At 52.0% G+C, this 57,671-nt stretch carries 53 protein-coding genes and 1 riboswitch (2 of these 54 cut by a window edge); of the genes, 22 read left to right on the top strand and 31 right to left on the bottom strand.

Annotated features, from left to right (window positions below):
* Nucleotides 1-707 carry the 3' portion of a type 1 periplasmic-binding domain-containing protein gene (locus ACS5NO_RS29145; RefSeq protein WP_439418397.1) on the top strand. The gene continues 967 nt to the left of window position 1, outside the view, so the window shows 707 of its 1,674 coding nt (coding positions 968-1,674); the start codon falls outside the window, past its left edge; it ends in the stop codon at nt 705-707.
* Nucleotides 708-764: 57 nt separating this feature from the next.
* Nucleotides 765-2,018, top strand: coding sequence for a methionine adenosyltransferase (gene metK / locus ACS5NO_RS29140; RefSeq protein WP_439418396.1), 1,254 nt, complete (start codon nt 765-767; stop codon nt 2,016-2,018).
* A 72-nt stretch (nt 2,019-2,090) separates the two neighbouring features.
* Here the strand turns inward: metK and ACS5NO_RS29135 are convergent, their stop codons facing one another.
* The 8 genes from ACS5NO_RS29135 to ACS5NO_RS29100 all read right to left on the bottom strand — a co-directional run bounded on the left by ACS5NO_RS29135 (nt 2,091) and on the right by ACS5NO_RS29100 (nt 10,600).
* Complete coding sequence (locus ACS5NO_RS29135) at nt 2,091-2,465, bottom strand: HPF/RaiA family ribosome-associated protein (RefSeq protein WP_138989852.1); 375 nt, start codon at nt 2,463-2,465, stop codon at nt 2,091-2,093.
* Between the two features lie 261 nt (nt 2,466-2,726).
* The gene (locus tag ACS5NO_RS29130; protein WP_439418395.1) at nt 2,727-3,587 is read right to left on the bottom strand and encodes an SDR family oxidoreductase; all 861 of its coding nucleotides are present in this window, start codon (nt 3,585-3,587) and stop codon (nt 2,727-2,729) included.
* 19 nt (nt 3,588-3,606) lie between these two features.
* Nucleotides 3,607-4,461, bottom strand: coding sequence for an SDR family oxidoreductase (locus tag ACS5NO_RS29125; protein ID WP_439418394.1), 855 nt, complete (start codon nt 4,459-4,461; stop codon nt 3,607-3,609).
* A 251-nt stretch (nt 4,462-4,712) separates the two neighbouring features.
* Nucleotides 4,713-6,107, bottom strand: coding sequence for an alkaline phosphatase family protein (locus ACS5NO_RS29120; RefSeq protein WP_439418393.1), 1,395 nt, complete (start codon nt 6,105-6,107; stop codon nt 4,713-4,715).
* A 112-nt stretch (nt 6,108-6,219) separates the two neighbouring features.
* Complete coding sequence (gene eboE, locus ACS5NO_RS29115; protein ID WP_439418392.1) at nt 6,220-7,455, bottom strand: metabolite traffic protein EboE; 1,236 nt, start codon at nt 7,453-7,455, stop codon at nt 6,220-6,222.
* On the bottom strand, nt 7,452-8,600 hold the full coding sequence (locus ACS5NO_RS29110) for a 3-dehydroquinate synthase (protein ID WP_439418391.1): 1,149 nt from the start codon (nt 8,598-8,600) through the stop codon (nt 7,452-7,454). The genes eboE and ACS5NO_RS29110 overlap by 4 nt, the downstream gene beginning before the upstream one ends.
* 88 nt (nt 8,601-8,688) lie before the next feature.
* Nucleotides 8,689-9,561, bottom strand: a complete 873-nt coding sequence (gene eboC / locus ACS5NO_RS29105; RefSeq protein WP_439418417.1) for a UbiA-like protein EboC — start codon at nt 9,559-9,561, stop codon at nt 8,689-8,691.
* A 106-nt stretch (nt 9,562-9,667) separates the two neighbouring features.
* The gene (locus tag ACS5NO_RS29100; RefSeq protein WP_439418390.1) at nt 9,668-10,600 is read right to left on the bottom strand and encodes a TatD family hydrolase; all 933 of its coding nucleotides are present in this window, start codon (nt 10,598-10,600) and stop codon (nt 9,668-9,670) included.
* A gap of 199 nt (nt 10,601-10,799) precedes the next feature.
* Here ACS5NO_RS29100 and ACS5NO_RS29095 point away from each other — a divergent pair, with 199 nt between their 5' ends.
* Together ACS5NO_RS29095 and ACS5NO_RS29090 are read left to right on the top strand one after the other, a co-directional pair.
* A complete protein-coding gene (locus ACS5NO_RS29095; RefSeq protein ID WP_439418389.1) occupies nt 10,800-11,447 on the top strand; it encodes a DUF4136 domain-containing protein in 648 nt (215 codons plus the stop codon).
* A 92-nt stretch (nt 11,448-11,539) separates the two neighbouring features.
* Nucleotides 11,540-12,211 (top strand): hypothetical protein, encoded by a 672-nt coding sequence (locus ACS5NO_RS29090; RefSeq protein ID WP_439418388.1) that lies wholly within the window; start codon nt 11,540-11,542, stop codon nt 12,209-12,211.
* Nucleotides 12,212-12,546: 335 nt separating this feature from the next.
* Here the strand turns inward: ACS5NO_RS29090 and ACS5NO_RS29085 are convergent, their stop codons facing one another.
* The 3 genes from ACS5NO_RS29085 to rpsU all read right to left on the bottom strand — a co-directional run bounded on the left by ACS5NO_RS29085 (nt 12,547) and on the right by rpsU (nt 14,520).
* On the bottom strand, nt 12,547-13,299 hold the full coding sequence (locus ACS5NO_RS29085) for an EboA domain-containing protein (RefSeq protein WP_439418387.1): 753 nt from the start codon (nt 13,297-13,299) through the stop codon (nt 12,547-12,549).
* A gap of 36 nt (nt 13,300-13,335) precedes the next feature.
* Nucleotides 13,336-14,223, bottom strand: coding sequence for a tyrosine-type recombinase/integrase (locus ACS5NO_RS29080; protein WP_439418386.1), 888 nt, complete (start codon nt 14,221-14,223; stop codon nt 13,336-13,338).
* A 99-nt stretch (nt 14,224-14,322) separates the two neighbouring features.
* Entirely contained in the window at nt 14,323-14,520 is a 198-nt protein-coding gene (gene rpsU, locus ACS5NO_RS29075; RefSeq protein WP_114404259.1) for a 30S ribosomal protein S21, read from the bottom strand.
* 209 nt (nt 14,521-14,729) lie between these two features.
* Between rpsU and ACS5NO_RS29070 the strand changes: the two genes are divergently transcribed.
* Nucleotides 14,730-15,659 (top strand): Ppx/GppA phosphatase family protein, encoded by a 930-nt coding sequence (locus ACS5NO_RS29070; RefSeq protein ID WP_439418385.1) that lies wholly within the window; start codon nt 14,730-14,732, stop codon nt 15,657-15,659.
* Nucleotides 15,660-15,754: 95 nt separating this feature from the next.
* Complete coding sequence (locus ACS5NO_RS29065; protein ID WP_114404199.1) at nt 15,755-16,246, top strand: PaaI family thioesterase; 492 nt, start codon at nt 15,755-15,757, stop codon at nt 16,244-16,246.
* 206 nt (nt 16,247-16,452) lie between these two features.
* On the opposite strand, the gene ACS5NO_RS29060 is transcribed toward ACS5NO_RS29065, so the two are convergent.
* Entirely contained in the window at nt 16,453-17,205 is a 753-nt protein-coding gene (locus ACS5NO_RS29060) for an SDR family NAD(P)-dependent oxidoreductase (RefSeq protein ID WP_439418384.1), read from the bottom strand.
* A gap of 150 nt (nt 17,206-17,355) precedes the next feature.
* Here ACS5NO_RS29060 and ACS5NO_RS29055 point away from each other — a divergent pair, with 150 nt between their 5' ends.
* Nucleotides 17,356-18,549 (top strand): dipeptidase, encoded by a 1,194-nt coding sequence (locus tag ACS5NO_RS29055; RefSeq protein ID WP_439418383.1) that lies wholly within the window; start codon nt 17,356-17,358, stop codon nt 18,547-18,549.
* 101 nt (nt 18,550-18,650) lie between these two features.
* Here the strand turns inward: ACS5NO_RS29055 and ACS5NO_RS29050 are convergent, their stop codons facing one another.
* From ACS5NO_RS29050 to sufC, 8 genes are all read right to left on the bottom strand, one after another.
* Nucleotides 18,651-19,076, bottom strand: coding sequence for a BrxA/BrxB family bacilliredoxin (locus tag ACS5NO_RS29050; RefSeq protein ID WP_439418382.1), 426 nt, complete (start codon nt 19,074-19,076; stop codon nt 18,651-18,653).
* A 179-nt stretch (nt 19,077-19,255) separates the two neighbouring features.
* The gene (locus ACS5NO_RS29045) at nt 19,256-19,567 is read right to left on the bottom strand and encodes a DUF59 domain-containing protein (protein WP_138989839.1); all 312 of its coding nucleotides are present in this window, start codon (nt 19,565-19,567) and stop codon (nt 19,256-19,258) included.
* Nucleotides 19,568-19,578: 11 nt separating this feature from the next.
* Nucleotides 19,579-20,028 carry a SufE family protein gene (locus ACS5NO_RS29040; protein ID WP_439418381.1) on the bottom strand — a complete coding sequence of 150 codons (450 nt, stop codon included), beginning with the start codon at nt 20,026-20,028 and terminating at the stop codon, nt 19,579-19,581.
* Nucleotides 20,025-20,324, bottom strand: coding sequence for a type II toxin-antitoxin system RelE/ParE family toxin (locus tag ACS5NO_RS29035; RefSeq protein WP_114404194.1), 300 nt, complete (start codon nt 20,322-20,324; stop codon nt 20,025-20,027). Before ACS5NO_RS29035 ends, ACS5NO_RS29040 begins: the two co-directional genes overlap by 4 nt.
* Nucleotides 20,303-20,494 (bottom strand): hypothetical protein, encoded by a 192-nt coding sequence (locus tag ACS5NO_RS29030; RefSeq protein WP_439418380.1) that lies wholly within the window; start codon nt 20,492-20,494, stop codon nt 20,303-20,305. Before ACS5NO_RS29030 ends, ACS5NO_RS29035 begins: the two co-directional genes overlap by 22 nt.
* Nucleotides 20,495-20,511: 17 nt before the next feature.
* Nucleotides 20,512-21,750 (bottom strand): SufS family cysteine desulfurase, encoded by a 1,239-nt coding sequence (locus tag ACS5NO_RS29025; RefSeq protein ID WP_439418379.1) that lies wholly within the window; start codon nt 21,748-21,750, stop codon nt 20,512-20,514.
* 86 nt (nt 21,751-21,836) lie between these two features.
* Complete coding sequence (gene sufD, locus ACS5NO_RS29020; RefSeq protein WP_150876262.1) at nt 21,837-23,156, bottom strand: Fe-S cluster assembly protein SufD; 1,320 nt, start codon at nt 23,154-23,156, stop codon at nt 21,837-21,839.
* 102 nt (nt 23,157-23,258) lie between these two features.
* Complete coding sequence (gene sufC, locus ACS5NO_RS29015; RefSeq protein WP_138989836.1) at nt 23,259-24,014, bottom strand: Fe-S cluster assembly ATPase SufC; 756 nt, start codon at nt 24,012-24,014, stop codon at nt 23,259-23,261.
* A 200-nt stretch (nt 24,015-24,214) separates the two neighbouring features.
* Between sufC and ACS5NO_RS29010 the strand changes: the two genes are divergently transcribed.
* The 5 genes from ACS5NO_RS29010 (at nt 24,215) to ACS5NO_RS28990 (ending at nt 29,289) form a co-directional block, all read left to right on the top strand.
* Nucleotides 24,215-25,678, top strand: a complete 1,464-nt coding sequence (locus ACS5NO_RS29010) for an arginine deiminase family protein (RefSeq protein WP_439418378.1) — start codon at nt 24,215-24,217, stop codon at nt 25,676-25,678.
* A 17-nt stretch (nt 25,679-25,695) separates the two neighbouring features.
* Complete coding sequence (gene ctlX, locus ACS5NO_RS29005; protein ID WP_439418377.1) at nt 25,696-26,625, top strand: citrulline utilization hydrolase CtlX; 930 nt, start codon at nt 25,696-25,698, stop codon at nt 26,623-26,625.
* Between the two features lie 366 nt (nt 26,626-26,991).
* Nucleotides 26,992-27,435, top strand: a complete 444-nt coding sequence (locus ACS5NO_RS29000) for a MarR family winged helix-turn-helix transcriptional regulator (RefSeq protein ID WP_114404187.1) — start codon at nt 26,992-26,994, stop codon at nt 27,433-27,435.
* Nucleotides 27,436-27,610: 175 nt separating this feature from the next.
* Nucleotides 27,611-28,330 (top strand): SDR family NAD(P)-dependent oxidoreductase, encoded by a 720-nt coding sequence (locus tag ACS5NO_RS28995; protein WP_439418376.1) that lies wholly within the window; start codon nt 27,611-27,613, stop codon nt 28,328-28,330.
* 47 nt (nt 28,331-28,377) lie between these two features.
* Nucleotides 28,378-29,289, top strand: coding sequence for an SMP-30/gluconolactonase/LRE family protein (locus ACS5NO_RS28990; RefSeq protein ID WP_439418375.1), 912 nt, complete (start codon nt 28,378-28,380; stop codon nt 29,287-29,289).
* Between the two features lie 80 nt (nt 29,290-29,369).
* Here the strand turns inward: ACS5NO_RS28990 and ACS5NO_RS28985 are convergent, their stop codons facing one another.
* From ACS5NO_RS28985 to ACS5NO_RS28965, 5 genes are all read right to left on the bottom strand, one after another.
* Nucleotides 29,370-29,876 carry a hypothetical protein gene (locus ACS5NO_RS28985; RefSeq protein ID WP_439418374.1) on the bottom strand — a complete coding sequence of 169 codons (507 nt, stop codon included), beginning with the start codon at nt 29,874-29,876 and terminating at the stop codon, nt 29,370-29,372.
* A 27-nt stretch (nt 29,877-29,903) separates the two neighbouring features.
* Complete coding sequence (locus ACS5NO_RS28980; protein ID WP_439418373.1) at nt 29,904-31,385, bottom strand: SusD/RagB family nutrient-binding outer membrane lipoprotein; 1,482 nt, start codon at nt 31,383-31,385, stop codon at nt 29,904-29,906.
* Nucleotides 31,386-31,409: 24 nt separating this feature from the next.
* Nucleotides 31,410-34,532 carry a SusC/RagA family TonB-linked outer membrane protein gene (locus ACS5NO_RS28975; RefSeq protein WP_439418372.1) on the bottom strand — a complete coding sequence of 1,041 codons (3,123 nt, stop codon included), beginning with the start codon at nt 34,530-34,532 and terminating at the stop codon, nt 31,410-31,412.
* Nucleotides 34,533-34,850: 318 nt separating this feature from the next.
* Nucleotides 34,851-36,341, bottom strand: a complete 1,491-nt coding sequence (locus tag ACS5NO_RS28970) for a RagB/SusD family nutrient uptake outer membrane protein (protein ID WP_439418371.1) — start codon at nt 36,339-36,341, stop codon at nt 34,851-34,853.
* A 55-nt stretch (nt 36,342-36,396) separates the two neighbouring features.
* Nucleotides 36,397-39,525 carry a SusC/RagA family TonB-linked outer membrane protein gene (locus tag ACS5NO_RS28965; RefSeq protein ID WP_439418370.1) on the bottom strand — a complete coding sequence of 1,043 codons (3,129 nt, stop codon included), beginning with the start codon at nt 39,523-39,525 and terminating at the stop codon, nt 36,397-36,399.
* A gap of 154 nt (nt 39,526-39,679) precedes the next feature.
* Between ACS5NO_RS28965 and ACS5NO_RS28960 the strand changes: the two genes are divergently transcribed.
* Entirely contained in the window at nt 39,680-41,017 is a 1,338-nt protein-coding gene (locus tag ACS5NO_RS28960; protein WP_439418369.1) for an amidohydrolase, read from the top strand.
* A gap of 53 nt (nt 41,018-41,070) precedes the next feature.
* Here ACS5NO_RS28960 and ACS5NO_RS28955 read toward each other — a convergent pair whose 3' ends face one another.
* The 3 genes from ACS5NO_RS28955 to ACS5NO_RS28945 all read right to left on the bottom strand — a co-directional run bounded on the left by ACS5NO_RS28955 (nt 41,071) and on the right by ACS5NO_RS28945 (nt 42,798).
* Nucleotides 41,071-41,460, bottom strand: coding sequence for a four helix bundle protein (locus tag ACS5NO_RS28955; protein ID WP_439418368.1), 390 nt, complete (start codon nt 41,458-41,460; stop codon nt 41,071-41,073).
* Nucleotides 41,461-41,559: 99 nt separating this feature from the next.
* A complete protein-coding gene (locus tag ACS5NO_RS28950) occupies nt 41,560-42,465 on the bottom strand; it encodes a S66 peptidase family protein (RefSeq protein ID WP_439418367.1) in 906 nt (301 codons plus the stop codon).
* A 6-nt stretch (nt 42,466-42,471) separates the two neighbouring features.
* Nucleotides 42,472-42,798, bottom strand: a complete 327-nt coding sequence (locus tag ACS5NO_RS28945; RefSeq protein WP_114404177.1) for a DciA family protein — start codon at nt 42,796-42,798, stop codon at nt 42,472-42,474.
* A 301-nt stretch (nt 42,799-43,099) separates the two neighbouring features.
* Here ACS5NO_RS28945 and ACS5NO_RS28940 point away from each other — a divergent pair, with 301 nt between their 5' ends.
* From ACS5NO_RS28940 to ACS5NO_RS28920, 5 genes are all read left to right on the top strand, one after another.
* Complete coding sequence (locus ACS5NO_RS28940) at nt 43,100-44,578, top strand: Gfo/Idh/MocA family protein (RefSeq protein WP_114404176.1); 1,479 nt, start codon at nt 43,100-43,102, stop codon at nt 44,576-44,578.
* A gap of 254 nt (nt 44,579-44,832) precedes the next feature.
* A riboswitch (SAM riboswitch) is annotated at nt 44,833-44,949 on the top strand.
* 257 nt (nt 44,950-45,206) lie between these two features.
* Nucleotides 45,207-46,511 (top strand): O-acetylhomoserine aminocarboxypropyltransferase/cysteine synthase family protein, encoded by a 1,305-nt coding sequence (locus ACS5NO_RS28935; RefSeq protein WP_439418366.1) that lies wholly within the window; start codon nt 45,207-45,209, stop codon nt 46,509-46,511.
* 127 nt (nt 46,512-46,638) lie between these two features.
* On the top strand, nt 46,639-47,685 hold the full coding sequence (locus ACS5NO_RS28930; protein WP_439418365.1) for a homoserine O-acetyltransferase family protein: 1,047 nt from the start codon (nt 46,639-46,641) through the stop codon (nt 47,683-47,685).
* A 221-nt stretch (nt 47,686-47,906) separates the two neighbouring features.
* Nucleotides 47,907-49,118: an ROK family protein gene (locus ACS5NO_RS28925; RefSeq protein WP_150876245.1), complete on the top strand. Its 1,212-nt coding sequence runs from the start codon at nt 47,907-47,909 to the stop codon at nt 49,116-49,118.
* A gap of 16 nt (nt 49,119-49,134) precedes the next feature.
* Nucleotides 49,135-50,799, top strand: coding sequence for a beta-N-acetylhexosaminidase (locus ACS5NO_RS28920; protein WP_439418364.1), 1,665 nt, complete (start codon nt 49,135-49,137; stop codon nt 50,797-50,799).
* 238 nt (nt 50,800-51,037) lie between these two features.
* Here the strand turns inward: ACS5NO_RS28920 and ACS5NO_RS28915 are convergent, their stop codons facing one another.
* The gene (locus ACS5NO_RS28915) at nt 51,038-51,271 is read right to left on the bottom strand and encodes a (4Fe-4S)-binding protein (protein WP_439418363.1); all 234 of its coding nucleotides are present in this window, start codon (nt 51,269-51,271) and stop codon (nt 51,038-51,040) included.
* A 107-nt stretch (nt 51,272-51,378) separates the two neighbouring features.
* On the opposite strand from ACS5NO_RS28915, the gene ACS5NO_RS28910 reads away from it, so the two are divergent.
* From ACS5NO_RS28910 to ACS5NO_RS28900, 3 genes are all read left to right on the top strand, one after another.
* On the top strand, nt 51,379-52,677 hold the full coding sequence (locus tag ACS5NO_RS28910; protein ID WP_439418362.1) for an acetylxylan esterase: 1,299 nt from the start codon (nt 51,379-51,381) through the stop codon (nt 52,675-52,677).
* Nucleotides 52,678-52,795: 118 nt separating this feature from the next.
* A complete protein-coding gene (locus tag ACS5NO_RS28905) occupies nt 52,796-53,692 on the top strand; it encodes an SAM hydrolase/SAM-dependent halogenase family protein (RefSeq protein WP_439418361.1) in 897 nt (298 codons plus the stop codon).
* A gap of 261 nt (nt 53,693-53,953) precedes the next feature.
* Nucleotides 53,954-54,736 (top strand): M48 family metalloprotease, encoded by a 783-nt coding sequence (locus ACS5NO_RS28900; RefSeq protein ID WP_439418360.1) that lies wholly within the window; start codon nt 53,954-53,956, stop codon nt 54,734-54,736.
* Between the two features lie 51 nt (nt 54,737-54,787).
* On the opposite strand, the gene ACS5NO_RS28895 is transcribed toward ACS5NO_RS28900, so the two are convergent.
* Both ACS5NO_RS28895 and ACS5NO_RS28890 read right to left on the bottom strand, forming a co-directional pair.
* On the bottom strand, nt 54,788-55,618 hold the full coding sequence (locus ACS5NO_RS28895; protein ID WP_439418359.1) for an ion transporter: 831 nt from the start codon (nt 55,616-55,618) through the stop codon (nt 54,788-54,790).
* Nucleotides 55,619-55,737: 119 nt separating this feature from the next.
* Nucleotides 55,738-57,369 (bottom strand): amidohydrolase, encoded by a 1,632-nt coding sequence (locus ACS5NO_RS28890; protein WP_439418358.1) that lies wholly within the window; start codon nt 57,367-57,369, stop codon nt 55,738-55,740.
* Nucleotides 57,370-57,511: 142 nt separating this feature from the next.
* Here ACS5NO_RS28890 and ACS5NO_RS28885 point away from each other — a divergent pair, with 142 nt between their 5' ends.
* Nucleotides 57,512-57,671 carry the 5' portion of a TolC family protein gene (locus ACS5NO_RS28885; RefSeq protein ID WP_138989813.1) on the top strand. Its footprint extends 1,214 nt past the window's final position, so the window shows 160 of its 1,374 coding nt (coding positions 1-160); its start codon is at nt 57,512-57,514; its stop codon lies off the right edge, out of view.

Raw genomic sequence — 57,671 nt, 5'->3', positions numbered from 1 at the left:
CGGATGCCGAAACCGACACGAAAACCATCAACCGGGCTTTGGGTACGGGCTGGAAACTGAAGCGCTTATCGAATGAAGCAACCATTCCGATCGGGGCTGGTCTCCAGGCGTTGCCTTTTCAATTCACCGAATCCCTGAATCAGTTTCCCGTGGCCGGGTATCCGGTTACGGTTCAGAAAACCACGGCTAAAATCGGGGTAAGTCTGGTGAGCGAGACGTTTCCCCTGAAACTGAGTGGCGACAGTGTTGCGTACGACCGGATCTGGACGGCCATTCTGACGCCCTTACAGCCCACCTTCCCGAACAATATCCAGTTCGACGCGCCGGTTTTCAAAGGCCTTCGATCTGTCATTCACTTCAACAACCTGACCCGGAAACCGGCTGAAATCCGACTGGAAAACGACACGGTCAGGCTCGATTATTCGGCCATCAATCCCCTGTCGGCCGATGTTTCGTATGGGTTTGGCCGGGCGGGCTGGCAATCTTTTCAGGACAGTTTAGCGGTTTACGTGGACCAGCCGGACGAAAAACCGGTATTTGGAAACCGGTTGATGAGTGATTACCTCCGCGCCCGGTCGTCCGTTGCGGTAGAAACGAACCCCGGTTCTGAAGGCGGTTTTCCAGCGAAAATACCGGATTGGGTCTGGATCCTGCTATTTCTCAGTGGGTTGACCGCGCTTTGGGTCGAACCTAAATTTAGCATTTGACCTGTCGTAAAATTCCAGTAGCTTTGCGGCTGTTTTTAGTCTTAAATCTTACGTACAATGCCCTATCTATTTACCTCAGAGTCAGTCTCTGAAGGACATCCCGACAAAGTCGCGGATCAGATTTCCGATGCATTGATCGATCATTTTCTGGCCTACGATCCTTCCAGCAAGGTCGCCTGCGAAACCCTGGTTACGACCGGACAGGTGGTGCTGGCAGGTGAGGTAAAAACGAACACGTACCTCGATGTTCAGAAAATTGCCCGGGAGGTTATCAGGCGTATTGGATATACCAAGAGTGAATACATGTTCGAGGCCGATTCGTGCGGTATTTTATCTGCCATCCACGATCAGTCGGCCGACATCAATCAGGGCGTTGAACGCACCAACCCGGAGGATCAGGGCGCTGGCGATCAGGGCATGATGTTTGGCTACGCGACCAACGAAACGGATAATTTTATGCCGTTGCCGTTGGATCTGGCCCACAAGATTTTGCAGGAAATGTCGTATATCCGTAACCACGACCGGGATATTCTGACGTACCTCCGGCCGGATGCCAAATCGCAGGTGACGATTGAATACAGCGACGACGACAAGCCCATCCGGATCGATACGATTGTGGTTTCGACGCAACACGATGATTTTGATACCGATGCGGCTATGCTGGCGCGAATTCGCGAAGACGTGATCAACATTGTCATTCCGCGTGTAAAAGCGAAACTGAAGCCGGAATTGCAGGCTTTGTTTACCGATAACATTACCTACTACATCAACCCAACGGGCAAGTTTGTCATTGGCGGGCCACACGGCGATACGGGTCTGACGGGTCGTAAGATCATTGTCGATACGTACGGTGGCAAGGGTGCGCACGGCGGTGGTGCTTTCTCGGGCAAAGACCCCTCGAAAGTGGACCGTTCGGCGGCTTATGCCACGCGGCACATTGCCAAAAACCTGGTAGCGGCTGGCCTTTGCGACCAGATTCTGGTTCAGGTTTCCTACGCCATTGGGGTGGCCAAACCCTGCGGTTTGTACGTCAACACGTATAACTCAGCCAAGGTCGATCTGACCGACGGTGAAATTGCGACCAAAATCGAAGAACTGTTCGACATGCGTCCGTATGCCATCGAACAACGGCTGAAACTCCGGAATCCGATCTATTCAGAAACGGCGGCTTACGGGCACATGGGCCGGGAGAATCAGATTGTGAAAAAGGTATTTGGAATGAACGGCAGTACGAAAGAAGTTGAAGTCGAGCTGTTTACGTGGGAAAAACTCGACTACGTCGACAAAGTGAAAGAAGCTTTTGGTTTGTAGTCGAAGGGCTAAAATCGATAGATGCAAAAAAGCCGCCTTTTCGGGGCGGCTTTTTTCGTTGAAATGTATCGGCTAATATTCGATGTCTTCGTTGACGGTGTCCGCTTCAACGAGGTCGGTCGACTCATTGATTTGCTGGGCGGAAATACTTCGCTGTTTATCTTTATGGCGTTTCAACTTGTTTTTGAGCGTATCGATCACCACGTCGGTTGCTTCCTCAAACGTGGTACCCTGCTGGCGGACAAAAATGGAGTCGCCGGGCAAAAACAGTTTAACCTCGAAAATTTTCTGTTTGACTTTGTTGGTATCGCTTCCCTCTAACCTCAAATACACTTCACCGCTGATAATCCGGTCGTTGAAGGTTTCTAATTTGTCAAGCTTCTTCTGAATGAAGTCCAGCAATTTTTGATCTGCTGTAAAATGGACGCAATGAATTTGAATTCTCATACGTGTCACATGGTTTAAAAGTTAAACAAAGAACCCACGGACTACCTAAGTTTGGAAAACCATTTGACAGAGTCAATAGGCTGACAGAAATATCCAACTCAGTATATTGTCCGAAACTGTACGAATGCTACTTCAGGACTCACAACCAACACTTATCGTACCAACCCCCAATCAGACCGACACAAAGATTCTTTTTATTGTCTAATTACGTCGTCTGGAAAATCAGGGCGATTGGCCCTTTTTGGCTACTTTTAGTGACTTTCAGGAATTGACTACCTCACCGCCGTTGACGTGCATGACCTGGCCGGTGATGTAAGACGCATCTTCAGAAGCCAAAAAAACAAAGGCGGGGGCTACTTCTGCCGGTTGCCCGACCCGCTCCAGGGGTGTGTCTTTGCCAAACTCGGCTACTTCCTCTTCCGTTTTAGTCGACACGATCAGGGGCGTCCAGATGGGGCCGGGGGCTACCGCGTTGACGCGGATGTTTCGCTCCACCAAATGTTGCGATAAAGAGCGCGTAAATGCCGTTACGGCCCCTTTCGTAGACGCATAATCAATCAGCGCCTTGCTGCCCCGGTACGACACCACGGAGGTCGTATTGATGATGCAGTCGTAGGCATTCATATAGGGCAACGCCAATTTGGTCAGCCGGAAAATGGCCAGAATGTTGAGTTCAAACGTTTCGGTCAACTGCTGATCCGTAATGTCGGTAAATTCGTGCTGCTCGACGTGGTTGGCTGCGTTGTTCACCAGGATATTAATGTGGTGGTATTCACCGATGACCCGATCCACTAATTGTCTGATAAATGAGGGATTTCTGAGGTCACCAGCGATTAACAAACAGCGTTGTCCTTCGGCTTCGACCAGCGATTTGGTCTTTTGGGCGTCTTCCTGTTCGCGCGGATGATGAACAATGGCGAGGTCGGCGCCTTCGCGTGCAAAATGGACGGCAACGGCCCGGCCAATTCCACTGTCTCCTCCCGTTATGAGGGCTACTTTATTCTCCAGCTTTCCCGTGCCGACGTACGAATCCTGGATGTAAATCGGCTGCGGATGCATCTCGTTTTCCAGACCCGGTTGCGCTTCCTGGTGCTGGGGTGGTGTTTCAAGTTCCAGATTCATGGCTGTAAAAAGTTTTGGGTCAGGCATTTATAATCGTTCCACCGTTGGGGTGAATGGTTTGCCCGGTGACATAACTGGCATCGTTCGACGCCAGATAGACATACGCCGGTGCCACTTCACTGGGTTGGCCGGGGCGTTTCATCGGCACATCTTTGCCAAACTGAGCCACTTCCTCCGCCGGAACCGACGCCGGATTCAAGGGCGTCCAGATGGGGCCGGGGGCCACACCGTTTACGCGGATTTTCTTCTTGGCCAGATTGGACGACAACGCGCGGGTAAAACTCATGATCGCGCCTTTCGTAGCCGAATATTCCGGCAAATCGGCGCGGCCCTGAAAAGCCGTTACGGATGTCGTATTGATAATGCTGTCGCCTTCGTGCAGGTGTTTCACGGCGGCCCGGGTGACCCGAAAAAACGAATAGATATTGATTTCGAAAGTGTTGACCAGATCGTCGTCGGTCATGTCTTCAAACCGCTTGTGCTGGAGTTGCAGGGCGGCATTGTTCACCAGAATGTTGAGCTTGCCAAACCGCCGGACGGTATCTTCGACCAGTTGTTCGCAGTAGGACGGATCGCGCAGATCGCCGGGTATAAGCAGGCACTGCCGCCCCTCGGCTTTCACCAGATCCCGGGTTTTTTGCGCATCATTTTCTTCGCGCTGCGTGTAGGCAATGGCTACGTCGGCTCCTTCCCGGGCGAAATGGACGGCGACGGCCCGGCCAATTCCGCTGTCACCCCCCGTAATCAACGCCACTTTGTCTTTCAATTTTCCCGACCCGACGTAGGTATACCGAATCACTTTCGGCTGCGGATTGAGTTCACTTTCCAGACCGGGCTGGACAGCCTGGTGCTGGGGTGGAATTTTAGTTTCCATACCGTTTCTTTCGTTGTTGAGTAAATCAGAAAGCGTGGGTAGATGATAGAGGTGAGATGAGAGAAGAAAGACAACACTTGATGAGTTCATCGGAATTCCCCACGTCACTACTCTCGCATCTCACCTCTTTTGTCTCCTGACTCAACAACACAATCCCCGGGCTTTTGACTGGATTCTATTATCGAACGGGCTATGAAAAAAGCCGGCTGTTCGGAAACAGTCGGCTTCTGGTTTTGGTAAAGGGTTGTATATCAGGCCGTCTTTTGGGGTATTTCCGCCGTCAGGGCTTCCCAGATTTTATTGTAAACGTCAATGGCCGGTATCGGTTTTGCACTCGCCTGACCCGGACGCGTCGACACAAAAACCGGGTGATCGGCGGGCTGGGTGCCCACCCGGCCGTGTGACCCTTTGATCAGCGTGGCATCCAGCGGAATGACGTTCATCAAATACCGGAAGCCGAGCTTTTTGCGGATCAGTTTGTAACCAGCTTTGAGTTTGATCATCGGATTGGCCGGGTCCATAAACATTTCGACCGGATCATAACCCGGTTTCCGGTGAATATCGACCAGTCGGGCGTAATCCGGGGCTTTGGCGTCGTCCGTCCAATAGTAATAGGTGAACCAGCTTTTGGCGTCGGCCATGACGACAAAATCGCCCGCCCGTTCGTGGTCGATGTGGTATTTCTTTTTCCCGGCTTCATCCAGCACCAGTTCCACACCCGGTGTTTTTTCCAGAATCGAACGCACCTGAGCGGCACTGGACGGGTCGTTGATATAGATGTGGGCAATCTGATGGTCGGCTACGGTAAAAGCCCGTGACGCGCCCGCATCGAGCAATTCCAGCCCTTGTTCGACCCGAACCTGAATCAGCCCGGCTTCCCGAAGCAGGCGGTTCAGGTGAATCGGCTGGCTGACGTTCGTAATGCCGTATTCCGACAGAAGAATGATTTCCGCATTTTGACGTTCGTAGTGCTGAATCAAGTCCTTGCAAACGTCATCGATTTCGTTCAATTCCCTCGAAATTTTACTAAAATCGGGGCCAAACTTTTGCAGGCAGTAATCCAGATGGGGGAGGTAAATGAGCGTCAGCGTCGGGTTGTGCCAGCGGTCGACGAGCAGCGACGCGTCGGCAATCCAGCGGGTCGATTTGATGTTGGCGTTGGGTCCCCAGAAACTGAACAGCGGAAAGGTGCCGAGTGCTTCCTGAAGCCGGTCGCGCAGGTCGGCGGGTTGGCTGTAGCAATCGGGTGCTTTGACACCGTCGGCGTGGTATTGCGGGCGGGGTGTTACCGAAAAGTCGGCGGACGAATACATGTTGTACCACCAGAACATTTTGGAAACCGTAAACGACGGATCGAGTTTCCGGGCGCGTTCCCAGATTTTTTCGCCACCGACCAGTTTGTTCGACTGTTTCCAGAATTTGACTTCACATTCGGTGCGGTCATACCAGCCGTTGCCGACAATCCCGGTCTCGGTGGGCCATTTTCCCGTTACGTAGGTCGATTGCACCGAGGTGGTGACGGCGGGCAACATCGGCTCAATGCTCGAAAGTTGCTTTTCGGCCACCCACTGTTTCAGGAAAGGCGTATGTTCACCAATCAAAGCGGCTGATAAGCCCACCACGTCGATTACTACGGTTTTTTTCATTGCTAATGATGGAGAGCAATACTATTGCATACAGAATAAATACTGAATGTAAAATGATGAATATTAAATGTAAAAGTATTTCTCAATCCAGCACCTTTACATTTGATATTCATCATTTTACATTTAATATTTCCTTTAATACCCATTCCAGTTCCCGCCCAATCGAATCATTCAACCGCAGCTTCATGTCTTCCGGTAACACTTCCCACGTATAGGTTTCGACTTCCAGTTGCTGCGTAAACGGGTTTTCTTTCTGTAACCGAAGCACTTCCGTAATGTCGTCCTGCGTCGATTGTAGCAAACCGTAATCAGCCACGAAAAGCGGAACGTGGAAATGCGACCGCCATTCGACGTGACTTTCATCGAAGGCCAGCAAAGCTTCGGGCAAATCCGGAAACCGCAGCAGGTCACCATTAGAATCCCGCGCTACGACCTGATGCAGATACGTGGGCTCATTGAACTGCCGGAATTGATCCAGAACTGCTTCCCGGCTGTTTTCTTCCACCGGAAAAGTCGCTTTCAAAGCCGCGCTGATCTGGATTTTGCCGACTTTCAGGTCATTCTCTTTCAGCTTTTTAAGGACCTCTTCCGGGCGTTCGTAGCCGACCGCAAAATGACAAACGTCGTAGCACAATTGCACGTGTTCGCGCAAAGACGCTTCCGCTTCACCCGCCGACATGCCAAACTCATCGTTGAGCCGTTCGAGGCCAATGGGTAGCAGATACAGATTGAACCATTCGATAAACTCGTCGCCGGTTTCCAGCAAACCATCCGGTTCGGGTTCGAGGTCGAGGTGGAGACTGATGCCTTCTGCCTGCTTGATCCGAACCAGTTCTTCCACGACCGTCATCAGCCGTTGGGTGGTGGCTTCGAACGCCAGATCGCGCTCATCCCGGTTGTTCCATTGAAACCAATAACGGTAGGAGAGGGGCGACGTAGAAATCCCGGCTTCCGTAATACCGCCCGCCATGTTGATGGGCAGTAGCGCCGTCAGCAAATGAAAAAGCCGGATGGTATAGTCGACCCGCTCGGGCGTTCGCCAATCGGGGGCGTGAACCTGGTCTTTGACGCGGGTATTGTGAAAACCGCCATACGGAAAACCGTTCATTGTAAAAACGTAGCAGTCGTTGTCGGTCAGCCAGTTTTGAAACTCCTTCAGCCGCTCGGGCTGCATTAGTTCCAGGCTGGCGATGTTGGACAACCGCAGGCCGACGCCGAAGGGCGCATCGGGCGAAAGCTTTTGTTTAATGGTCGGAATGGCCTGTTGCAGTGCGATAAAATGATCCGCCCAGTGTTCACCGGCATGAATGTTCGTGCAATAACCGAGGTGTCCCAGCGGAGTTTTCATGCGGGCTGAATTTCGTTTTCTTTTAAAATACCGATCGCTTCGCGAATCAGCTCCGTGTCCATTTCGTGTACTTCCACACCTTTGCCAATGGCTTTCAGCAGCATGATCGTCAGTTGGCCGCCGAGGTGTTCCCGGAATTCATTCAGTCCTTTTAGTAAACCGTCGCCGTCGAGAGCGGGATGGAACAACGAAAAGCCGAGGGTGCGTTCCAGGGTCAGAATGCGGTGGGTGTCGGTTTGGCTGAGCCAGCCCAGTTGCTGTGAATAAAGACTGTCGAGGGCAATGCCAATGGCGACGGCTTCACCGTGACGAACTTCAAAATCAGTAAGTTGTTCGAGTTTGTGCGCGCTCCAGTGGCCAAAATCCAGCGGACGTGACGAACCCATTTCGAAGGGGTCACCGCTGGCAATGTGGTCGAGGTGCAACTCGGCGCAGCGGTGAATCAGGTATTGCATGGCATCCAGATCGCGGGCGGCCAGTTTTTCAGCGTTCGTTTCCAACCATTCAAAAAACGGTTGGTCTTTAATCAAAGCGACTTTGATGGCTTCCGAAATGCCCGCCCGCCAGTCGCGGTCGTCGAGGGTTTTCAAGAACTCGGTGTCGTTGAAAACCGCAACCGGTGGGGCAAACGAACCCAGGAAGTTCTTTTTCCCCCGGTAATTAACGCCGTTTTTGACACCGATACCCGAATCGTTTTGCGACAAAACCGTCGTCGGAATCCGGATGTGGCGGATGCCCCGGTGCGAGATGGCAGCCACGTAGCCCACCAGATCCAGCACCGAACCGCCCCCGATGGCAATCACGTAGGAATGGCGGTCGATGCCGTAGCGATCCACGGCATCGATGAGCTGGTCGACCAGTGCCGGATCGTTTTTGGCTCCTTCACCACCGGGAATAACCAGGAGGTTCGGGACAAGATCAACAATCGGGACATGGGCAAAATACGCTTTGATTTGTTCCGGTAAACCGGGATGGCTGCTTACAACGCCTTCATCCAGAATGAATAACAGTTTTTTACGAAAGCCTTCCGAATGTCGTTTATTCAGGAACTCGAGTAAGGTAAGATTGGTACTTTCGAACAAACGGTCGGAAAAGTAAACGTTGTAGGTAAACTGAACGCTGAATGACTGGTGAAGGGTATTCATTCCTTGGGACACTAAGTTAATAGAATGTATAGGTACTTAAAACCGACGGTTTATTCTTTAAAACAAGAGTTTGGCCGGAACCGTTCGGTTACGTCACCGCAAATACTTTGGCCAGCAGCCGCGACAACGGCAACAGACAGACGACAAGCATTGCCAGCGGAAACGAAGCAAAAGCGGCCACCCACGCGGCATTCATCACAATCAGCGACAACACCCCCGATTTAACCGCCATACCGATGTTTCGGCCTGTTGGTTCGCGAATCGCTTGCCACAGGGGCGGAAAAATGAAGAAGCCAAACAGCAAAAGAAACGGAATGGCCGTTCCTAATTGGTGTTGCTGCTGAGCAATCGCGCCAATGCAGCCAATCACGAGTCCATAGAGCAAACCGGCCACCCTGAGAACCATGGGTTTTCCACCATGCACCTCGCCCCGGCTGATCATCGTAATGGCGGCAATATAAACAATCGGAATCACGCCCAGCGATGCCCACAGCGGCACCTGATTGGGCAAAATGCTGATACCCAGTACCAGATTCAACCCCCGGCACAGGCCCATGTTCAGCGGCCCGATGATGGCATTATGCTTTCCAAACTTGTCGTAAACGAGCGATGCAACGCTAATTGCAATGGCCAGCCAGCCCGCTGTTGGGTTCACCATCCAAGCGGCCACAATACCGATCAGCAATAATACACTTCCCAGTAAAGTTGCCTGTCCCAGACTCACCTGCCCGCTTGGAATGGGCCGTTCCGGTCGCTCGACGGCATCGAGTTCGGCATCGAAAACATCATTGAACACCACGCCACCGCCATACAGCCCGACCGTCGACAGGCAAAGCCAGCCCACCGGCGCCGGATCGGCATTGGGAATGAGGTAATAACCGGCAATGGCCATCCCGGCCATGACATCGGCAACGGAGGTGATGAGGTTGGCAGGGCGGGTTAGGCGAAGAAGCGGGAGTATGTTCAAGGGAATATCGAATATTGAATATTGAATAACGAATACTGAAGTCTAATGGATGTCATCAACCTTCGTTATTCGCCATTCGATATTCAATATTCATTATTTTTTACTTAATAATCGTTGATGATTTATCCACTCTTGGTGCTTGTCCTCCACGCAGCACGGAGCTGCCATTGTACCGCTGGCTCTGGTCGATGTCGATGGGTTGTTCGAAGTCGGCGAGGCTGATCTGGCCACTTTGGGCGAAAGCCGTCACGGCGTTTTCGAAGGTAACCAGACGGATGGTTTCGTCGGAAATGCCGCGTTCCTTCATCAGGGATGCGGTTTTCGGCAACGCCAAGGGATCGCTGATGCCCCAGTCGGCCGCCGAGTTGATCATGATGCGTTCCGGGCCGTATTGTTTCACCACTTCCACCATGCGCTCGTTGCCCATTTTGGTGAACGGATAAATCGTAAAACCAGCCCAGAAACCGCGATCCAGGACTTCCTTGACGGTTTCTTCGTTGTTGTGATCGACAATCACCATGCCGGGGTCCAGACCGTGTTCGATCGCAATGTCCATGCTGCGGCTGGTGCCCTGCTTTTTATCGCGGTGGGGCGTGTGAATCTGCACCGGCAAACCGGCTTCTTTGGCCAGATCCAATTGCGCGCGGTAGTATTTTTCTTCGGCGGGCGTCTGGTCGTCGAAACCAATTTCGCCCACGCCCACGACGCCTTCTTTGTAGATAAACAGCGGCAGAATTTCCATTACCTGCTCGGCCAGAGCCTCGTTGTTGGCTTCTTTGGAGTTCAAACCGATGGTGCAGTAGTGCCGGATGCCAAACTGCGACGCCCGAAACCGTTCCCAACCCACGAGGCTGGCAAAATAATCGCGGAACGAATCGACGCCCGTGCGCGGCTGCCCGAGCCAGAAAGCCGGTTCGATCACGGCCACAATCCCGGCGTCGGCCATCGCCTGGTAATCGTCGGTGGTGCGGGACGTCATGTGGACGTGCATGTCAAAAAACTTCATCCCGCGTACTGTATCTAAAAAACTCATGAGTGTATCGGCTTTAAAAAGCAAAGTTAGTTGGGTAGTCATCCAGTTGCAAGTGACCGGGAAAACGATTCTGATTCCGGTGCTCCGAAAACCGGTTTTGAGCCATTAGAATACTATTAAAAACCGAAGCCTTCTCCATTTCGTTAAATAGATGCGGTGCGTTTATCGTTAATTATGTAAAAGGTAAATTCAGTAACTTATGAAAACTATCGTTCGGATTCTGCTGTGGGTGGGCGTTTGTGGAGGCATAGGAAGTGGAGTCAGTTCCTGCCGTCCCGACCCACTCGACAACCTGTCGCCCGAAGAGAGCCAGGTTTTTATTACCAATTATGATCGTTCGGTCAATTTTGCCAATTATAGAACGTTTAGTCTGCCGGATTCGGTGGTGGAAGTCAGCAACGACCGGCAGCAACTCTCCATGACGGGGATTGAGCAGCCGTTTCTGGATCGTCTGGCCCAAACGCTCACCAGCCGTGGTTATCAGCGGGTGAGCCGGAGCGATAGCGCCGATCTGGGCGTCGCCGTGATGCGGGTTAATAACAGTTATGTAGGAGTCTCCTCCATGCCCTTTTCGCCTTATTACCTCGATTACTGGGGCTACGGCGGTTTGGGCGGTTTTGGGGGCTTCAACCCCTATTACCCCAATTATTATTCGTTCTACGAGGTAAGCGACACCTATTGGCTGATCCAACTGATCGATTTGAAGAATGCGAATACCGCCAGTCAGGAGTTAAACGTCATCTGGCAGGCCCAGATTCGCGGCACCGGTATTTTCGATGCCGCTTCGGTCGATTCCATCATTACCAAAGTGTTCGATCAGTCGGCTTACGTGCGGGCTAATCAGTAGAGAATAAAGATGATAGACAAGAGAATAAAGACAAGGCAAGGGAGTCAGGTTTTTACTCTCTTGTCTACCCTCCTTCATCAAAAAAAACAGTCATGAATACGAAAATCATATTGAGTCTTATGGGCATCCTCTGGGCCCTGGGAGTAGTGGCGCAGACAGATCAGGAACAAAAAGAGCGGGACATCGAGTTTAATAAAACCCTCTACGAGCGGTTTGTATCGGGTCGGGCTACGGTTTTTTACGGGGTTGGGCTCCCTCAGGGCAGCCAGCAGAACTTCATCGACAAGGTGGGAAACCGTAATTTTGCCGTTGCCGTCGAAGCGATGTTTCCGGGGCGGTTTTCGGTGGGCGCGCGGATCGGGCAGCAGTATGTTTCGGAGCGGTTGCCGCGTCAGGTTTTTTCGTTTGAAGACGGAACCGACATCTCGGCGGTGCAAACCCGGGCGCTGACTACCATTCCGCTGCTAGCGATTGGTTCGGTATACCTGAACGACATCAACTCGGTTTTTCGTCCGTACCTCCAACTGGGTGCCGGTGGTGCTTACGTCGATTATGCCCGGTATTACGGCACGCTGGTGGATCAGAAAACCGGCGTTCGGGGTGCGGTGGCTCCGGCCATTGGTGCCAAGTTTCAGTTTGGGAAAAACAACAACCTGGGCGGAGAGATTCAGGCGCAGTACCAGCACGTTTTTTTTAACTACAACGAGTTGAAGAACAGCACGAATTTGCTGTTTTCGGTTGGTTTGTCGTATCGCTGGTTGTAAGTTAAACCCGGGTTTCAGGAATCACCCGTTTATTGGTTTTTAATCGGTCATTCCTACAAAATGGGTCATCCCTCCGGGATTGCTGGTTTGCCATGTTGCATCCTTCCCTGCCGGTTAAAACCGGGGGCTACAAAATGGATCATCCCTCCGGGATTGCTGGTTTGTCATGTTGCATCCTTCCCGGTTAAAACCGGGGGGCTACAAAATGGGCCATCCCTCCGGACTGTTTAGGCCAACAATCCCGGAGGGATGATTCATTTTGTAGCGGTGGGTTTTAACCCACTGAAACGGGCAGGATTGGGTGAAAAAATCCCGGAGGGATGACCCATTGAAGGCTAAACAGGGGTGCCAGCCGCCCCGTGGTTTCGTAGCAAATCCTCCAGTTCGGCCCGGTTGGCTTCGGTTACGAACGGTTTTACCAGTGTCCAGAGTTGCGGGGGAATGGTACGTCCGGCGGCCCGGCGTTCCTGGGCGTAGTCGACGGCGATGCGCGCCAGCGTTTCATTGGTGCGTTCCTCAAAACCGAGGATTTCTTCTACCGGTTTGTCGCAGAAAAAAGCCTTCATCACCAGTTGATTCCAGGCCGGTTCGTCCAGTTGCTCGGCCGGATACGGATTCTGAAGCATGAGCGCATCCTGCACAGGACTCATGTTGCTCCGAACGCCCTCGGTAGCTTGGAACCGCCAGTGTTCAGGAAACTGGAGGACCGGAATGGCCGAATACAAGGCCGCCAGTTCGTTCATTTCAGCCGCTTTGAATAGGTTTTCGATGGTACTGAAATACACCGCCGGATCATCGGCAGGCAATTGGAGCAGCCACCAAACGCGCGCCAGCCGATCGAGCGACCAGCCTTCGACGGTAAAACCGTTCCGCAAAGTTTGTATTTCCTGCGTCTGGTCGGGCGAAACGCTAATGGGTTGTTTGCCGACAAACCGCGGAATGGCAGTAAAAACGCGGTAGAAAACCGCAGTGGTGGGTTGGTTCCGGTAGGCGTCGGCTTGTTGGGTCAGGTAGGCAACGGCTTTTTCGGCGTCGGGCTGCTGCCGGATCAGGTCGAGGAGGGTGTTGGAAAGTGCTGGCGAATTCATGCCGTAAAAGTAGTAAGCAGATTGACGACTGCCAACTCACCCGGCCTTTGGATGGGCCTGATTATACGCTTTCTTCAATTTATCGATCGTCGTGTGCGTATAGATCTGCGTCGCGGCTAGGCTGCTGTGACCCAGTAAATCCTTGATGGCGTTTAGATCGGCACCCCGGTTGAGCAGATGGGTGGCGTAAGTATGGCGCAGCACGTGTGGACTTTTCTTTTCCAGGGTCGTTACCAAACCCAGATACCGCTTTACAATCCGCTGAATCAGAACCGGGTATGATTTGACACCCTGGTCGCTCAAAATCAGAAAAACCGGGTCGGCGTTGGTGCCGAATTCGGCTTCTTTCGTTTGCTGGTACTGCTGAATCAGAGCGAACAGCGGGTTTGGCACGGGAATGATCCGGTGTTTGTTGCGCTTGCCCAACACCGTGATGGTTTTTTCGTACAGATTGACGTCGGCGGTTTTCAGCCCCACCAGTTCGGCGAGCCGGATGCCGGTACCGTAGAGCAGTTCCAGCACCAGTTTATCGCGCAATCCCTTGAAATCATCCGGGAAATCGACATCGTCCAGCAAGGTTTCCATCGGTTTTTCTTCCACAAAAACCGGAATTTTTTTGCTGGTTTTCAGGGCCGAAACTTTCAGCATCGGGTCGGCGGCAATGGCTTTCCGGCGGAGCATAAACCCGAAAAAACTGCGTAAGGTGGCAATTTTCCGGTTGACGGACGTTTTATCCAGCCCGCTTTCGACCAGGCTCACAATCCAGGAACGAATCATGTGAAAGGTCGCCTGCTCGGGTTGTTCCAGCTCGTACTGGCTTTTCAAATAGGTCTGAAACTGGTCGATGTCAATGCGATACGCCGTCAGGGTATGGTGGCTCAGGCGTTTCTCGTAGCGGATGTGTTCAAGGAAAGTCGAAACCATAGGGCGTTGAGAGTCGGAATACCGAACAAGATACCATAAAAAAAGCAGTAAGCGAATGCCTACTGCCAACCCATGCTGTTGTCGGTGCTATACTACAGACTATACTTCACTATTGCTGCCGTACATTTTTTCACGGTAAACCGCTTTCAGAATTTCCTGACGACGTTTGATCGACGGTTTTTGGAAAGCAGTCCGGGAACGCAGAGCGCGCAATACGCCGGTTTTTTCAAATTTTTTCTTAAAGCGCTTGAGGGCTTTGTCAATTGACTCGTTTTCTTTGACGTTTATGATAAGCATATCCTGCAATTCGTTAATTTTCTGATACCAAACGGATTGCAAAGGTATGTTTCCAGAAGGAAAAAACCAATAGTTTTGCACGAAATGATTAACAACGAAATGGTCGGATGGTTAAATGGTTATTGATGGTTAAAAATGGTTAAATGGACACCAGCCATTTTAACCATTTAACCAATTAAGCCATCAACAACCATTCAATCCATCCATTCATGAAACAAGCCGTTATTGACCTCGGAACCAATACCTTCCATTTGATGATTGCGGACGCAGGGCGGACGCTTTTTCGCGAAAGCCGACCGACGAAAATTGGGAAATCCGGTATCAATCAGGGCCTTATCACCGACGAAGCCACCGAGCGGGCGTTAACGGTTTTGCGGTATTTTCGGGATGTGCTTGACAGGCACCAGGTTTCGCCCGAAGACGTCGTTGCCATCGGTACCAGCGCCATCCGCAACGCGGGAAACCAATCGGCGTTTATTGACCGGATTCGGCACGAAACCGGGATTGTCATCCGCACCATTTCGGGCGACGAAGAAGCGGGTTATATTTATGCCGGGGTGCGGGCTGCGGGCGCGCTGGATGATAAAATGGCGCTGGTGATCGACATCGGTGGCGGCAGCGTCGAATTTATTTTGTGTACGGAGCGACGGGCTTACTGGAAACAAAGTTTCGAAATCGGCGGGCAACGGTTGCTGGAGCGGTTTATGGATACTGATCCGATCAGCCCGACGGCGGTCAATCGGCTGAACCGGTATTTTCAGGAACAATTGTTGCCGCTCACGAATGCCGTTCACCAATACGCGCCCGTCGTGCTGGTGGGTTCGTCGGGTTCGTTCGATACGCTGGTCGACCTGCAATTCATGCACGAAAAAGGCCATTTGCCGGACGAAAGCCAGACGGCTTTTGAGTTGCCGACCAGCGAGTTTTACCGGTCTTATGAATTGTTGCTGACCCGCAACCACGCCGAACGGATGCAATTGGCGGGCATGATCGAGCTTCGGGTCGATATGATCGTCGTGGGCGTGTGCCTGATCGATTATGTCCTGCGGGCCTACGGCATTCCGCAGATCCGGGTGTCGACATATTCGTTGAAAGAAGGCGTTCTGGCGAATTTATTTCAGGCTGAAAACGGCTCTTGATGAGATACAGTCCGGGCGGTTTTTGTTTTCAGTATACATACGGTTTTTGCATTTTAACGAGTATACCTTTTTTACTACAATTCCTCAAATAACTAATGGCAGCAGACGAAAGAGAACGATCGTATAACTGGGAAGATCCCATGCAGGGCGCACAGGCCGCCAAAACCATGTCCGGACTGGAGTACTTGCAAAGTATTCAGGACGGCATCAACCCGCTTCCGCCCATTTGCCAGACGCTGGATTTTGACCCGGTATCGATGGAAGATGGCAAAGCGGTTTTTTCCGTGATCCCGTCCGAATTTCATTACAACCCGATTGGCGTAGTACACGGCGGTTTGTTGAGCACCCTCTGTGATTCGGCCATGGGGTGCGCCATTCACACCAAACTGGCGGCTGGCGTCGGCTACACCACCCTCGAATTGAAAGTGAATCTGGTGCGGCCCGTGACTGCCAAAACCGGCAAGCTCGTCTGCACCGGAACCGTCATCCACGTCGGTCGCAGCGTTGCCACGGCCGAAGCGCGGGTGGAAGACGCGCAGGGCAAACTCTACGCCCACGCGACCTCGACGTGTATGATTTTGAAGTAAGGTTGAAAAATGGCTTTAATGGTTTAATTGTTGAAAAATGGTTGGGATGGTTAAAAATGGTTAAAAATGGTTGGGATGGTTAAGAATGGTTGGATGGCTAGCGGTATTTCAACCATTCTTAACCATCCCAACCCTCTTCAACCATCAGAACCATTCAACCATCAAAGCCATTTAACCATTCAACCATTTTTCAACCATCAAAACCATTACTTCCTGTGAATCGTCGTTGCTGCGGACTGGGCAGAAGCGAGGATGGTCATATCGGCAATGGTGACGTGGGGTGGGGCAGTGACAGCATATACGACGGCGTCGGCGATGTCAGTAGCGGTTAGCGGGGAGAACCCTTCGTAGATTTTGGCCGCCCGCGCTTCGTCACCTTTGAAACGGACCAGCGAAAACTCGGTTTCGACTGCGCCGGGAGCCACATTCGTTACTTTAATACCGTATTGGGTCAAATCCAGCCGCATTCCTTCGCTCAGGGCTTCGACGGCGGCTTTTGAGGCACAATAAACCCCGCCGTTCGCGTAGGTCTGTTTCCCGGCAATGGAACTGATGTTGACGATGTGACCGCGACCGTTGGCCACCATGCCCGGCGAAACCGCCCGCGTAACGTACAGCAAGCCCTTCACATTGCCGTCGATCATTGCATCCCAGTCGTCTACATCACCTTCGTGAATCGGCCCCATGCCGTGCGCATTGCCGGCGTTGTTGATCAGTATATCGATGGTTTTCCAGTTGTCGGGCAGGGAAGCGATGGCGGTTTCAACGGCGGACCGGTCACGAACGTCGAAGTTGAGCGTGTAACATTCCGTATCCGAACTGAGGGTTTGTTGCAGTTCGTCCAGGCGTTCCTGCCGTCGGCCACACAGAATAAGCCGGTAGTTTAGTTTGGAAAAAGCGGTTGCAATGGCAAGACCGATGCCGGAGGTGGCGCCGGTGATCAGGGCAGTTGGGGTCATTTTCTGAATCGTTAATTTGAAAAAAACAGGTTGTAAAGAAAGCGGATGTTCCGGATAAATCAGAATCGAACGGGCTTCCCGCCGTTTGACAGGTGCGTATAGTACGAATTTAGCGATTCTTTTTTACCTTGGGATTTAGACCATTTATCAATGAACCCCATTCTTTCCCTATTTCTGCTTCTTGCCGTTTTATTCCTGCCTTCCGATCGGTTGACCCGGAAAGCCCACAAAATTCACCAGCGTATTCTGACGCTCGACACCCACGCCGATGCGCCGATTAACATGGTGAAAGACGGTTTTGACGTGGGTGAGCGGCACGACCGGGTGCGCGACAAGTCGCAGATCGACTTTCCCCGCATGAAAGAAGGTGGGATGGATGCCATGTTTTTTGCGGTTTATCTGGCGCAGGGACCCCGCACGCCGGAAGGCCACGCGGAGGCCAAAGCCCGGGCGCTAGCCATTTTTAAAAGCATTGATGCGGCTTTAAAAAAACACCCCGGTCAGGCCGAACTGGCAACCACACCCGCCGATGCCTACCGCATCAAAAAAGCCGGAAAGCGGGCGGTTTTTATCGGAATGGAAAATGGCTATCCGGTGGGTGAAGATCTGGCAATGCTGAAGACCTATTACGACCTGGGTTGCCGCTACATCACGCTCGCCCACTTTGCCAACAATGCCATTTGCGACTCCGCGACCGATCCCGATGGCCCGCTTTACAACGGCTTGAGCGATTTTGGAAAAAAAGTGGTGCCGGAAATGAACCGGCTCGGCATTCTGATCGATGTGTCCCATATTTCCGATCAATCGTTTTACGACGTGCTGGCCTTGTCGAAAGCACCGGTGATTGCGTCTCACTCCAACGTTCGGGCGCTTTGCAATTTTCCGCGCAACATGACCGACGAAATGATCCAGGCACTAGCCGCGAAAGGTGGCGTGATTCAGGTAAATTTCGTAACTGATTACCTCCGAAAACCGTCAGACGAACACCGCCAGGCGTTGAATGCCATCCGGATGGCGGGTGTGGGCCGGGTGGTAACGCCGGAAATGCGGACGCGTCTCGATGCCAAAGAAGATTCGATTCAGAAACGGTATGCCTACGAACGGGCGAGCGTGGCGGACATCGTCAAACACATCGACTACATTGTCCGGCTGGTAGGCATCGACCATGTCGGCATTGGCAGCGATTTTGACGGGGGCGGGGGCGTCAACGGTCTGGAGGATGTCAGTGAAATCGAGGCCCTGACGCTGGAACTGGTGCGAAAAGGCTATTCCGAACAGGACATTGCCAAAATCTGGGGCGGGAATTTGCTGCGGGTGCTGGGGCAGGCCAAAGTGCCGCAATAGCGGTTTAGAATAAAGAGAAGAGACAAGAGAATAAAGACCTGAAACCTGGTTTTATCCGATTTCTGTCTCTATTCTCTTGTCTCTTCTCTTTATTCTAAGGCTTACGCCTTTTCGCAGAATTCTTCGAACGCCATTTCCAGGTGCTGAGCGATCATTTGCGCAGAGCGTCCTTCGATGTGGTGCCGCTCGATAAAGTGTACCAGTTCGCCATCTTTGAAAATACCGATGGCCGGTGATGATGGCGGATAAGGCAGCAAATACTCGCGCATCCGGGCCGTGGCTTCAAAATCGACGCCGGCAAAAACCGTCACCAGTTTGTCGGGTTTGATACCGCTCAGGTTTAAAGCCGCCTTAACGCCGGGACGGGCCGCACCAGCCGCGCAACCGCAGACCGAGTTGACGACCACCAGCATGGTGCCTTCGGCATTGTCCATGGCCTCATCGACTTTTTCGGCGGTGCTCAGGTCCTCGAAACCGACACTAATCAGGTCGTCCTTCATCGGGGCAACTAAATGTGGAGGATACATTGTATTGAGTTTTAAAGTGTAAAGTAAATGGTTGTAATGGTTAGATGGCTGTAATGGTTGGATGGTTGAAGGATGGTTAAAAATGGCTGAATGGTTTGTAGTACGGCTAGCTATCCAACTATTACAACCATACAACCCTTTTCAACCATTTAACCATAACAACCATCTAACCGTTCAAGTTACATAAAGCCCAGTTCCAGCTTGGCCACTTCCGACATCATTTCGGTGGAATAAGTCGGTTCGAATGTCAGCTCGACGCTCACGTCGTTGACGCCTTCGATGCTCCGGACTTTCGCTTCGATCTCGCCCGGAATGGTTCCCGCCGATGGGCAGGAGGGGGAGGTCAACGTCATCAGAATGTAGACGTTGTTAATCGGAAATATTTTGATTTCGTAAATCAACCCCAGTTCGTAAACGTCTACCGGAATTTCCGGATCATAAACTTCTTTCAGGGCTTTTACGACTTGTTCTTTGAGTTCTTCGTCATTCATGACTTTCTACTTTATAGCGTTGACTGCTCAGTCGTACGGTTTTTACCAGCGTGTGCCGCCGAAAACTGCTTCATCTGCTGAATCATGGAAGCAAGCCCACCGGCGCGCCGGGAGGTTACCAAGTTACTCAATCCAATCCGGTCGATGAAATACAAATCGGCGTTGGCAATGTCTTCGGCTTTTTCATTCGACAAAATCCGGATCAATAAGCTCACCAATCCTTTGCTAATCTGGGCGGTCGGTTCGCTGTCGGCTTCAAAATGGACGGTATCGCCCCGCATTTCGGAATGCAGCCACACTTTCGACTGACAGCCCCGAATCAGGTTCTCATCCGTCTGGAACTGTGCCGGCATAGGTGGCAGTTTCTTTCCGATGTCGATGATGTATTGCGTCTTATCGAGCTGATCGTCAAAGAGATCGAAGTCTTCGATAATTTCGTCCTGTTTCTCGTTGATGGTCATTGTATTCGATCCACGTCGCTGGCTGAATGCCGAATGGCTACGATTGTAATGGTTTTTTGCAAATAGATATACAAAACGCGGTACTTCCCGACTAAGATTTCCCGAAAGAAACTCGTATTCTTTTCCGGTACGATTCGGCCCATCTCAGGAAATGTAGCTAACAGCGTCAATTTACGGTTTAACTCATCTACCCATTGTTCAGTATAGCGCAAAGAAGATCGAGACAAATACTGCAAGGCATCCCGGAAATCTTCTTTCGCTTCATCCCGCCAAATTATTTCCGTGCCTGAATCCATTGACGAGCTTCTTGCATCACATCTTCATGCTTGTGACCTTTACTTTCTTCAATTTCTTCCATTGCCTTTTCATAACGCTCGAGAATAATCAGTTTCTCTACGGCTTCATCCAGCGAAATTTTTGGTGGAAGGTTTTGAAAGGCTTCAATAATAGTCGCTGTAGTAAGCATGATCGTTAAAATTAAGATTACAACATCATCTTTTTGACCCGCAGCAAACCCTGCACCAGCCGGTCAATCTCCTCTTTCGTGTTGTAAACCGCAAAGGAGGCCCGGGTGGTTCCCGTGAGGTTAAACCGGCGCATCAACGGCTGCGTACAGTGGTGACCTGTCCGGACGGCAATGCCCTGCTGATCCAGAATGACACCCGTATCCTGGTGGTGAATTCCGTCCAGAACAAAGGAAACAACGCTGATCTTTTCGGCACTTTGGCCAATAATCCGCAACCCGTCGATGCTTTCGAGTGCTTCGGTCGCATACTCGAGCAGGCTGTGTTCGTAATCCGCTATCTTTTTCTTGCCAAGCGTTTCGATGTATTCCAGTGCCGCATACACCGCAATGACATCGGCGATGTTGGGCGTTCCGGCTTCAAACTTGTACGGCAGATCGTTGTAGGTGGTTTTCTCGAAAGTTACTTCCTTGATCATTTCGCCACCACCCCGCCAGGGCGGCATGGCATTCAGAAGGTCGCGTTTGCCGTAAAGCACACCCATGCCCGTCGGGCCGTAAAGCTTATGCGCCGAAAAGACGTAAAAATCCGCATCCAGTGCCTGCACGTCGATGTCGATGTGTGAACTGGCCTGTGCACCATCGATCAGCACTTTGGCTCCCACGGCGTGCGCTTTTTCGATGAGAAACTTCACCGGATTGATGGTGCCCATCGCGTTCGAAACGTGAACGGCGGAGACGAATTTGGTCCGTTCCGAAAGGAGTTTTTCGTATTCTTCCAGAATCAGATCACCCTTGTCATCAATGGGAATCACTTTCAGGATGCATCCTTTTTCTTCGCACAGCATTTGCCAGGGAACGATGTTGGAGTGATGCTCCATCGTGGTGATGATGATTTCATCCCCTTCTTTCAAAAAACGCCGTCCGTAGGTCTGGGCCACGAGGTTAATCCCGTCGGTGGTGCCGTAAGTAAAGATGATTTCCTCCACGTGAGCCGCATTCAGAAACTGTTGAATGGCCCGGCGCGAGGCTTCAAAGGCCGACGTCGCTTTTTCGGCCAGCGTATGAATCCCCCGGTGAATGTTGGCATTGTAGCCTTCATAATACCGGGTCAGGGCGTGGAGAACCGGGAGCGGTTTCTGGGTGGTTGCTGCGTTATCAAAATACACCAGTTGCCGACCGTTCACGACCTGATCGAGAATCGGAAAATCCCGGCGAATGGCTTCAATATCAAGGATTTCGTGTGTCGCGGTTTCCATAATGAATTAAGAATGAAGAGTTAAAAGTTAAGAGTTAAGAGCTGGCTTATGCATTTAACTCATAACTCTTAACTCATAATTCTTAATTATCGTGCGAGTTTGGCCTGAATCCGGCGTTCCAGTTGCTCGCGCAGGGGATCGATTTTGATCTTTTTGATCACATCTTCCGCAAAAGCGAACATCAGCAGCGATTGAGCTTCCGTTTTCGGAATACCGCGTGACTGAAGATAAAATAACGCTTCTTCGTTCAGTTTTCCGGTGGTTGTACCGTGCGAACACTTCACGTCGTCGGCAAAGATTTCCAACTGTGGTTTGGTGTTCATGGTGGCATCGTTCGAGAGCACCACGTTCTTGCACGACTGGTAGGCGTTGGTTTTCTGGGCATCCTGGCGAACGAAAATCTTGCCGTTGAAGACGCCCGTCGACCGATCTTCCAGAATTCCTTTATACAATTCGTTGCTGTGTGAATTCGGCTTGCGGTGATCCACCAGTGTATGGTTGTCGATGTGTTGACGGCCATTCGGGAAATACAACCCGTACATGTGCGCTTCGCAGTTGGAACCGTCGAGGGCAATGTTCAGGTTGTTGCGGATAAAACCGCCGTCGAGGGTGACGGTAGCCGAATAAAAATGGCTGCGGTCTTGCTGATACACCTGCGTGGTGCCGATGTGGTAGGCCATATCCGATTCGTTCTGGATTTTGTAATACTCCATCCGGGCGTCTTCGGCCACCACAATCTCGGTGACGACGTTGGTAAAGCTGGCCTGGTCGCCCAGGGTGCGGAACGATTCGGCAACTTTGACTTCCGCGTTTTGATCGACAATAAACAGGTTGCGCGGTTGCGAAGCCACATTCATCTGACGGGCATCGGAAATGAAGCGCAGAATGGTCGGCGCTTCCACCGTCGTATGAGCGGGGACATGAATCACCACGCCTTCGCTGGCAAAAGCCGTGTTCAGGGCTGTGAAAGCATTATCCTGGAAATCAGCGTATTTGGCAAAATACTGATTCAGTAAATCCGGTGTATTTTTGACCGCTTCGGCCAGCGTCGTGATCGAAAGCTGATCGGCGGGGCTGACAATCTTCGACAACTGGGGCTGATACTGGCCGTTGACAAAGTAGAGAACGTTCCCGTTGAGCTGCGACGACTCCAACTGGGCCAGATCTTCCAGCGTGATCGCGGACGGGGCATTGAATTCGAATACCTCCTTGATTAAGCTATTGACGTTGGTATATTTCCACTCTTCGTGTTTGACGGTGGGAAAACCCAGGCGATCGAACTGGTTGAGGGCTTCGCGCCGGATTTGATGCAAAGCCGACTTGCTGGCTCCGTTCATCCGCTCTTCCGAGGTTCGGAAATCCGCCAGTAGCCTGGATTTGAGATCGTTATTGGGCTGATTGTTCATCTTATGAGTTAAGAATTAAGAGTGAAGAGTTAAGAGTTAAATGCGCCAGCCAAACGCGTCAGCCAACTCTTCATTCTTAACTCATCACTCTTAACTAAAAAATTAGACCGTTTCCACTTCTGCCTTGATCCAGTCGTAGCCTTTTTCTTCCAGCTCGAAAGCCAGTTCTTTCGGGCCAGACTTCACGATCCGGCCTTTGTACAGGACGTGAACGTAATCCGGCACGATGTAGTCGAGCAGGCGTTGGTAGTGGGTGACGACGATGGTGGCCCGTTCCGGTGAGCGCAGTTGATTGACACCTTCGGCCACAATCCGGAGGGCGTCGATGTCCAGTCCGGAGTCGGTTTCGTCCAGAATGGCCAGTTTGGGTTCTAGCATCGCCATTTGGAAAATCTCGTTCCGTTTCTTTTCACCGCCCGAGAATCCTTCGTTCAGTGACCGGCTCAGCAGCGATTGATCGATATTCACCAGTTTCATTTTCTCCTTCATCAGTTTCAGAAACTGAACAGCATCCAGCGGATCCTGACCCCGGTATTTCCGGATCTCGTTCATGGCGGTTTTCAGGAAGTTGGTCGTGCTGACCCCCGGAATCTCCACCGGATATTGAAACGCCAGGAAAATTCCTTCGGCGGCCCGGTTTTCCGGAGCCATTTCCAGCAGGTCTTTGCCTTCAAACAGCACGCTGCCACCGGTCACGTCATAATCTTCGCGACCCGCCAGCACCGATGCCAGGGTACTTTTTCCGGAGCCGTTCGGCCCCATGATCGCGTGTACTTCCCCGGGCTTGACTTCCAGGTTAATACCCTTTAATATCTCTTTACTGCCAATAGATGCTTGTAAATTGCTAATAGTTAGCATAACAGGAGGTTGATTTCGACTCAATTAAACTGCAAAGGTAATGCATGAAGCGATAGCTACACGATTTGATAACAATTTAGACCCGTTAAAAGTTGACGCTCACCGCATTTCGTTGGCAGACACGGCCCGACTTTTTTTTTCACTACCCAATACCTTACCTTGCAACTTGAAGAAGTATTCCCTTTTTTGGTCATTGGAGTATGCAAAATGGTAATCATCAGGTGCGCACGCAGGAAATCAGGGTGAGTTCAGAAGTCGGTTCGCTGAAACGGCTGCTGATTCACAGCCCCGACCGCGGCCTGGGAAAAGTCGTCCCTTCCAAGGCGCAGGACTGGCTTTTTGAAGACATCGTTCACCTGGAAACGATGCGGAAAGATGAGTATGACTATTACGTAAAAATTCTGCTGTATTTTCTGGATCCGGATAAAATACGGGGCAAACTGGCCGCAATCAATGCCGATTCCGAGCGTAATTTTTTCAAACCTGACCATCCGGACTATTTTCGGTCCGACGCCGTTATCGATATTCAGCACCTGCTGACCGAAATTTTAGCTGACGAAGTGATCCGCACCCGGCTGATTTCGGGAATTTGCGCCGTTGAAAGGTGTAGTTTCTTCATTCAGAGCCAGTTGTATACGTATGATCCGGTTGAGTTGTCGAAGATTCTCATCTCCGGATCCCTGCCCGACCGGACGATGTTGTTCGCGCCGTTGCCGAATTTCATCTTTACGCGTGACATTGGCATAGTTATTAATAGCCATATTTTACTGAACAAGCCCGCCAAGCTGGCCCGTACCCGCGAAGCGTTTCTGGCCCAGTACATTTTCTTTTACCACCCGTTGTTCAGCAAATACCGGGATAAAATTATCGAAATACCGGACAACGAGCATCATTTTCTACTGCCCGACAATGAGGTGAGTAACGACTATTCGCGGTCGACGCTCGAAGGGGGCGATGTGATGATGGTGGCCAAAAACCACCTGTTGATCGGCTGTAGTGAACGAACGACCTTATATGCCGCCCAGCAGGTTATTCGTTTGTTATTTGACAAAAATGTGGTCGATAAAGTGACAATTGTCAAGATTCCGAAAAAGCGGGATTACATGCACATCGACACCATTTTTACGCAGGTAAAACGCAACGTCTGGGTGTTGCTGGGGTCGTTGGGGCGCACGGGAGACGAAGCCCGGAAGCGTGATTTGCTGCATTTCCTGGCTCCGAAAGACGTTCCGGACGATTTGCGGATCATCCAGTTCAAGAAAGGAGAGGAGCAAAAACCGGTGGAGATCGAAAACCTGGAAGATCTGCTGACGGCCATCAGCCGGGACGATCTGGGCTGTCTGGAACCGGTGCGGTTTATTTATTCCGGAAACAACGAGTTCCCGTTTGGAGCCCGCGAACAATGGACGGACTCCTGTAATCTGCTGGCACTGAAAGACGGGGTGGTGATTGGGTATGACCGGAACGACAAGACCCTGGAGGCCTTTCGCCAGGCGGGCTTCGAAACCGTGCGGGCGGCCGACCTGCTGGACCGGTTTGAGCGGGGTGAAGCCGACCCGGAAACCCTTGAAAATACATTTATCCTCTTGCCGTCGGCTGAACTGTCGAGGGCGCGGGGCGGTTCCCATTGCATGAGTTTACCTTTGTTACGTGCCGAGTTATAACCCTAATTCCTGACCCTATGCAATCGCAGACAACCTCAAATCTTCTCATGATCAGGCCCGTACGGTTTGGATTCAATGAGCAAACCGCCGGAAGCAACGCCTTTCAGAATGCTGATATGGCGACTCCGTCCCAGGATGTAGTGCAGGAAAATGCCCTTCGTGAATTTGACGACATGACGCATCAGTTGATGGCTGCCGGGGTGAACGTTATCATTTACGACGATTTGCCGGAGCCGTATACACCTGATTCCATTTTCCCGAACAACTGGGTATCGTTTCACTTCAGCGGTACGGTAGTGCTCTACCCGATGCAGGCGCCCAACCGTCGGCTCGAACGGCGGCTGGACATCATCGATGACCTGGCAAAAAAATACCACGTTGCTAAAATTGTTGATCTGACGCATTTTGAACAGGAAGGAAAATACCTTGAAGGCACTGGCAGTCTGGTGCTTGACCGGATGAAACGGATTGCCTACGCCTGTCTGTCACCCCGGACCGATGCCGACGTTCTGGCCGAGTTCAGCCACCAAACCGGATACAATGTCGTCGCCTTTTCAGCCGTCGATGCGGCAGGCATACCGGTTTATCATACCAATGTGATGATGTGCATTGGCGACGTTTTTGCTATAGTGTGTCTGGCGGCCATTGCCGACCCCGACGAGCGGTTGATGGTTCGGCAGGCACTGGTGAACAGCGGGAAGCACGTGATCGATATTACACTGGAGCAAATGGCTCACTTTGCAGGAAACATGCTGCTGGTGACAACCCAAAAAGGACAAAAATTACTGATTATGTCGACGCGGGCGTTTGATTCGCTTTCGGTCCGGCAGCAGGACGAATTGGACGATTTTGCTACGCTATTCCATTTCAATCTGTCAACGATCGAAGGAAACGGGGGGGGCTCGGCGCGGTGTATGATGGCCGAAATTCATCTGCCTTCCCGGTAGAGAAACGTTACTGAACAGAGAATCAGGGGTACCGAGCCGTGAACAGATCATTCATCAATAGGATCTGAAACTGCCGGAACTGACAGAAACTCTCTTTATAATAAGTTCATGCTTATTATTTTAAATTGTACTTATTTGCTATTTTCTTGCATCTTTAATACCGTTTAATAACTTAATTGTAGCAACACCTATTTTTACTTTTTCAATTCTTCAAAACTATAGTCTTTTGTGTTAACAAATTAATAACAAACGTGTTTGAGTATTATAAAAAACAATTGCTTTGACAAACTAATTCTAACTAAGTTCGTTATATTTACAAATCGGTAACATATTTAAGGTGATTGGATTTTAAAAACCCTAGCAATCATGATCGCAGAAAAAAAACGGATTTCAAAGTACAGCAGTTGCCTGAATTTTACGGCGAATGCCTTAGCGAGAGTAATGACTAACATTTCCGACGATGAATTTGGTCGGTTAGGCCTCACGGCTTCCCATGCTTTTGTTTTGAAAGAAGCCATCGAAAACCCCGGTATTCAGCCGAAGGAATTGAGTGGAGAATTGCATTTGACGCCATCGACCATTACCCGTCTGATTGAAAAATTGGAATTGAAAAAACTGGTAGAGCGGAAAATCGAGGGAAAACACACGCTGGTTTACGCAACGGAGAAAGGAATTACCATGTTACCGGACATCAAAAAAGCGTGGGACAACCTGATGCGTCGTTACGCTGATATCCTGGGCGATGAAAGTTCCCGCCGGATGACTGACATGCTATACGGGGCGGTGAAAGCATTGGGCAAAGATTCATAATCTCCCGTTTTAACACGAAATGGAGTAATGATTGTGCAATCATGTATGGAGTAGAAATGCCTGAAAAAGGTCGTTTTTTAAACAATTTCAGTGATTGAATAGTAGAGTTGGTGGGGTTACGTTGCTACCCGAAGGGACCGGCGTGCTTCAACTCTACCATTCAATCATTGAAATCATGAACACCAACCACGAAAAGGTTGCCTTAGTAACCGGTGCAAACCGGGGATTGGGCAAAGAGATTTCTCAGGAGTTGTGTAAAAAAGGCTATGCAGTTTTCATGGCCTCCCGCGATATAGAAAAAGGCCGCGAAGCTGTTCAGGAGCTTTGTGGACAGGGGTATGAAGCCATCTTTCTGCACCTGGATGTTACTGATCCGGTCAGTGTCAAAAATGCGTACGGTGCCTTCTCCCAAAAGGCTAGTCATTTGGATGTGCTGGTAAACAATGCCGCTATTCTGGAAGAGACTGACCGGCATGTGTCGATCTGCAAGCTCAACATTGAATCGCTGGAACGCACCCTGAAAACCAATTTGATTGGTCCCATCATGGTGATTCAGAATTTTTTGCCGTTTCTGGAAAAAGGCCGAACCGGTGCCCGCATCATCAACGTGACCAGTGACTTAGGCTCGCTTTCTCATATGCAGGATAGTTATCCGGCCTACAGTCTTTCCAAAACCGCCCTGCACGCCATGACCCGCCAGTTTTCGGCTGCCTTGGTGGGGAAAAATATTGCGGTTAACTGCGTCAATCCGGGTTGGGTGCAAACCAGCATGGGGGGAGAGGGGGCCAATCGTTCTCCTGAAAAAGGAGCTGAAACCGCCCTCTGGTTGGCCACTGAAGCTCCTCTGGCCGAAACCGGAAAGTTCTGGAAAGACAAGCGGGAAGTGCCGTGGTAAGTGGAATCTGCTATCTTTGTAGCTTCCTGAACCTTAACACAATTCCCATGAATTTTACCGGAAAAGCCGGGCTTCTTTCCGCCGGCCTGTTGCTACACGCATTCCTCGGTTTTAGTGATGGCGGTGCCGATTCCGTCAAAGTAACCGCAGCGGGCGCTGTTCCGAAGCAGATTTACAGCCAGTTCAAGTTTACGGAAGGCCCCGCCGTCAATAAAAAAGGAGATATTTATTTCACCGATCAGCCCAACGATAAAATCTGGAAGTATGACACTGACGGCAATCTGTCGCTGTATATGGACAAGACCGGGCGTTCCAACGGTCTGTATTTCGACAGGAAAGGCAATCTGATTGCCTGTGCCGACGAAAAAGATGAGCTTTGGTCGATCAGCCCGAAAGGAAAAGTGACGGTTTTGCTGACGGATTTCGAAGGCAAACGACTCAACGGCCCCAACGATTTATGGATTGACGCAAAAGGCGGTATTTACTTCACCGATCCCTACTACCAACGCGATTACTGGGAGCGGAAAAAACCGGATCTCGAAGGCCAGAAGGTCTATTATTTGCCCAAAGGGAAAAAGCAACCAGTCGTTGTCGATGGCGATCTGATGCAACCCAACGGAATTGTGGGAACGCCCGATGGCAAATCCCTCTATGTCGCCGATATTCGCGCCGGCAAAACGTATAAGTACCAGATCAACAACGACGGAACGTTGACCAATCGCCAGCTTTTTGTTTCACAGGGTTCCGATGGCATGACGATCGATGATCAGGGCAATATTTACCTGAGTGGAAAAGGCGTAACGGTTTACAATCCAGCGGGCGAAAAGCTCCAGGTTATTCCGGTTCCGTCCCGCTGGGTGGGTAACCTTTGTTTTGGTGGGAAAGACCGGCGTACGCTGTTTATCACGGCTTCGGAGTCGGTTTATACCCTGGCGATGCAGGTGAAAGGTGTAGAGTAAAGGAATCAGAGATATTCTTACTAAAAAAGCCAGCCTTCAAATTGAAGGCTGGCTTTTTTAGTAAGAATGAGACCGTTGCGTTAGGCGAGGATGCGCACGCGTACGGGCAGGGCTCTAATTTCGGTTCCATCGTCCAGTGTTATCAGGAAAATAAAAGCGATTTCCCGGAAATTAGGCAAGGCGAGGGGAGCTGTTGGAACTGCAGGCCGCTTGGTTGCAAACTCAGCGACGGTGGTCGTAAACTCCACCGTGGTGCCGCTGCCGGCAATCGGAGCTGCGTTGTAGTTCCCGGCGGTAGCCAGTGTTCCTACGTTGATGCTGGTGGCACCGGCGGCAATTTTCGAGATCTCCTTGATCGTCCGGCCACTGGAAGACGGGATCGAAAGCGTGATTTTGATGGCACCACCGGCTGCTACCGATGTTTCGTAATACGGGTCGAAACCGTAAGTGGTGGCACCAGTGTAGGTGACCGGAACGGCCGGGCGGTTGTCCTTGACCAGATCGCTGTAGACGTAATCGTCTTTGCAGGAAATGCCGGCAAACGCTACGATTGAAAGGATAAGAAATTGAAAAGCTATTTTTTTCATGATAAAATTCCGTTAACGAATGACCGATTAATCAACATCCCACCACAATTTTTCATTGGACTGCGGCCCCGGATTTGGGAAGGCCGGATTCCGCTCGATTTCCTGGGTGATGTAAGCCGCCCGCACTGGTCGGGTTCCATCAATACCTACTGCATTCTGCGATGCTGTCAGGCGGGGGTAACCAGTTCTGCGCCAGTCGTTCCACGACTCCAGGCCGTTGCCGGTCCAGGCAATCCACTTCTGGGTGATGATCTGCTCCAGTTGCTGCTCTTTGGTTCCGGTCAGGGTCGCCACGGCCGGATTGGCGGCCAGATAGGCCGCAATGTTGGCATCAGTGACACCCGCCAGTTTCATCGAAGCCGTAATGCCTTCGGTATATAGGGTCTGCGGATTGCCCGGTGTTCCCAGCATCAAGGCCGATTCGGCCAGAATAAATGCCCGCTGGAAGTTGGTCAGCAGCCGGACCGGACCTTCACCACTTGTTCCCGTTACGTAGGGAGCATAGCGGGACCATGTTGCTGTAGGTGGCAGGGTTCCCCGAAAACCATTATCCATCGTGACGTAATCTGCCGCTGGTTTCGTAAAAAAGAACGGCAGGCGTGGATCGGTTTTGGTCGGATCTGTTGCACTGGGCCGCAGTACGTTCAGAAACCGGGTGCTCATAATCAGTTCGTTGCTGAAGGAAGCGAAGATGGCCAGATTCCACATAGGACTGGTACTGCCCACGTTGCTGCCAAATTTTACGTTCAAATCGAGCGCGTTGCTATTGATATACAGGTTCTTGGTCAACACTTCGTTGATCACCTGCGTCGCCAGTTGCGGTTCTTTCCGGCTGATGGTATTGGCGAGCTTCAGCATCAGGGTGTAACCCGCCCGTTTCCAGTTATCCATGTTGCCACCGTAAACCATGTCTTCGGCAGCAGGCTTGGAAGTCGAAACCGCTTCCAAATCGGCCAGTCCTTCACGCACCAGATCGAAGAGGCTTTGAATCCCCAGGGATTGATTGCCCTTGTAGATATCTTCCTGCTTGTCGATGCGCGGCTGAATGAACTCTTCACCCTTCAGTGCTTGTGAATAGGGTACATCGCCCCATACATCCGTGGCAATGCTGAACGTATAGGCTTTCATGATCTTGGCAATACCGGTATACGCTTTGGCGTTGTTCTGGTCGGCCGCTTCGATCAATTTCTGATAGTTGACGAGCGCACCACCGTAGATGTCAAAGCGCCACTGGTTTCCGAAATCGGCACCGTTCGTATTGAAGATGTCGTAGGCAGCCGGGCTACCACCGGCACCCGCCAGGTAGTTCATCACCACCGAGCCAAACCGGTTGAGTTCACCATTGTTGGCAAACGCGGAACCTGCCAGGGCCGTGGGTAATAAAACCGGTGGCGTTACGGCCGTAGGTTTGTTGGGATCGAGGTTGATGTCGTCCACAAAATTGCTACAGGCTCCGATTGACAGCATCAACGGAACCAGAAGGAATTTTTTATAATTTATGACTTTCATTGTCGGAAGAATGATGAAGGTTGATTAAAAGGTAAACCGCAGGTTAACGCCATAATTCCGGGTGTTGGGCGCGCCGTTCAAATCAAGCCCCTGAATATTACCGGCTCCCTGTGTGTTTACTTCCGGATCCATGAAGAAGTTGGGCGCGTAGAAGAACAGGTTCCGTCCACTAACCCCCACCGAAATCGCACCGAAAGGCGTTTTGCCAATCAGGCTACCCGGCAGGCTGTAGTTCAGAGCGACTTCACGCAGCCGGTAAACTGTGGCATCGAACACGGCCGCTTCAGAAGCCAGACCACCCAGCCCAGCCCAGTAGGTTTGAGCACTGATCTGAATGTTGTTAGGCGTATAAGTCTTCGAACCATCCGTATTGGTCACCTCGATGACGCCTGGCAAAATGCGGGGTTGATCCCGGTCGACTCCCGTTACTTTCAGGTGACCCTGGCCTCTCAAATCGGCCGCACTAAACGAGTAAAGATCTCCACCCTGGCGGGTATCGAACAAAACCGATAACGTCAGGCCTTTGTAGCTGAAGTTGTTCGTCAAACCCGCTGTCCAGTCCGGATTTGGATTGGCAATCACCTGACCGGCAAGACCCGGTACAAACTGGCCGGTGTTGGGGTTGATCAGATACTCACCCTGCGGACTGCGGGCGTTGGCCGTTCCGACGATGACGCCGTAGGGTTGCCCCAGCACAATGGAAGGGTTGATTCCAATGAATGCATTGCCGGTAATGGGCGATTGGGTGACACCTGGTGCAATTTCTTCCACTTTATTCCGGATGCGGGTAAAGTTCAGGATCAGATCCCACTTGAAGCCGTTATCCAATCGAACCGGTGTCGTGTTTAAAACCAGTTCAATCCCCCGATTTCGCATGGAACCCACGTTGGTGGTGCGGGTGTCGTAACCGGTTGAGTTAGATACCGAAACGTTGAAAATCTGGTTGGTACTTCGGGTATCGAAATACGCCAGATCAATGCTGGCCCGATTGCGGAACAGCCCCAGATTCAACCCAAATTCATACGACCGCACGAATTCCGGGGTCAGACTTGAATTTCCGATCCGGTCATCGATCCGAAAGCCGGGTAAGCTGGCGGTTCCTACGGAAATAGGGAAGGTAATTTGGGCGGCATTGTTTCCGTAAGCTGCCGGTTCAAACACGGAGTTCAGCAGATACGGATCAGCATCCCGGCCCACCCGGGCAATGCTGGCCCGTACTTTGGCGTAAGAAAGCACGTTTGAATTCAGCTTGAACGCATCCGTTGGGACAAAACTGACGGCTGCCGATGGGTAAAAGTAGGTATTGTTGGCTTTGGGCAAGGTCGACGATTTATCGACCCGACCGGTCAGTTCCAGAAACAGGTAGTTCTGGTAGCCCAGCGAAAGCTGGCCATAATACCCCATCAGCCGACGCATGGTGCTGCTCTCGGTGCTGGCGGAGAAAACCGATCCGTTGCTGACGTTTTCGAAACCGGGAATGGTCAACTGCTGGCTGATGATCGTTGGGTTCTGAGACTTCCGCTGGTTGATGTTATTTCCCAACAACAGGCTGGCGTTCAGTCCTTCCAGAAACAGATTGTCTTTCTGGGCAGTGATGATCAGATCGCCGTTCAACTCTGATCGGAAGAAGATATCTTCCCGAAGTTCACCAGCCGGGGTACGTGCTGCGCCAATGGCGGCAACGAATTTCCGGCGATCGGTGTAGGTATCGGCCGTTGCACGGTACGAAACGTTCAGCCATTTGGTGACGTCATAGCCAATCTGAATATTTCCGAAAACCCGGTCGACCTGGCCTTGCAACGTTTCATTATAAGCACTCCACAAGGGGTGGTTCTGAGTGGGGTTGTAATAAATGCTCCGGCCCAGCGCGTTCTGGTAGGGGCGGCCCATCAGATCATAACTACGCGGTATCCGGGTTAACTGGCCGAACGCACTACCACCGTTTCCGCCCGGGACACCTTGTTGAACGGTTTGTACGTAGGTTACCGTACCGTTCACTTTGATGCCATTATTGAGTCGCGATTCCCCACCGACCTGAACGTTGGTCCGGTTAAATTTGGTGTTGGGAATAACCCCGTTCTGGAGCGTGTTACCAATCGCCAGAATGAAATTGCGCCGTTCGTCGCCGGAAGCAATGTTGAAGGAGTTTTGCAGAATGCTTCCCTGACGATAAAAGTCTTTTACGTTGTTGGGGTAGGCCTGATAGGGAACTGTCTCGCCCTGCAAAGTCGTGACCTGCGTGAGCGGTCCACCGAATTTAGGACCCCAGGAGTTGGCCGAATTATTAACGAAGTTGTTCTGGGTTCCCTGTCCGTAGTCGTTTTGAAGTTCGGCCAGACCGGAGACATTCTGGATGTTGTAGGAAGAATTAACCGTTACTTCCGTTTTCCCCTTCATGTTCCGACCGGTTTTGGTCGTGATGACAATGGCCCCTGCCGACGCTCTCGAACCGTACAGAACCGCAGCCGCCGGTCCTTTCAGCACGTTGATCGACTCGATGCTTTCGGGGTTGACGTCGGCCAGCCGGTTGGCGGGCTGCGAACCGAACAGCGTGTTTTCGGTTTGGTTCAGGTCGTTGCTGAAAATGATGCCATCGACCACGATCAGCGGCTGGTTGCTGCCGTTGAACGACGTAATCCCCCGGATGTTGATGTTGGTGGAAGCTCCCGGCGCACCACTGGCCCCGGTGATGTTCACCCCGGCCAGTTTTCCCTGAAGCGCATTCAGCACGTTGGGTTCCGAGCGTTGGGCCAGCACATCACCCCGAACATCCTGGGTCGAATACCCCAGCGAACGCCGGTCGCGCTCGATCCCCTGAGCCGTTACGACCACTTCCGACAATTGACTGGCGTCGGCTTTCAATTGCACATTGAGGGTGGATTGGTTGCCGACCACGATCTCCTGGGTGGCGGTTCCGATGAAGCTGAACACCAAACGGGCGTCGGCCGGAACGTTGGTCAGACTGTAGTTTCCGTCTGAATCGGTGGTGGTACCACGGCTGGTACCTTTCAATTGGATGCTCACACCCGGTAGGGTGGAGCCGTCGTCGGATGAGGTGACTTTACCGGTCACCGTCCGATCCTGGGCTAGCGCGGGCAGGGCAAAAAGCACGCACAATAGCCAGAATCCGGCTAAACGTTTTCTCATAGATAGGTTATTGTTTGGATGAACGTAAAAAAATGGTTGCAAAAGTACTTTTATATCAGCAATAAGTAAACCAAATAGTGCGTTAAGTAACATTTTTTTCCAACACGCTACGAAAGCCGCTTCAACTACGACTATTGTCTTTCTAACTACTGCTATAATAGTAGGATCAATATAATGATAAATTGAATAATATGGTGTTTTGCTCAAAAGAAAACCTTCCGGAGAAGGATTCTAACCCGTTATATTCGAGTTTCGATCCTTTCCGGAAGGCGTTAAGATAATCCGTCGTGCGGTTTTCCTGGCTACTTCACGCGGTGGTTATGGATTTGGTACGGCCAGTTTGTTCACGTTCAGTTCGCCCTGTGGAATCGGCCAGATGTAGACCGAGGCCGCTACTGTTACAGCCTGTATATTGGCTTTGGCAGGAAGCGGAAGATTCTGCCGCAGCAAATCGTTGGAGCGAAATCCTTCTCCTAACAACTCGATCCGGCGTTCCAGCAGAATGGCGTCGACCAGCGCGGCTTTGTCGGCCATGGTGGCATAAACCGCCGTGGGTGCCGACCGGCCCCGAACAGCATTTAGCAACGCCAGCGCATCGGCATCGACCCCCGCAGCCAGCCGCGCTTTGGCTTCGGCCAGGTTCAGCAGCACCTCGGCGTACCGGATCACCGGAACATAGTCGGTATGCTGTGGCCCCGTCGGAAACTTGGTGAGCCGGATCCGGCCTGCATCCCCCGTAAAATCATTCTTGACAAAACTGGTTCGGCGGGCGTCGGTGGCCGTGAAAGCCGCATTACCGATGATGCCATTCGGATTCAGGCTGTAGTCACCAATCCCGACAATCGGCATGTAGTAGCTCGCCAGCCCGTTTTGCGTACCGGGCAGGTCGTTGCTGCTCATCGGCATGGAAAGAATGGATTCCGTCGTGGTGTAATTGGTAAAAACCGTCGAAACCGATGCCTGCAACTGGTGGGCCACACCGGTTGCCGCCCGGTAAGGGGCCGTTGCCGAAACAATCTTGGCCGCTTCGGTCACCACATCGGCGTAGCGACCCATTGCCAGATAGGCCCGGGTTTTCAGCGCAATGGCGGTATTTTTGTGCGCCCGTGTCGTATTCAGCGCAGCAGACGCATTGGTGGCCGCCAGGTTTTGCTCGGCAAAATTCAAGTCTTCCAGAATCTGGGCGTACACTTGCGCTACCGTACTGCGAACCAAGTCATTGTTGCCCGTTCCGACCTCGCCTTGCAAGCGGAGCGGCAGGCCCAGACTGGCTCCGTTGTCTTTCGTATAGGGCTGTGCGTAGAGCTGCACCATCGACAGATAGGCTAATGCCCGCAAGAACCGGGCTTCGCCTTTGTATTGACTGGCCAGTGCCGCGTCGACCACGGTGGGATTGGCGTCCAGGCCTTCCAAAAACAAATTGATCCGGTTGATGGCCAGATACGCTTGGTTCCAGAGGTTGGTGGGTTCGTTGGAGCCGGAGTTGTTGGTGTGATTCCAGGTCTGAAGGGCCGTTACGCCGTTGTTGCTCACATTCAGAAACTCTTCACCCCGGACGTCGACGTAAATGAAATACCGGCCACCCAAAAACTGGCCGTTTTTAATGCTCGAATACAGACCGTTCACCTGCGCCAGCACCCGATCGGGGTTGGAAAAAGCCTCTACATCGGCCAGGCTGGTCAGGGGTTTGGGCTCCAGGAGTTCTTCCTCACTACACGAGGTCACGACGGGCAGCAGGCACACCGAAAGCAGCGCGGCTTTCAGGAACATCCGTCGGTTTGTGAATAAATATGAAGTATGGTTTTTCATGGAAAATCGTGTTAACCGTTTAAAGGGCTGTTGAATCAGGACATCAAACGATCGATTAGAAATTAAGGCTCAGACCGGCCGTGAACGTACGGGCCTGCGGAACCGAGTTCCGGTCGACGCCCGGTGCCGTGTTGGAGTTCCGGTTGGTCGAGATTTCAGGGTCAGATCCCGTGTAGTTTGTAATGATGAAGGCGTTCTGCACCTGCGCATATACCCGGATCGACGACAGATTGGCTTTCCGCAACAGATCGTTCTTGATCGTGTAGGCGAGCATGATGTTCCGTCCCCGCAGGAAATCGCCTTTTTCCACATTTTCAGAAATCGGGTTGGCCGAACCGTTCGAGATGTTGTCGTTCAGAACCGGGCGCGGAACGTCGGTGATGTCACCCGCCTGTTTCCAGTGGTTCAGCACGCCAACGTCGTTGTTCCAGGGCCGCTGATCGCGCAAACCGGCTTTCGTTCCGTTGTAAATCACGTTGCCACCCGAAAACTGGAGGAAAACCCCCAATTCCAGATTGCCATACTTGAAGGTGTTGTCCAAACCGCCGTACCATTTCGGTATGGCTGCACCCACCACAACCCGGTCAGTACCGGAAATCGCCGGGGCGTTGCCATCCCGGTCGACGTAAGTCCAGCGACTGGCGGCCGGGGCCGAGTGGTCATACTGTACCCGGTCGTTGTTGGCGTTGATAAAAATCCGGCGACCATTGGCCGGGTTGACGCCATCGGTCCGGATGACGTAAATACTCCCGATCGACTCATTGACCCGCACGATGTTGGAGCTTTCCAGACCGCCCGTATTGGCCAGAATGTCGGCGTTGTTGTTAGCCAGAGCCGTCACTTCATTTTTCAGCGTCGAAATATTGAAGCTGGTAGTCCAGTTGAACTTGCCTTTGGTAATGTTCGAAGACGTCAGCGCCAGCTCGATTCCGGTATTGGCCATCGAGCCAATGTTTGTCAGAATGAAGTTGTTCGGAATCCCACGCGACGGAGCCTGGGGTTCGGGCAGAACGAGGTCGGTGACGTCTTTCTTGTAGTACGTCAGTTCACCCGTAATCCGGTCGCCGAACAACCCAAACGCGATACCGATGTCGGTGCTCGTGCTGCTCTCCCACCGCAGCGATGGGTTCCCGGCCTGCGCGAAGAAGAACGTAGGCACGGTGCCGTATAAACCGGAGTTAAACAGGCTCAACGAGCCGAAATCACTGATGCCGGCGTTTCCGACGCGGCCCAGACTGGCCCGGATTTTAAACTCATTGACCACTTTGCCGATTGAATTTTTCCAGAAGTTTTCTTCCGAAACCCGCCAGCCGATCGATCCTCCGGGGAAGTTGCCGTATTTACGGCCAGCCGCGTAAGCCGAATAACCGTCCCGACGGAAGTTGAAGGTTAACAGATACTTCTGGTCGAAATTGTAATCAAAGCGGGCAAAATACGAGATCAGACCATTCTGGCTCTGGAAGTTACCAGCCGGCGGCTGGTTGCTCGTAAAGTTCCCCTGATAAGACGTGAAGAACGGGTCCGATAGCCCTTGCCGCGCACCACCCCAGCGGTTGATCGTATATTTCTGGACTTCGTTACCACCCACAACCGAGAAATTGTTTTTTCCCACCTGAAGATCGTAAGTCAGGTAGTTCTGCCAGTTCCACTGTTTGATGTTGGTGAAGATGTTAAACGCCTGACCACCCGCCGTTCCGCCTTCGCCGTGGACGCTGTTCCGAAAGTCGATGTCCTCTACGGTCGTGTTGTCAATCCCGTAGGAGGTCCGGAACGTGAGTCCTTTGAAGAGGGTGAAATCGGCAAAAATATTTCCCAGGATGTGGTTGTTTTCCGATGTAAACCGGCTGAGTTCAAGGTCAGGCAGCGGGTTATAATACCCACCAGCGCCGACCAGGTTTTTGCCAAGTCCCATGTTGTTACCGGCCCGGTTAATGTTGTACGATCCGTCGGGGTTGCGGGGGGCCAGGTTGGGGGCCAGCACCAGTGGCAAACGACCCAGACCGCCGGTGCTGAACGCGCCCGTCGTTCCGGTGTTGGGAGCCTGGTTTTTGCTGTTGGCCAGCGCAATATTGGCACCGAGCCGAATGGCTTTGTTCAACTGGTGCGAGATGTTCATCCGACCCGTCATCCGACTGAAGGAGTTCTGTTTCAACATCCCTTCCTGATCGGTGTAGCCCACCGAGAAGGCGTACTTCGTGTCTTTCGTCCCGCCGTTGACGCCCAGGTTGTGGTTGTGGGCCGTTCCGGTGCGGTAAATCACATCGTACCAGTCGGTGTTCACCACGCTGCCATCGGCATTGAGGGTGGGGAAAAACTGGTCGGGCAGGTTGGCGTTGCGGGCGGCTAGGTTTTTGTAGTCCATGTACTGCTGTGCATCCAGGATGTCAAACAGCTTGAACGGTTTGGTAACGCCAACCCAACCGTCGTAGGTTACCTGCACCCGGCCTTCCTTGCCTTTTTTGGTGGTGATCAGAATAACCCCGGCGGCTGCCCGCGAACCGTAAATGGCCGTTGCCGACGCATCTTTCAGGATCTCAAGCGATTCGATATCGGACGGGTTGATGTCGCCCAGTGGGTTGTTCACCGTAAAACCGCCCGCCGAAACATTGTCGTTGGAGTTGATGGGCAGGCCGTCGATGACGATCAGCGGTGACGAACTGCCGTTGATGGACGAAACCCCGCGAATCCGGATCACCGGCGCGTTGTTTAGAACCCCGTTCGGTGTGATGATGTTCACCCCCGCAGCCCGGCCCTGCAAAGCCTGATCGAAACTCTGAACGGGTTTGTTGGCAATGGTCTCGCCATTGACCGAAGAAACCGCACCCGTAATGGTTTTTTTGCTTTGTGTACCGTACCCCACCACCACCACTTCGCTGAGGCTGGTGGCATCGACCTGGAGGGTGACGTTGATCGTGGAGCGGTTGCCGGTTTCGATTTCCTGGGAAGCAAAACCGATGAAACTGAAGACGAGCCGGGCATTTTCCGGGACGTTGCCCAGGCGGTAGGTGCCGTCGCTGTTGCTGTTGGCACCGCGGGTGGTGCCCTTGATTTGAACACTCACGCCCGGGAGTGGGGAGCCGTCGTCTGATGAAGTGATTTTCCCGGTAACGGTGCGATCCTGCGCCAGTGCTGGTAGACACAGCAAGGCAAACCACACCCATAGGGATGGTAATAGTTTTTTCATAAATCTGTATATTTGTTTAGGTTATTCGCAAAAATGGTTCAAAAAATGATTGCATAATACTACTTTGATAAAATTTTTCTAAATATTACTTAGAAAAACAACCTAGCTTGCATTTTCGGCAAAACAGGAAATAAACCAGAACGAGTATATGAGGATGTTTACAAAAACAGTCGGTGCAGTGGTTTTTTCGCTTGCACTGGCACCGTTTACGTTACCGGCCCAGTCGCCCCTGAAGAATCAGATGAATAAACTGGCCGATGGGCTGGAGAAAAAAGTGGTCACCTGGCGTCGTGAAATTCACCAGAACCCGGAGCTGGGCAATCGCGAACTGCAAACCTCCGCCAAGATTGCTGCTCACCTCCATTCGCTGGGCATCGAGGTAAAAACCAATGTGGCCAAAACCGGGGTCGTCGGCATTCTGAAAGGCGGCAAACCGGGGCCGGTCGTAGCGTTGCGGGCGGATATGGACGGTTTGCCGGTGACCGAGCGGGGCGATCTGCCGTTCAAATCCACGGTAACGACGGAGTTCAACGGCCAGAAAACCGGCGTCATGCACGCATGTGGTCATGATTCACACGTCGCCATCATGATGGGCGTGGCCGAAGTGCTGGCCAGTGTTAAAAACGACTTGAAAGGAACCGTCAAGTTTATTTTTCAACCCGCCGAAGAAGGCCCACCGGCCGGTGAAGAGGGGGGCGCGCAGTTGATGGTGAAAGAAGGGGTTCTGGAAAATCCGAAGGTCGACGCCATTTTTGGCCTGCACATCAACTCCCAAACCGAAGTCGGAACCATCAAATACCGCCCGGGGGCCACGATGGCAGCCGTCGATTTTTACAGCATCAAAGTCAAAGGCAAACAGACGCACGGCGCAGCACCGTGGTCGGGGGTCGATCCGATTGTGACTTCGTCGCAAATTGTGATGGGCCTGCAAACCATTGTCAGCCGGAATCTGGCCATTACAGAATACCCGGCGGTGGTAACGGTGGGCGCGGTGCATGGCGGGATTCGGCAAAACATCATTCCGGAAGAGGTGAACATGATCGGCACCATCCGGTCGTTTACGCCCGATATGCAGAAAACGATCCATCGCCGGATTAACGAAATTGCCACCAACATATCGGAGAGTGCCGGAGCCAAAGCGGATGTGAAAATCGACGTGATGTATCCCGTGACCTACAACGACCCGGCTTTAACCGATCAGATGGTGCCGACGCTGGAAGCCGTGGCCGGAAAAGACAACGTGATCATCCGTCCGCTCGATACCGGTGCGGAAGACTTCTCCTTTTTCCAGCAAAAAGTACCCGGTTTTTTCTATTTTCTGGGTGGTATGCCAAAAGGCCGCAAACTGGAAGATGCCGCCCCGCACCACACACCGGACTTCTTTATCGATGAAAGCGGCTTTGGCCTGGGTGTCAAATCCCTCTGTCACCTGACCGTCGATTACATGGAGCAGTGGAAAGGAGCCGCAACGGCGGGTGGGAAGAAGAAGTGATTGAGAAAAGAATAATAAATGTAAAATGTAAAATGATGAATGTAAAAGTGGGGCTACTTCTGGGCTAGATTGCGTTCAGCGGTTTCAATGCTGCGCGTGAAGATTTGAACCAGTTCCCGACATTCCTGGGTGGTTTTTTCGTCGGCAAAAGTAAGGTGCTGAGTTTTTTTGAGGATTTTCAAGTTGATCTGCGACTCCCGAAGCTCTTTCAGGGCACCCTTCATTTTGTGAATAAAATCCTTTCGAGACTCCGCGCCCTGGGCTTCACCATAATGTAAGGCTGGCGCAGTACCCGAACGAATAAGTTGGCCGCCCAGATGACTCCCTGCTTTTGTGGGGGGGATTCGGTTTACGGTTTCAATGATTAGTACGGCAAAATCAATAAGCCGTTCTTCGAGATCATACTGCCGGGTCTTTCGTTCACCCATTTTATCATTCGTCATTGGCCATTTCCATGTAGTATTCATGAACCATTAGACGACGCTCTCTCTTACCAGTCACTTTTACATTTAAAATTCATCATTTTGCATTTATTATTCCCCTTAAAACCGCAACTGCCCGCCTTCTTCCTTCACCACTAACTCTGCGGTTTTTCCAATCGGCATGGCCAGATTGCGGGCTACGTGGCCGACCGGGAAATCGAAGCAAACGGGGTAGTTATACCCGGCCACCTGCTCGGCAATGATTTCGTTGGCGGTTTTGCCAAAGGGCGAGGATTCGTTGATGCGCATGTCCGTAAACTGTCCCACCAGCAAACCGGCCAGATCGGCCAATCGGCCGGAGCGCCGGAGCTGAATCATCATGCGGTCGGTGGAGAAAAGTGTCTCGTCGATGTCTTCGATAAACAAAAGTTTGCCGGTCAGATCGATGTCGGATGGCGTGCCCAGAATGTGCATGAGCAGCGTCAGGTTGCCGCCAACGAGGGAGCCCGTGGCCGTTCCGGGGCGGTTGAGAAGGTGGAAGGGGCTGGTATAGGGAGTAAGGGGTTCACCAAAAAGGCATTGCCGCAGCGTTTCGATGGAATCCGTAACGCCTTCACCGCCAAATAATTTGGGCATAATGGCGTGTAAACTCTGGATGCCCATCCGGTGCAGGTGGCAGTGTACAACCGTAATGTCACTGAAGCCAATGATCCATTTCGGATTTTTCAGAAACTGCGTAAAGTCAAGCCGGTCGAGGATGCGGTAGCTGCCGTAGCCCCCCCGGGCGGAGAAAATCGCCCGGATGCCGGGGTCGTCGAGCATCTGTTGCAGGTCGCGGGTGCGCAGGGCGTCGTCGCCCGCAAACTGATAATAACTACTCCGGAGCGATTCGCCCTCTACCACCTCCAACTGCCACTGATCGCGCAGGATGTGGAAGGCCGGTTCGAGCGATTCATAGTCCAGACGGCTGGCCATAGCCAACACGCCCACCCGCTGACCGGGTTCTAAAAAAGGGGGTCGTATCAAAGTGAATCAGATAAAAATGACATCCTCCAGCACATCGGCACCCATTTCGCGGTTGATGAGCTGAATCATTTTCTGTTTGGCAATCACCAGTTCGCTGCGCAGCGGAGCGGAATTGATTTCGATGTGGAGCTTGCGGTCTTTGACGTAGAGCCGGTTGGTGCGGGAAGCGATGGCTTTGCCCATCATCTTCTCCCAAAAAGCTTCCAGATACGTTTCGTTGAACCGGGTTTGCAGTTGATAGGACTTTAGCATCTGCCCGATCGCATCCTTCAGGGCAACCGTTCCGGCACGCCGGGAAGCATTGTCTTTGTCAAAACGATAATATTGGGCCATACGAAACGGGTCTTAACACAAAGGTAACGAACCACCCGAAGGAATGGCCCGGCAATCCCGGAAAAATTTTAACTACGGAAAGTGGATGATTGGATGGTTGATGAGGGTTGAATGGTTAAATGGCTGTAGGCTGGTTGAAAGATGGGCTCCACCAGCTATTCAACCATTCTTAACCACCCAACCATTCTTAACCATTAAAACCACCTCATTTACTTTAACCATTTTTTCGCTTCCCGATTGGTATATCTTCCTTAATTTGAGCTTTATTTGTATTGATTTACCTATAGTCCTTATCTGATTTATGCAATCTTCTGAAAAACCGTCGCAGACATCGCGTCGCAAGTTCATTCAGGCCGGGGCATTAGCTGCTGGTAGTTTCTTTATCGTGCCGCGCCACGTTCTGGGCGGGCCGGGCTTCATCGCGCCCAGCGATAAACTTAACCTGGCCGCTGTCGGCTTTGGTGGGAAAGGGTCCAGTGACATCAACAACTCGTTCAACAACGGAGCCAACAACGTCGTGGCCCTGTGCGATGTGGACTGGGGGCTTCCCCGTGTGAAAGAGAATTTTACGAAGCATGCGAACGCCAAGCGCTACAAGGACTTCCGTGAAATGCTCGAAAAAGAAGGAAAGAACATTGATGCCGTTACGGTTTCGACCGCCGACCATACACACGCCGTCGTGGCGATGGCCGCCATGCAGCGGGGCAAGCACGTGTACGTGCAAAAACCGCTGACCCACAACATTTACGAAGCCCGGATGCTGACCGAAGCCGCCCGTAAATACAAGGTGGTGACGCAGATGGGGAACCAGGGATCCTCGAACCCGCAGCAGAAGCAGATGGTGGACTGGTTTGACAAAGGCCTGATCGGAAAAGTTCACACCATTCAGATCTGGACCAACCGCCCCGTGTGGCCGCAGGGTATTCCGGTGCCGCAGGCTGCCGAAAATACGCCGGTCGATCTGGACTGGGATCTGTGGCTGGGACCGGCCCAGAAAGTGGGCTACACACCGGCTTACCACCCGTTCAAATGGCGCGGCTGGTGGAACTTCGGTGCGGGCGCACTCGGCGACATCGGTTGCCACATCATGGATATTCCGTTCCGCGTTCTGGGACTGGGCTACCCTACTGAAGTGGAAACCAGCATCAGTTCGGTATTTCTGAAAGACTGGACGCCGGAATACAACCCCGAAGGCTGTCCGCCAGCGTCGCACGTGGAACTGAAATTCCCGGCGTCGGCTAAAAATAAATCCGATGTCAAACTGATCTGGGCCGATGGCGGTATTCGTCCGTTCCGCCCCGACTTTTTGCCTGCGGGTGAAGCTTATCCGGAAGGGGGCGAAAACGGCATGTTCATGGTGGGCGACAAAGGTCTGATTGCCTGCGGCATGTACGGTGATGACCCGAAATTGTATACCAAAGACGGACAGAAAATGGAAGCCGCTCCGAAGCCCAAACCGGCCGACGGAAAACCGTGGCCCGAAAACGGCCACCAGATCCTGTGGACCGAAGCCTGCAAGGCCGGTTTTAACAGCAAGGAACACAAAGCCTTGACGTCTTCGTTCGACTTCTCCGGCCCGCTGACCGAATCCGTTCTGATGGGCAACCTGGCCATTCGCAGCTACATGCTCCGGACACCGAAAGCCGACGGCAAGGGCTTCAACTACCCCGGTCGCCAACGCCTGATGTGGGATGGCAAGAATATGAAAATTACCAACTTCGACGATGCCAACCAGTTTGTTTCGCGGCAATACCGCGATGGCTGGAAGCTGACGACCTAGTCAATAAGCCTTGGCGACTTTCCGGAGTTTTCGGACAGCACCAGAAGCGTAAAACCTCTCATTTTGTGGTCGCCAGACCCTGAAATGAGAGGTTTTTTATTGGAAACAATTACTGCGTCGAAGTCCTGTTCGACTGGTTTCCTGCCAAAAAATTTGCAGCATCGGGCTTCGTTCGCTATACTTGCGGCTCAAATCAAGTTTCCAACACGGTTCGAACAACCTTGAATCGTTGCAGCAGACTTCCTGCTGCGCTTGATTTATAAAGAAGAGGCAAGAGACCGGGCTCGGTGAACCTCTGGCAACCTGCCGCGCGGCAAGGTGCTACATCCCGCCTACGGATCGCTTTGGCTATCCGATAGGAGATATAAATCGAACAGACACATGACCAACATCCGATGCTGTATGCCCCCGGCGGGCTACTAATTTCACACACACCGACGATACCGACAACCGGGAGAGGCTATCGGCAGCGGGTTGACGGAATGCGCCGTGGGTTTATCTCCGCCATTCAACAACTCCATCACGCCGGCGACCCGGCGTCAGGACGTTCCAACGTCCCGGCTGGCGCGTCAATTTTAGAATCTAACTCTCGCTTCACCAATCCTCAACTCTATAACTAGCAGCACGTATGTCAACACCATTGCATTTTGAAACCCTGCAACTGCACGCAGGACAGGAGCCCGACCCCACCACCAAATCCCGGGCGGTTCCCATCTATCAAACGTCTTCCTACGTTTTCGATAATGCCGAACACGGCGCCCAACTGTTTGCCCTGCAGCAGTTTGGAAACATTTATACCCGGATTATGAACCCCACGACCGACGTTTTCGAGAAGCGCATTGCGGCTCTGGAAGGCGGGGTGGCAGCTCTGGCCGTGGCGTCGGGTCAGGCGTCGCAGTTCATTGCGCTCAACAACATTCTGGGTGTGGGCGATAATTTCGTGACGACCTCCTACCTCTACGGCGGCACCTACAACCAGTTTAAGGTTTCGTTCAAACGGCTCGGGATTGATGCCCGCTTTGCCGATGGCGACAAAGTGGAAAGCTTCGAAAAGCTGATCGACGACAAGACGAAGGCCATTTACCTGGAAACCATTGGGAATCCCCAGTTTAACATTCCGGATTTTGAAGCCTTCGCGGCTTTGGCCCGGAAATACGATTTGCCGCTGATTGTCGACAACACCTTCGGCGCGGGCGGTTATTTGTTCCGGCCCATCGAACACGGTGCGGCTGTTGTGGTCGAATCGGCCACGAAATGGATCGGCGGCCACGGCACAAGCATTGGGGGCGTCATTGTCGACAGCGGGAATTACAACTGGGGCAACGGCAAATTTCCTCAGTTTACCGAACCTTCCGAAGGCTACCACGGCCTGGTCTTCAACGACGTGTTCGGCATTGGCGGGCCGTTTGGTAACATCCAGTTCATCATTCGCGCCCGGGTCGAAGGACTCCGTGACTGGGGACCTTCGCTGAGTCCGTTCAATTCGTTTTTGTTTTTGCAAGGCATCGAAACGCTGTCGTTGCGCGTTGATCGCACGGTTCAGAACGCCCTCGCCCTGGCGCAGTGGCTGGAGCAACACGAGCAGGTGGAACGGGTTTTCTACCCGGGTCTGGAAAGCAGCCCTTACCATGAACTGGCCAAAAAATACCTCAAACGCGGTTTTGGGGGCGTTTTGACGTTCAAGCTGAAAGCAGGAAAAGAACTGGCCGATAAGTTTATCGACAGCCTGACGATGATCAGCCACCTGGCCAATGTCGGTGATTCCAAAACGCTGATTATTCACCCGGCGGCCACCACACACCAGCAGTTGAGCGATACCGAACAAATCAGTGCCGGGGTTGCGCCGGGTCAGTTGCGGTTGTCGGTGGGTACCGAACACCTCGACGACATCAAGGCCGATCTGGAAAGGGCGTTTGCTGCCATTGGTGCTTAATATTTAGTTTACGGTTTTCGGTATACGGTTTTCGGTGCTGACGCATACAGCCTAAGGCGTTAGCCACCGTAAACCATAAACCGTATACCGAAAACCGTATTCTGTAAACTGATAATTCTTTTTCCGATTGGAAACCCGGTTTTTTGACTACAAATACACCTTCGCTTTAGAGTCGGGTGCGGCTCTGCCGGGCTTCCGGCTGGCGTATACGACGCGTGGAACGCTGAATAGTGACCGTTCAAATGTCGTCTGGATTTGCCATGCCCTCACGGGGAGTGCCGATCCCGGCGAGTGGTGGGAGGGCATGATCGGGCCGGGTAAATTCTACGATCCGGCGCATCAGTTCATCGTTTGTGCCAATGTACTGGGCTCCTGCTACGGCTCCACCGGGCCGCTGTCGGTCAATCCGCAAACCGGGAAACCGTTTTACCACAATTTTCCGCTGATTACGATCCACGACATTGTCAAAGCACTGGACCTGCTCCGGCAGGAGCTGGGTATTGAACAGATTCAAACCTGCATTGGCGGGTCGCTTGGCGGTCAGCAGGCGCTGGAATGGGCCATTCAACAGCCCGAAGTGATTCAAAACCTGATTCTGATTGCTTCCAACGCCGTGATGTCGCCCTGGGGCATTGCCTTCAACGAAGCCCAACGGATGGCCATCAGCACCGACCCCACCTGGCGCGAAAGCCACGACGAAGCCGGTCGAACGGGCCTGAAAGCCGCCCGGGCCGTGGCCATGTTGTCGTACCGCAATTATGACACCTACGGTTTCACGCAGGCGCTCGACAACAACGAGCAACTCGACCACTACAAAGCTTCTACTTATCAGCAATACCAGGGGGAAAAATTAGCCAATCGCTTCAATGCATACACCTACTGGATTTTGTCGAAAATCATGGATTCGCACAACGTCGGCCGAAACCGGGGCAGCATCAGCCTGGCACTCGAGCAGGTCGTTTCGCGAACCTTGGCCGTCGGCATCAAATCCGACATTCTCTTTCCACCCATCGAACAAAAAATTCTGGCCCGCCATATTCCGGATGCCCGCTACGAAGAAATCGACTCTCTGTATGGTCATGACGGTTTTCTAATCGAAACCAAACCGCTCACCCAGATTATCCGAACCTGGATGGATGAACGGAAAACGGTGCTCAAGACGGCTGGAAAGTAGTTTAGGCCTGATGCACTAACCTATAAGTAAATTCTGCGTTTGCTTTCGCTTTTGTATAAATCGAGCCTGATTTGATGGAATTCTAGGATTGTTTAAAGCAAATTATTGCTGTTTTGTAAATAATTTAATAAAATCGTTCTATTAATAAATTATTTTAAAAATATCATTCTTATATTTCATCGCTTTTCATCTCGTAGAGTTTTTAATAGCGTATTGTATTTATGGAGGCAAACTATACGGTATCCATTGTTGATAAGAAAAAGAGTCGGTTAAAGCGCGGTATCCTGAAAGAAATGTACCGGCTGGGGTCCCGGACGCTGGCTCAGTTGGCCAAGGCGTTACATGCCAGCGTTCCTTCCGTTACGATGCTAATCGACGAACTGGCAACTGAACACTGGGTTCAGGAAATCGGTACCGGTGCGGCTCAATACGGTCGAAAACCGGCTCTGTTTGGACTACGGCCCGGAAATCAGGCGATTGTAGTAGTCGATATCAGTGTCCACGACGTCAAACTGGTGGTGTTCGATCTGACCAACCGCGTTCTCGACCGCCTGGATGTCAACCTGCGTTTAGAGGATTCCGTGGCTTTTCTGGAATCGCTGAAAGGGCCGCTGGAGGAAATCTCGCACCGGATTCGGGAACATAACCTGAACATCATCGGCGTTGGTTGCGCCCTGCCCGGCCTGGTCGACCCCCGAACCGGGATCAATTACACCTACAAAAAACTGAACCGACCGGAACAGTCGTTGCAGCAATTGCTGGCCCATTGTTTCGACTCGCCGGTGTACCTCATCAACGATACCAAGGCAACCATCCTGGGCGAACACCGGTTTGGACTCGCGAAAGGAAAAAACCACGTTTTATCGATTAACATCGACTGGGGTGTGGGTCTGGGCGTCATCAATAACGGCGAAATTTTACAGGGTTTGGCCGGTTTTGCGGGCGAATTAGGGCATATCCAACTCCAGGCCGATGGCGAGCTGTGCTCGTGCGGCAAAGTAGGTTGCCTGGACACCCTGACCTCGGCCTCCTCGCTGGTGCGCCGGGTGAAAGCCGGTTTGCGGGAAGGACGCGTTTCGAAACTGGCCGAAGAAAACTTTGAAGACATCGACGTTGAACTGGTGATCGACAAAGCCAAAGCGGGCGACGAACTGGCCATCGATCTGCTCAATGAAGTGGGCGGTGAACTGGGTAAAGGACTTTCCATTGCTGTCCATTTATTCAACCCCGAACTCATCATTGTCAACGGGGTCGTAGCCAAAGCTGAACGACTCATTACCCGTCCCATCGAACAGGCCATCGACAAGTATTGTCTGGCGGATTTTCGCAACAAGTTAGTAATCACGGTGTCCCGATTGGGCGAAATGGCGAAACTCTACGGCACGCAGGCCTACGTTGTGCAAAGCTTACTGGAGCACGAAGAAATTCCTTGATAAATCCGCGTATTGAATGAAAAAACTGTTTTTCTGTGTAGTAATATTTTGTCTGACAATTCAGGTGTCCGAAGCGCAGACGAGCCGGTATGCCCTGGTTCCTCAACCCGTTCGGCTCGATGAGCAGAAAGGGAATTTCAAACTCCCGAAAGAAGTCGTCATTAGCATCGGTACCGACAACGCGGAGGTGCGCCGGGTGGCCGGGATGTTGGCCGCTCAGCTTGCCAAAACCACCGGTCGGACGCCGAAGATCAAAACCGGCCAGGGCGGGACTATCGTTTTTGTTACCGAACAGAATCCCAAACTGGGCAACGAAGGATATTTCCTGACCGTATCGCCCAAACGCATTACGCTGACCGCTCAGCAACCCAACGGTTTTTTCTACGGGATGCAGTCCCTGCTGCAATTGATGCCTGCCGAGGTGTTTGGCACCACGGTGGCTTCGGGCGTCGATTGGTCGGTGCCGTGCTGTCGCATCGAAGACCAGCCGCGGTTTGGCTATCGGGGCGTGATGCTGGATGTGGGCCGTCATTTTTACCCGGTTCCGGCGGTGAAGAAATTCATTGATGAAATTGCCCTTCATAAACTTAATACGTTCCACTGGCATCTGACCGAAGACCAGGGATGGCGGATTGAGATCAAAAAATACCCCAAACTGACCGAAATCGGCTCGGTCCGGAAAGAAACCATGCTGGGGCATTACCGGAACAACAAATTTGACAAAACACCTTACGGCGGTTTTTACACGCAGGACGAAATCCGGGACGTCATCAAATACGCGCAGGAACGGTTTATTACGGTAATCCCGGAGATCGAAATGCCGGGCCACTCGATGGCGGTGCTGGCGGCTTATCCGCAATTGGGGAGCAATCCCGACAAAATTGTGCCGGTAACGGGTCGCTGGGGTGTCCACGATGATGTGCTGTTCCCCCGGGAAGAAACCTTTCAGTTTCTGGAGGATGTTTTGACCGAAGTGATCGCCTTGTTTCCGAGTCAGTATATCCACATCGGCGGGGATGAATGTCCGAAAAAACAGTGGATCGAAAGCCGGTTTTGCCAGGATCTGATCAAAAAACTGGGGCTGAAAGATGAACACGAACTGCAAAGCTACTTCATCGGACGCATCGATAAATTCATTACATCGAAAGGCCGCAAAATGATAGGCTGGGACGAAATTCTGGAAGGCGGTTTGTCGCCTAATGCGACAGTGATGAGCTGGCGGGGTGTCGATGGCGGTATTGCGGCCGCCCGGCAGGGGCACGACGCGATCATGACGCCCACCACGTTTTTCTACCTGGATTATTACCAGGCCGACCCCAAAACGGTGTCACAACCCGTCTCCATTGGCGGAATGCTGCCGCTGGAAAAAACGTATTCCTACGAACCCATGCCCGACAGTTTGTCGGCGGAGCAGCAGAAGCACATCATTGGCGTGCAGGCCAACCTCTGGACGGAATACATCAAAACCCCGGAACACCTCGAATACATGATGTTTCCCCGCGGAATTGCGATGGCCGAAATTGGCTGGACGCCCAAAGAACGCAGGAATATCGACAGCTTCAAGCAGCGGCTGGATGTTCATAAAAAACGATTGGATGCGCTGAAAATCAATTATTTCGGTGCGCCGATCAACGGTGATTTCATCTACGTCAAACCGGATGGTTCGACGGGGAAATTGTAATACCCGTTCCTTCAATCGGCCATCCCTACGGGATTTTAGACCCACCTTTTTCATCTCTACCCCCGGTTTAACCGGGGGCTACAAAATAATTCATACCTAAGGGATTTGTAATTTGATAATCCCGTAGGGATGACATCTTGTAGGTGGGTTTCAACCCGCCGAAAAAGATGGAAAACCCATGTCACCAATCCCGGAGGGATGAATCATTTTGTAGCTACTTTTTCAGAGGTTATCAGCATTACTCTGTCGTTACCGCATCGTTCCGGAAATACGACAATGCCCCGGACGGACACTGATGGATTTGTTCCACAATGCGTTCCGTTGTCGCTCCGGCGACGGTCACCCACGGTCTTTTTCTCGGATTGAAAACGTCCGGTAAGCCCGTAAAACAGCGTCGGGAGTGCGTACAGAGGGCCGGTTTCCAGACGACGGTTATTTCGCCATTGGTGTAGCGGGTCGTGATGTCTTTCATGAATGCAATGGTTAGAGGATGAATAAAATTTACCTGGACAGGTAGAGAACCGCCCTTTTTTGCTTACCAACAAAAACTGCTGAATAAAATTTCAACACCTGAGCCTTATGAAAAAATGCTTCCTGCTGGTCCATCTGTACCTGCTTGTAACGGTTTGTGCCCTGGCCCAACCCGCCGAACGTCCCATCAAAATTGTCGTGGCCCCCGATCATACCGATTGGTTATACCGCCCCGGTGAGTCCGTTAAATTTACCATTTCTGTTTTACAATACGGCAATCCCGTTAAAGGGGCCAAAATCCGGTATGAAATCGGGCCGGAAAAAATGGAACCTACCAAACAGGAAACCGTGACGCTGGCCAACGGCACGACGACCGTCGATGGCGGCACGATGAAAACACCCGGTTTTCTGCGTTGCATCGCCACCGCCGAAATCAATGGCAAGACCTACCGCAACCTGGCTACGGCCGGTTTCAACCCGCTGCAGGTAATGCCGACCGTCGAAAATCCCGCCGATTTCAAGATGTTCTGGGACAGTGCCAAAGCCGAACTCAGCCGGATTCCGCTCGATGCCCGCATGACACTGCTGCCCGAACGCTGCACCGAAAAAGTGAACGTGTATCAGGTCAATATTCAGAACTACGCCAACTCCCGGCTGTATGGCATTCTGTGTGTTCCGAAACAGGAAGGGAAATATCCGGCCCTACTGCGGGTTCCGGGGGCGGGGATTCGGCCATACAACGGCAATATCGCCGATGCGGAAAAGGGCATTATTACGCTGGAAATCGGGATTCACGGCATTCCGGTGAACCTGGACCCGGCGGTTTATCTCAATCTGAGTGCCGGTGGACTGGGTGGTTACCAGAATTTTAACCTCGACGACCGCGACCGGTATTACTACAAACGGGTGTATCTGGGCTGCGTGCGGGCCAACGACTTTCTGGTGAGTTTGCCGCAGTACGACGGCAGTAATCTGGCCGTAACGGGCGGTAGTCAGGGGGGCGCGTTGTCCATCACCACCGCCGGACTGGACAGCCGTGTGAAGTGGCTGGGAGCCTATTATCCGGCTTTGTCGGATGTGACGGGGTATCTGAAAGGTCGGGCTGGCGGGTGGCCGCATCTGTTTTACGGGAAGGCACTGGCTTTCAACAACACACCCGCTAAAATCAAAACCGTTGGGTATTACGACGTCGTCAATTTTGCCCGGCTGATTAAAGTACCCGGTTATTATTCCTGGGGATTCAACGACGAAACCTGCCCGCCGACTTCCATGTATGCCTCTTACAACGTAATTTCGGCTCCAAAACAGTTGAAATTATACGAAGACACCGGCCACTGGACCTATCCCGAACAAACGGAACTGATGACCACCTGGCTGGTTCAGCAGTTGAAGGGAGCAGGGAAATAGTTAAAAGTTAAGAGTTAAGAGTTAAGAGTTGGCCGCCCGTGCGGTTCAGTTGGCTAACGTATTTTAACTTAGCAGCATAACTCTTAATTTTTAACTCTTAACTATTAACTAAAAAACCATGAACCGAAAAACCGCCTTGTTGTTGATCCACGGCTGGCTGATGGCGACTGCGCTTTTCGCCCAGAATGGTGTGCTGGTTTTTCAGTCGGATTTTGGGTTGAAAGATGGGGCGGTTTCGGCGATGAAAGGTGTGGCGGTGGGCGTGTCGCCCACATTGAAGATTTTTGATCTGACCCACGATATTCCAGCCTATAACATCTGGGAAGCGGCTTACCGGTTGTTGCAAACGGCCCCCTATTATCCCGAAGGCACGGTTTTCGTTTCGGTTTGCGACCCCGGCGTGGGAACGGAACGGAAATCGGTGGTGCTGCTCACCCAATCCGGACATTATTTTGTAACGCCTGACAACGGAACACTCACGCTCATTGCCGAAAAGCTGGGCATTCAGGAAGTGCGCGAAATTGATGAAGCCGTCAACCGCCTGCGCAATTCGACGGAGTCCTATACTTTTCACGGCCGCGACGTGTATGCCTATACGGGAGCACGGCTGGCGGCTAAGGTCATTTCGTTGGCGCAGGTTGGCAAAAAGCTGCCCGCCGAGGTTTGGAAAATACCGTACCAGCAACCGGCTTTTGAAAATGGCGTTCTGAAAGGAACGGTTCCGGTGCTGGACGTGCAGTATGGCAACGTTTGGACCAACATTCCCAAGCCGCTTTTTGAACAACTGGGCGCTAAAACCGGTGAAAACCTACGCATTCGAATCTTTAATAAAAATAAGAGCGTTTTTAAGGGTACTGCGTTGTTTGTGAATACGTTCGGTGAGTCGAAAGAAGGCGGGAATGTGGCCTATTTCAATAGCCTGCTCAATTTTTCAGTAGCGGTGAATAGGGGAGATTTCGCCCGAAAATACAGGATCAGCAGCGGGCCGGATTGGCGGGTTGAAATCTCGAAATAGTAAACCGTGTCTTGTCCGCCCTTTGCAGACCACCTGATCTTTGCATCCTGTTCCCGGAACGACAACCAGGTGGTATCACCGTAATTTCATATTGACAATAGAGCGAAAGTTGCTGGAGAAGTGAAAAGAAGGGCAGCAAAAAAACGATCATGGCGGCTTCAGACCGGGTTTTGACGAATCTCCTGAAAATTGCCTGAGAACTTTTTGTTACTTTTTGGTTTAGTATACGACTAAAGTAAAAACCTTTCACTCCCTCACATCATGCGCTCGCGAGCCGGTCGATTAATTTTTGGTTTGATAGCGGCCCTCATTGCCGTTTTTACCTACTTCAGTAACACGCAGGAAAATCCGGTGACGGGTGAGAAGCAACACATCAGCCTCACACCCGAACAGGAAGTTCAGTTGGGGTTGGAAAGTGCGCCCCAAATGGCCCAGCAATTTGGTGGCCTCTACCCGGACGAAAAAGTGCAGCAGTCGGTGAAGCGCGTTGGCCAGAAAATCGTCAACTCCACCGATGTGAAAAACAGCCCCTATCAATTTGATTTTCACGTTCTGGCCGACAACAAGACGGTTAATGCTTTTGCCGTGCCGGGCGGGCAGATTTTCATTACGGCGGCTTTGCTCGATAAATTGAAAAATGAGGATCAACTGGCGGGGGTGTTGGGTCACGAAATTACGCACGTGGTAGGTCGCCATTCGGCCGAGCAAATCGCCAAGCAACAGCTTACCCAGGGATTGGCCGGAGCAGCCGCCATTGCCACGGAAGACCCCAACTCGCCGGGCCGCAATTCAGCCATTGCGGCTTACGTTGCCAACCTGATTGGTCTGAAATACGGCCGTGATGACGAAATCGAATCCGACCAGCTCGGCGTTCGGTGGATGGTCGAAAGCGGATACAATCCCGAAGCGATGATCGATGTGATGGAAGTGCTGAAAGCCGCCGGTGGCCCCAACCGCCCTTCCGAATTCATGAGCAGCCACCCCGATCCCGATAACCGCATCCAACGCATTCAGGAAGCGATTGCGAAGTATAAAGCGAAGTAAAAAAAGAAGGATAAATGTAAACGGGGCCGCGCGCGTGGCCCCGTTTACATTTCAAAGTTCCTTCCCACAGTGCGGGCAGTGCCGCTTTTGACCGGTTTTTTGGGAGCGGACGTGTTCGGCAAAACCCGAGGCCAGAATACCGGTAGGGAGAGCGAAGAGGCCAATTCCCATGACCGCCGTAACCCCGGCCAGTACTTTTCCCAGGGGCGTCATGGGGTGAATATCGCCGTAGCCTACGGTGGCCATCGCGTTGATGCCCCACCACAAGGTGGCCGGAATGCTCGAAAACTGATCGGGCTGGGTAGGGTGTTCGAGGTAGTACATGACACTCGAAATGATGACGAGCATAAACATCAGGAAGGAGACGCTCAACACCAGTTCTTCTTTTTTGTCTTCCACCACGCTCTGAATGACCTGAAATGCCTTGGAATAGCGCGTGATGCGGAACAGCCGGAAAATCCGGAAAATCCGCAGTATCCGGATCAGGGCCAGATCGGTGTGAAAAAGCGTTACGTAAAACGGCAAAATCGCCAATAGGTGAACAATGGCGGTGGTGGACAGCATGTACCGAATTCGTCCGAAAACCGGATGCCGATACTTCTCATTCTCGACGCAGATCCAGACCCGAACGAAGTATTCAATCGTAAAAAAAATAACGGAAAATATCTCAAAATCAACAAATAAATGGTCGTAGCGGAGCTTGAGCGACGGCACGGTGTTCAAAATGATGGCAACGGCATTGAGCGTAATGACGACGATCAGAGTCAGGTTGAATACCAGACTCAAACCCCGTTTTTTTCCGGTGGACGTTTCCAGTACCCGGTAAACCGTCCGGCGCAACGGGTTGGCAGCGGGCTCGTGAACGTGAGCAGAAGGTTGCATAGGAATAGTAGTGGTAAGAATAACGACTATTGAACAGCGAATACTGAACGGTAGAATGAGAAGAGGTATTTCGTTATTCAGTGTTCAATATTCGCCGTTCAATAGTCAACTTATAGATATCAAAACAGTCGTTCACCACCGATCCAGGTTTGCAACACCTTCACCCCTCGGAGTTGCGGGGCCGGGATCTTCATAATATCCTGTTGCAGCACCACAAAATCGGCTTGCTTGCCGGGTTCGATGCTGCCGCGCAGGTGGTCTTCAAAATTGGCGTAAGCAGCCCAGCTCGTCATCGCTTTCAGGGCTGATATGCGGTCTACGGCATTTTCCATCTGGTAGCCCCCAGCCGGAAAGCCTTTGGTATCGACCCGGGCCACGGCGGCATGAAAACCGTAGAGCGGATTCGGTGCTTCGACCGGAAAATCGCTTCCAAAAGCAATGATACCGTTTTGTTTCATCAAGTCTTTGAAGGCATAGGCGCCCTTCACCCGGATCGGCCCCAGACGGTCGGCGGCCCAGTACATGTCGGACGTTGCGTGGGTGGGTTGCACCGACGGAATAACCGAATACCGGTTGAATTTCCAGACATCGTCCGGCGAAACCACCTGCGCGTGTTCGATCCGCCACCGGCGGGCGTTCGTGCTTTTCAGCAGCTTGCCGTATAAATCCAGAATCAGGTGATTGGCCGAGTCTCCGATGCAGTGCGTATTGGCCTGAAAATCACTCGCTTCCAGCAAAGTCAAAACCCGTTCCAGTTCGGCGGGATTCAGCAATAGAAAACCGGCGGTTTCGGGGCGGTCGTGATACGGTTTTCGCAGACAGGCGCCCCGCGACCCCAACGCCCCGTCGGCATAGAGTTTGAAGGAGCGAACCGTCAGCCGGTCGGTCTGGAACGGCCCCCGTTTGAGGTAATAGTCCAGGTTCGGTTCGCCAAGGCTAATCATTACATAATCACGAATTTTTAGCTTGTTCTCTTTCTGCAACTGCTCCACCAGTTCGATGTCGTTGCGGTTCAGGCCAGCGTCGGAAACGGTCGTTAAGCCCAGCGACAGACACACGTTCTGAGCGGCCAGTAACATACGTTCCTTGTCTTTGACATCGGGCTGCGGGATGACACGCCGAACGAGTCCCATCGCGTTGTCGATCAGTACCCCCGTTGGTTCGTTATTCGTGAGCACTACTTCCCCACCGGGTACCTTCGATCCTTTGGCAATACCGGCCAGCCGAAGCGCTTTGGAGTTGAGCAAAACGGCATGGCCATCGATGCGGGTAATGCAAACCGGGAGGTTGGGAAAAGCCGCATCCAGTTTCTCTTTGGTCGGGAACTGCTTGTCGGGCCAGTCGTTCTGATCCCAGCCCCGGCCAATGATCCAGAGGTTGTCGGGGTGTTTTTCGGAAAAGGTTTTAAGCCGTTGGACCACCTCGTCGAAGGAGTTCGTACCCACCAAATCGGCCTGATCCAGCATCTGCCCCAACCCCAGGAAATGGGCGTGGGGATCATAAAAACCGGGGTACACCGGCTGGCCGTTCAAATCGACGACGCTATCCGCCTGGTAGTCGTTCAGCACGCTTTCCGAAGAGCCGACGGCGACGAATTTTCCGTCTTTGACGGCAAAAGCCTGCGCGTTGGTAAAGAGGGAATCGGCGGTGTAGATTACCGCATGATGAACCAGTAAATCGGCCTTTTTTTTGGACGAACAAGCCGTTAAAAGGGCCATAGAAAGACCGAAGAGCAGGTAGCGATGGTTCATGCCGGAAATTTACGCTTTTGGTGGAAGATTCTTTCGGAAATGTTCGGTTGAGAAGAAATACCTCCAAATCTAATTCCGGTATACAAAGAATGACAGAATATCTTTTAATTTTGAAGGTCAGATACTTAAAAATAATACCAGAATGCGCTTCTTTCTAAGCTTGCTCCTTTTCTTTTCGTTCTTTACTTCCTGGTCTCAACCCGTTCAACCGCTCGCTCCGCGCACCCGGCGCACTTCCGTTATTACGCAGGAGGGCGAAACACTTACCTTGCAGGAAGCGATTTCGGCGGCTCTTGAAAAAA

It is taken from the genome of Larkinella fluvii (assembly GCF_051857545.1).
Lineage (GTDB): Bacteria > Bacteroidota > Bacteroidia > Cytophagales > Spirosomataceae > Larkinella.
The sequence above is the reverse complement of the archived record's forward strand: the minus strand, read 5'-3'. Positions and strand labels throughout refer to the sequence as shown.

Coding starts and splice junctions, on each gene's coding strand:
- metK (WP_439418396.1), top strand. CDS start 765: ATGCCCTATCTATTTACCTCAGAGTCAGTCTCTGAAGGACATCCCGAC.
- ACS5NO_RS29135 (WP_138989852.1), bottom strand. CDS start 2,465: ATGAGAATTCAAATTCATTGCGTCCATTTTACAGCAGATCAAAAATTG.
- ACS5NO_RS29130 (WP_439418395.1), bottom strand. CDS start 3,587: ATGAATCTGGAACTTGAAACACCACCCCAGCACCAGGAAGCGCAACCG.
- ACS5NO_RS29125 (WP_439418394.1), bottom strand. CDS start 4,461: ATGGAAACTAAAATTCCACCCCAGCACCAGGCTGTCCAGCCCGGTCTG.
- ACS5NO_RS29120 (WP_439418393.1), bottom strand. CDS start 6,107: ATGAAAAAAACCGTAGTAATCGACGTGGTGGGCTTATCAGCCGCTTTG.
- eboE (WP_439418392.1), bottom strand. CDS start 7,455: ATGAAAACTCCGCTGGGACACCTCGGTTATTGCACGAACATTCATGCC.
- ACS5NO_RS29110 (WP_439418391.1), bottom strand. CDS start 8,600: ATGAATACCCTTCACCAGTCATTCAGCGTTCAGTTTACCTACAACGTT.
- ACS5NO_RS29100 (WP_439418390.1), bottom strand. CDS start 10,600: ATGAGTTTTTTAGATACAGTACGCGGGATGAAGTTTTTTGACATGCAC.
- ACS5NO_RS29095 (WP_439418389.1), top strand. CDS start 10,800: ATGAAAACTATCGTTCGGATTCTGCTGTGGGTGGGCGTTTGTGGAGGC.
- ACS5NO_RS29090 (WP_439418388.1), top strand. CDS start 11,540: ATGAATACGAAAATCATATTGAGTCTTATGGGCATCCTCTGGGCCCTG.
- ACS5NO_RS29085 (WP_439418387.1), bottom strand. CDS start 13,299: ATGAATTCGCCAGCACTTTCCAACACCCTCCTCGACCTGATCCGGCAG.
- ACS5NO_RS29080 (WP_439418386.1), bottom strand. CDS start 14,223: ATGGTTTCGACTTTCCTTGAACACATCCGCTACGAGAAACGCCTGAGC.
- rpsU (WP_114404259.1), bottom strand. CDS start 14,520: ATGCTTATCATAAACGTCAAAGAAAACGAGTCAATTGACAAAGCCCTC.
- ACS5NO_RS29070 (WP_439418385.1), top strand. CDS start 14,730: ATGAAACAAGCCGTTATTGACCTCGGAACCAATACCTTCCATTTGATG.
- ACS5NO_RS29065 (WP_114404199.1), top strand. CDS start 15,755: ATGGCAGCAGACGAAAGAGAACGATCGTATAACTGGGAAGATCCCATG.
- ACS5NO_RS29060 (WP_439418384.1), bottom strand. CDS start 17,205: ATGACCCCAACTGCCCTGATCACCGGCGCCACCTCCGGCATCGGTCTT.
- ACS5NO_RS29055 (WP_439418383.1), top strand. CDS start 17,356: ATGAACCCCATTCTTTCCCTATTTCTGCTTCTTGCCGTTTTATTCCTG.
- ACS5NO_RS29050 (WP_439418382.1), bottom strand. CDS start 19,076: ATGTATCCTCCACATTTAGTTGCCCCGATGAAGGACGACCTGATTAGT.
- ACS5NO_RS29045 (WP_138989839.1), bottom strand. CDS start 19,567: ATGAATGACGAAGAACTCAAAGAACAAGTCGTAAAAGCCCTGAAAGAA.
- ACS5NO_RS29040 (WP_439418381.1), bottom strand. CDS start 20,028: ATGACCATCAACGAGAAACAGGACGAAATTATCGAAGACTTCGATCTC.
- ACS5NO_RS29035 (WP_114404194.1), bottom strand. CDS start 20,324: ATGGATTCAGGCACGGAAATAATTTGGCGGGATGAAGCGAAAGAAGAT.
- ACS5NO_RS29030 (WP_439418380.1), bottom strand. CDS start 20,494: ATGCTTACTACAGCGACTATTATTGAAGCCTTTCAAAACCTTCCACCA.
- ACS5NO_RS29025 (WP_439418379.1), bottom strand. CDS start 21,750: ATGGAAACCGCGACACACGAAATCCTTGATATTGAAGCCATTCGCCGG.
- sufD (WP_150876262.1), bottom strand. CDS start 23,156: ATGAACAATCAGCCCAATAACGATCTCAAATCCAGGCTACTGGCGGAT.
- sufC (WP_138989836.1), bottom strand. CDS start 24,014: ATGCTAACTATTAGCAATTTACAAGCATCTATTGGCAGTAAAGAGATA.
- ACS5NO_RS29010 (WP_439418378.1), top strand. CDS start 24,215: ATGCAAAATGGTAATCATCAGGTGCGCACGCAGGAAATCAGGGTGAGT.
- ctlX (WP_439418377.1), top strand. CDS start 25,696: ATGCAATCGCAGACAACCTCAAATCTTCTCATGATCAGGCCCGTACGG.
- ACS5NO_RS29000 (WP_114404187.1), top strand. CDS start 26,992: ATGATCGCAGAAAAAAAACGGATTTCAAAGTACAGCAGTTGCCTGAAT.
- ACS5NO_RS28995 (WP_439418376.1), top strand. CDS start 27,611: ATGAACACCAACCACGAAAAGGTTGCCTTAGTAACCGGTGCAAACCGG.
- ACS5NO_RS28990 (WP_439418375.1), top strand. CDS start 28,378: ATGAATTTTACCGGAAAAGCCGGGCTTCTTTCCGCCGGCCTGTTGCTA.
- ACS5NO_RS28985 (WP_439418374.1), bottom strand. CDS start 29,876: ATGAAAAAAATAGCTTTTCAATTTCTTATCCTTTCAATCGTAGCGTTT.
- ACS5NO_RS28980 (WP_439418373.1), bottom strand. CDS start 31,385: ATGAAAGTCATAAATTATAAAAAATTCCTTCTGGTTCCGTTGATGCTG.
- ACS5NO_RS28975 (WP_439418372.1), bottom strand. CDS start 34,532: ATGAGAAAACGTTTAGCCGGATTCTGGCTATTGTGCGTGCTTTTTGCC.
- ACS5NO_RS28970 (WP_439418371.1), bottom strand. CDS start 36,341: ATGAAAAACCATACTTCATATTTATTCACAAACCGACGGATGTTCCTG.
- ACS5NO_RS28965 (WP_439418370.1), bottom strand. CDS start 39,525: ATGAAAAAACTATTACCATCCCTATGGGTGTGGTTTGCCTTGCTGTGT.
- ACS5NO_RS28960 (WP_439418369.1), top strand. CDS start 39,680: ATGTTTACAAAAACAGTCGGTGCAGTGGTTTTTTCGCTTGCACTGGCA.
- ACS5NO_RS28955 (WP_439418368.1), bottom strand. CDS start 41,460: ATGACGAATGATAAAATGGGTGAACGAAAGACCCGGCAGTATGATCTC.
- ACS5NO_RS28945 (WP_114404177.1), bottom strand. CDS start 42,798: ATGGCCCAATATTATCGTTTTGACAAAGACAATGCTTCCCGGCGTGCC.
- ACS5NO_RS28940 (WP_114404176.1), top strand. CDS start 43,100: ATGCAATCTTCTGAAAAACCGTCGCAGACATCGCGTCGCAAGTTCATT.
- ACS5NO_RS28935 (WP_439418366.1), top strand. CDS start 45,207: ATGTCAACACCATTGCATTTTGAAACCCTGCAACTGCACGCAGGACAG.
- ACS5NO_RS28925 (WP_150876245.1), top strand. CDS start 47,907: ATGGAGGCAAACTATACGGTATCCATTGTTGATAAGAAAAAGAGTCGG.
- ACS5NO_RS28920 (WP_439418364.1), top strand. CDS start 49,135: ATGAAAAAACTGTTTTTCTGTGTAGTAATATTTTGTCTGACAATTCAG.
- ACS5NO_RS28915 (WP_439418363.1), bottom strand. CDS start 51,271: ATGAAAGACATCACGACCCGCTACACCAATGGCGAAATAACCGTCGTC.
- ACS5NO_RS28910 (WP_439418362.1), top strand. CDS start 51,379: ATGAAAAAATGCTTCCTGCTGGTCCATCTGTACCTGCTTGTAACGGTT.
- ACS5NO_RS28905 (WP_439418361.1), top strand. CDS start 52,796: ATGAACCGAAAAACCGCCTTGTTGTTGATCCACGGCTGGCTGATGGCG.
- ACS5NO_RS28900 (WP_439418360.1), top strand. CDS start 53,954: ATGCGCTCGCGAGCCGGTCGATTAATTTTTGGTTTGATAGCGGCCCTC.
- ACS5NO_RS28895 (WP_439418359.1), bottom strand. CDS start 55,618: ATGCAACCTTCTGCTCACGTTCACGAGCCCGCTGCCAACCCGTTGCGC.
- ACS5NO_RS28890 (WP_439418358.1), bottom strand. CDS start 57,369: ATGAACCATCGCTACCTGCTCTTCGGTCTTTCTATGGCCCTTTTAACG.